The sequence below is a fragment of the Streptomyces sp. SID3343 genome (assembly GCF_009865215.1).
GTDB lineage: Bacteria > Actinomycetota > Actinomycetes > Streptomycetales > Streptomycetaceae > Embleya.
This window is the reverse complement of sequence record NZ_WWJX01000161.1, coordinates 1-57,671: the sequence shown is the minus strand read 5'-3', so window position 1 is coordinate 57,671 and position 57,671 is coordinate 1. Positions and strand designations below refer to the sequence as shown.

44 protein-coding genes and 2 pseudogenes (1 of these 46 running past the window's edge) are annotated in these 57,671 nt (G+C 69.6%); 20 read left to right on the top strand and 26 right to left on the bottom strand.

Going from position 1 to position 57,671, the window contains the following annotated elements:
• From GT354_RS05725 to GT354_RS05700, 6 genes are all read right to left on the bottom strand, one after another.
• On the bottom strand, positions 1-778 hold the 5' portion of the coding sequence (locus GT354_RS05725) for an aldehyde dehydrogenase (protein ID WP_161355074.1). 692 nt of this gene lie to the left of the window's left edge; the window shows 778 of its 1,470 coding nt (coding positions 1-778); its start codon is at positions 776-778; the stop codon falls past the left edge of the window.
• Positions 779-1,031: 253 nt separating this feature from the next.
• On the bottom strand, positions 1,032-2,468 hold the full coding sequence (locus tag GT354_RS05720) for an MmgE/PrpD family protein (protein WP_346011878.1): 1,437 nt from the start codon (positions 2,466-2,468) through the stop codon (positions 1,032-1,034).
• 264 nt (positions 2,469-2,732) lie between these two features.
• A complete protein-coding gene (locus GT354_RS05715) occupies positions 2,733-3,623 on the bottom strand; it encodes a CoA ester lyase (protein ID WP_161355072.1) in 891 nt (296 codons plus the stop codon).
• A gap of 91 nt (positions 3,624-3,714) precedes the next feature.
• Positions 3,715-4,506, bottom strand: a complete 792-nt coding sequence (locus GT354_RS05710) for an enoyl-CoA hydratase/isomerase family protein (protein ID WP_161355071.1) — start codon at positions 4,504-4,506, stop codon at positions 3,715-3,717.
• Positions 4,507-4,557: 51 nt separating this feature from the next.
• Positions 4,558-5,736, bottom strand: a complete 1,179-nt coding sequence (locus tag GT354_RS05705; protein ID WP_161355070.1) for an acyl-CoA dehydrogenase family protein — start codon at positions 5,734-5,736, stop codon at positions 4,558-4,560.
• Positions 5,720-7,480, bottom strand: coding sequence for a CoA-transferase (locus tag GT354_RS05700; protein WP_161355069.1), 1,761 nt, complete (start codon positions 7,478-7,480; stop codon positions 5,720-5,722). Before GT354_RS05700 ends, GT354_RS05705 begins: the two co-directional genes overlap by 17 nt.
• A 178-nt stretch (positions 7,481-7,658) precedes the next feature.
• On the opposite strand from GT354_RS05700, the gene GT354_RS05695 reads away from it, so the two are divergent.
• Positions 7,659-8,834 (top strand): CaiB/BaiF CoA-transferase family protein, encoded by a 1,176-nt coding sequence (locus GT354_RS05695; protein WP_161355068.1) that lies wholly within the window; start codon positions 7,659-7,661, stop codon positions 8,832-8,834.
• A gap of 101 nt (positions 8,835-8,935) precedes the next feature.
• Here GT354_RS05695 and GT354_RS05690 read toward each other — a convergent pair whose 3' ends face one another.
• From GT354_RS05690 to GT354_RS05675, 4 genes are all read right to left on the bottom strand, one after another.
• Positions 8,936-11,182, bottom strand: coding sequence for a (Fe-S)-binding protein (locus GT354_RS05690; RefSeq protein WP_161355067.1), 2,247 nt, complete (start codon positions 11,180-11,182; stop codon positions 8,936-8,938).
• Positions 11,183-11,261: 79 nt separating this feature from the next.
• The gene (locus GT354_RS05685; RefSeq protein ID WP_161355066.1) at positions 11,262-12,224 is read right to left on the bottom strand and encodes an electron transfer flavoprotein subunit alpha/FixB family protein; all 963 of its coding nucleotides are present in this window, start codon (positions 12,222-12,224) and stop codon (positions 11,262-11,264) included.
• Between the two features lie 117 nt (positions 12,225-12,341).
• On the bottom strand, positions 12,342-13,124 hold the full coding sequence (locus tag GT354_RS05680; RefSeq protein WP_161355065.1) for an electron transfer flavoprotein subunit beta/FixA family protein: 783 nt from the start codon (positions 13,122-13,124) through the stop codon (positions 12,342-12,344).
• Positions 13,125-13,223: 99 nt separating this feature from the next.
• On the bottom strand, positions 13,224-14,390 hold the full coding sequence (locus tag GT354_RS05675; RefSeq protein ID WP_161355064.1) for an acyl-CoA dehydrogenase family protein: 1,167 nt from the start codon (positions 14,388-14,390) through the stop codon (positions 13,224-13,226).
• A gap of 470 nt (positions 14,391-14,860) precedes the next feature.
• On the opposite strand from GT354_RS05675, the gene GT354_RS05670 reads away from it, so the two are divergent.
• Positions 14,861-15,730 (top strand): MaoC family dehydratase N-terminal domain-containing protein, encoded by an 870-nt coding sequence (locus tag GT354_RS05670; RefSeq protein ID WP_202511541.1) that lies wholly within the window; start codon positions 14,861-14,863, stop codon positions 15,728-15,730.
• The gene (locus tag GT354_RS05665; RefSeq protein WP_161355063.1) at positions 15,727-16,536 is read left to right on the top strand and encodes a CoA ester lyase; all 810 of its coding nucleotides are present in this window, start codon (positions 15,727-15,729) and stop codon (positions 16,534-16,536) included. The genes GT354_RS05670 and GT354_RS05665 overlap by 4 nt, the downstream gene beginning before the upstream one ends.
• Positions 16,537-16,679: 143 nt before the next feature.
• Here the strand turns inward: GT354_RS05665 and GT354_RS05660 are convergent, their stop codons facing one another.
• From GT354_RS05660 to GT354_RS05640, 5 genes are all read right to left on the bottom strand, one after another.
• On the bottom strand, positions 16,680-17,876 hold the full coding sequence (locus tag GT354_RS05660) for a CoA transferase (RefSeq protein ID WP_161355062.1): 1,197 nt from the start codon (positions 17,874-17,876) through the stop codon (positions 16,680-16,682).
• Positions 17,877-17,947: 71 nt separating this feature from the next.
• The gene (locus GT354_RS05655; protein ID WP_161355061.1) at positions 17,948-19,132 is read right to left on the bottom strand and encodes a CaiB/BaiF CoA-transferase family protein; all 1,185 of its coding nucleotides are present in this window, start codon (positions 19,130-19,132) and stop codon (positions 17,948-17,950) included.
• Positions 19,133-19,363: 231 nt separating this feature from the next.
• On the bottom strand, positions 19,364-20,527 hold the full coding sequence (locus tag GT354_RS05650; protein WP_161355060.1) for an acyl-CoA dehydrogenase family protein: 1,164 nt from the start codon (positions 20,525-20,527) through the stop codon (positions 19,364-19,366).
• Positions 20,527-22,473, bottom strand: coding sequence for an AMP-binding protein (locus GT354_RS05645; protein ID WP_161355059.1), 1,947 nt, complete (start codon positions 22,471-22,473; stop codon positions 20,527-20,529). Before GT354_RS05645 ends, GT354_RS05650 begins: the two co-directional genes overlap by 1 nt.
• A 27-nt stretch (positions 22,474-22,500) precedes the next feature.
• Complete coding sequence (locus GT354_RS05640; RefSeq protein ID WP_161355058.1) at positions 22,501-22,980, bottom strand: MaoC family dehydratase; 480 nt, start codon at positions 22,978-22,980, stop codon at positions 22,501-22,503.
• A gap of 120 nt (positions 22,981-23,100) precedes the next feature.
• Here GT354_RS05640 and GT354_RS05635 point away from each other — a divergent pair, with 120 nt between their 5' ends.
• From GT354_RS05635 to GT354_RS05625, 3 genes are all read left to right on the top strand, one after another.
• Positions 23,101-23,808 (top strand): GntR family transcriptional regulator, encoded by a 708-nt coding sequence (locus GT354_RS05635; RefSeq protein ID WP_161355057.1) that lies wholly within the window; start codon positions 23,101-23,103, stop codon positions 23,806-23,808.
• Between the two features lie 183 nt (positions 23,809-23,991).
• The gene (locus tag GT354_RS05630) at positions 23,992-25,494 is read left to right on the top strand and encodes a helix-turn-helix domain-containing protein (RefSeq protein ID WP_346011877.1); all 1,503 of its coding nucleotides are present in this window, start codon (positions 23,992-23,994) and stop codon (positions 25,492-25,494) included.
• 171 nt (positions 25,495-25,665) lie between these two features.
• Positions 25,666-26,346 (top strand): GntR family transcriptional regulator, encoded by a 681-nt coding sequence (locus GT354_RS05625; protein WP_161355056.1) that lies wholly within the window; start codon positions 25,666-25,668, stop codon positions 26,344-26,346.
• Between the two features lie 21 nt (positions 26,347-26,367).
• On the opposite strand, the gene GT354_RS56370 is transcribed toward GT354_RS05625, so the two are convergent.
• Positions 26,368-27,975, bottom strand: a complete 1,608-nt coding sequence (locus GT354_RS56370; RefSeq protein WP_161355055.1) for a helix-turn-helix domain-containing protein — start codon at positions 27,973-27,975, stop codon at positions 26,368-26,370.
• Between the two features lie 325 nt (positions 27,976-28,300).
• On the opposite strand from GT354_RS56370, the gene GT354_RS05615 reads away from it, so the two are divergent.
• A complete protein-coding gene (locus tag GT354_RS05615) occupies positions 28,301-29,851 on the top strand; it encodes an aldehyde dehydrogenase family protein (RefSeq protein WP_346011876.1) in 1,551 nt (516 codons plus the stop codon).
• 404 nt (positions 29,852-30,255) lie between these two features.
• Here the strand turns inward: GT354_RS05615 and GT354_RS05610 are convergent, their stop codons facing one another.
• Both GT354_RS05610 and GT354_RS05605 read right to left on the bottom strand, forming a co-directional pair.
• A complete protein-coding gene (locus tag GT354_RS05610) occupies positions 30,256-31,977 on the bottom strand; it encodes a beta-propeller fold lactonase family protein (protein ID WP_161355054.1) in 1,722 nt (573 codons plus the stop codon).
• A 112-nt stretch (positions 31,978-32,089) separates the two neighbouring features.
• Positions 32,090-32,443, bottom strand: a complete 354-nt coding sequence (locus GT354_RS05605; RefSeq protein WP_161355053.1) for a helix-turn-helix domain-containing protein — start codon at positions 32,441-32,443, stop codon at positions 32,090-32,092.
• A 139-nt stretch (positions 32,444-32,582) separates the two neighbouring features.
• Here GT354_RS05605 and GT354_RS05600 point away from each other — a divergent pair, with 139 nt between their 5' ends.
• A complete protein-coding gene (locus tag GT354_RS05600) occupies positions 32,583-33,569 on the top strand; it encodes an NADP-dependent oxidoreductase (RefSeq protein ID WP_237534406.1) in 987 nt (328 codons plus the stop codon).
• A 545-nt stretch (positions 33,570-34,114) separates the two neighbouring features.
• On the opposite strand, the gene GT354_RS05595 is transcribed toward GT354_RS05600, so the two are convergent.
• Positions 34,115-34,573 carry a hypothetical protein gene (locus GT354_RS05595; RefSeq protein WP_161355052.1) on the bottom strand — a complete coding sequence of 153 codons (459 nt, stop codon included), beginning with the start codon at positions 34,571-34,573 and terminating at the stop codon, positions 34,115-34,117.
• A gap of 733 nt (positions 34,574-35,306) precedes the next feature.
• Here GT354_RS05595 and GT354_RS05590 point away from each other — a divergent pair.
• Both GT354_RS05590 and GT354_RS53520 read left to right on the top strand, forming a co-directional pair.
• Positions 35,307-36,416: an FAD-dependent monooxygenase gene (locus GT354_RS05590; protein WP_237534405.1), complete on the top strand. Its 1,110-nt coding sequence runs from the start codon at positions 35,307-35,309 to the stop codon at positions 36,414-36,416.
• Complete coding sequence (locus GT354_RS53520; RefSeq protein ID WP_237534404.1) at positions 36,374-36,595, top strand: hypothetical protein; 222 nt, start codon at positions 36,374-36,376, stop codon at positions 36,593-36,595. Before GT354_RS05590 ends, GT354_RS53520 begins: the two co-directional genes overlap by 43 nt.
• 519 nt (positions 36,596-37,114) lie before the next feature.
• Here the strand turns inward: GT354_RS53520 and GT354_RS05585 are convergent.
• A complete protein-coding gene (locus GT354_RS05585) occupies positions 37,115-37,459 on the bottom strand; it encodes a hypothetical protein (RefSeq protein ID WP_161355051.1) in 345 nt (114 codons plus the stop codon).
• A gap of 237 nt (positions 37,460-37,696) precedes the next feature.
• On the opposite strand from GT354_RS05585, the gene GT354_RS05580 reads away from it, so the two are divergent.
• The 5 genes from GT354_RS05580 to GT354_RS05560 all read left to right on the top strand — a co-directional run bounded on the left by GT354_RS05580 (position 37,697) and on the right by GT354_RS05560 (position 46,029).
• Entirely contained in the window at positions 37,697-38,680 is a 984-nt protein-coding gene (locus GT354_RS05580) for a helix-turn-helix domain-containing protein (RefSeq protein ID WP_161355050.1), read from the top strand.
• A 234-nt stretch (positions 38,681-38,914) separates the two neighbouring features.
• A complete protein-coding gene (locus GT354_RS05575; protein ID WP_161355049.1) occupies positions 38,915-39,289 on the top strand; it encodes a CATRA system-associated protein in 375 nt (124 codons plus the stop codon).
• A complete protein-coding gene (locus GT354_RS05570; RefSeq protein ID WP_237534403.1) occupies positions 39,267-40,793 on the top strand; it encodes a CATRA conflict system CASPASE/TPR repeat-associated protein in 1,527 nt (508 codons plus the stop codon). Before GT354_RS05575 ends, GT354_RS05570 begins: the two co-directional genes overlap by 23 nt.
• 364 nt (positions 40,794-41,157) lie before the next feature.
• Positions 41,158-43,368: a CHAT domain-containing protein gene (locus GT354_RS56365; RefSeq protein ID WP_161355047.1), complete on the top strand. Its 2,211-nt coding sequence runs from the start codon at positions 41,158-41,160 to the stop codon at positions 43,366-43,368.
• A 297-nt stretch (positions 43,369-43,665) separates the two neighbouring features.
• Entirely contained in the window at positions 43,666-46,029 is a 2,364-nt protein-coding gene (locus GT354_RS05560) for a phosphoketolase family protein (protein WP_161355046.1), read from the top strand.
• Between the two features lie 112 nt (positions 46,030-46,141).
• Here the strand turns inward: GT354_RS05560 and GT354_RS05555 are convergent, their stop codons facing one another.
• From GT354_RS05555 to GT354_RS05540, 4 genes are all read right to left on the bottom strand, one after another.
• Entirely contained in the window at positions 46,142-47,053 is a 912-nt protein-coding gene (locus tag GT354_RS05555; protein ID WP_272923758.1) for an acetate kinase, read from the bottom strand.
• Positions 47,054-47,262: 209 nt separating this feature from the next.
• Positions 47,263-47,610, bottom strand: a complete 348-nt coding sequence (locus tag GT354_RS05550) for a hypothetical protein (RefSeq protein ID WP_161355045.1) — start codon at positions 47,608-47,610, stop codon at positions 47,263-47,265.
• Positions 47,611-47,870: 260 nt separating this feature from the next.
• The gene (locus GT354_RS05545) at positions 47,871-48,533 is read right to left on the bottom strand and encodes a response regulator transcription factor (protein WP_346011875.1); all 663 of its coding nucleotides are present in this window, start codon (positions 48,531-48,533) and stop codon (positions 47,871-47,873) included.
• Positions 48,534-48,636: 103 nt separating this feature from the next.
• The gene (locus tag GT354_RS05540) at positions 48,637-49,143 is read right to left on the bottom strand and encodes a universal stress protein (RefSeq protein WP_161355044.1); all 507 of its coding nucleotides are present in this window, start codon (positions 49,141-49,143) and stop codon (positions 48,637-48,639) included.
• 218 nt (positions 49,144-49,361) lie between these two features.
• On the opposite strand from GT354_RS05540, the gene GT354_RS05535 reads away from it, so the two are divergent.
• The 3 genes and pseudogenes from GT354_RS05535 to GT354_RS56360 form a co-directional block, all read left to right on the top strand.
• Positions 49,362-51,065: a GAF domain-containing protein gene (locus GT354_RS05535; protein ID WP_346011874.1), complete on the top strand. Its 1,704-nt coding sequence runs from the start codon at positions 49,362-49,364 to the stop codon at positions 51,063-51,065.
• 273 nt (positions 51,066-51,338) lie between these two features.
• Complete coding sequence (locus GT354_RS05530) at positions 51,339-51,983, top strand: DoxX family membrane protein (RefSeq protein ID WP_161355043.1); 645 nt, start codon at positions 51,339-51,341, stop codon at positions 51,981-51,983.
• A gap of 152 nt (positions 51,984-52,135) precedes the next feature.
• Positions 52,136-52,753 (top strand): annotated as a pseudogene (locus GT354_RS56360) (pyridoxamine 5'-phosphate oxidase family protein); the annotation flags it as partial.
• A gap of 104 nt (positions 52,754-52,857) precedes the next feature.
• On the opposite strand, the gene GT354_RS53500 reads toward GT354_RS56360, so the two are convergent.
• Entirely contained in the window at positions 52,858-53,700 is an 843-nt protein-coding gene (locus GT354_RS53500; protein WP_237534421.1) for a hypothetical protein, read from the bottom strand.
• 472 nt (positions 53,701-54,172) lie between these two features.
• On the opposite strand from GT354_RS53500, the gene GT354_RS05515 reads away from it, so the two are divergent.
• Complete coding sequence (locus GT354_RS05515) at positions 54,173-54,682, top strand: universal stress protein (RefSeq protein WP_161355041.1); 510 nt, start codon at positions 54,173-54,175, stop codon at positions 54,680-54,682.
• A 158-nt stretch (positions 54,683-54,840) separates the two neighbouring features.
• Here GT354_RS05515 and GT354_RS05510 read toward each other — a convergent pair whose 3' ends face one another.
• Complete coding sequence (locus GT354_RS05510; protein WP_161355040.1) at positions 54,841-56,235, bottom strand: alpha/beta fold hydrolase; 1,395 nt, start codon at positions 56,233-56,235, stop codon at positions 54,841-54,843.
• 576 nt (positions 56,236-56,811) lie between these two features.
• Between GT354_RS05510 and GT354_RS05505 the strand changes: the two are divergent.
• Positions 56,812-57,671: pseudogene (locus tag GT354_RS05505) on the top strand (hypothetical protein); the annotation flags it as partial.

The window sequence follows — 57,671 nt, the reverse complement described above, 5'->3', positions numbered from 1 at the left end:
CGGACTTGCCACCGAGTTCCAGGGTGACCCGGCGCAGATCCTGTCCACAGCGTGCGGCAATGCGGCGGCCGGCCGCCGTGGAACCCGTGAACGACACCTTGTCGACGCCTTGATGGGACACGAGGTACTCACTCACGTCACGGTGGGCGGGGAGGATGCCGACCACGCCGGCCGGCAGCCCGGTCTCGCCCAGCATGTCGGCGAAGAGGTACGCGTCGAGCGGGGCCTCGGGCGAGGGCTTGAGGACCACGGTGCAGCCGGACAGGAGCGCCGGCACCAGCTTGAGCAGGGTCACCAGGAGCGGCGCGTTCCAGGGCACGACGGCCGCCACCACGCCGACCGGTTCGCGAGTGACGAGCGCGTTTCCGGTGTTCGACCGGCGCAGGGTGCTCCACTCGTACCGGGGTGCGAGGTCGATGAAGCTGTCGAGCAGCAGCCGGCCGCCGGCCGTCTGCATCGTCCGGGAGAGAGCGATCGGGCAGCCCATCTCCTGTGAGATCAGGGTGGCCATCTGCTCGTGCCGGCTTGCGAGTTCCTCGCTGAGGCGGCGCAGGACCGCCAGCCGGTCGGCGAGCGGCATTCTCGGCCAAGGGCCGTTGTCGAACGCGTCCCGCGCCACCGCCACGGCCCGATCGACGTCCGCCCGGGAGGCGGCGGGAACGTGCGCCACGACCTCCTCGGTGAACGGCGACACCACGGCGATCGACTCGTCGCCGGCCGGGGTGACCCACTGGCCACCGATGTAGAGCTTCGAGTAGTTGCCTTGCCAGACGGCCATTGCCGGTACTCCCTTTCGCCAGTCCCTCGCGCGATCTCCCGCGAGGACGCGGCCCGCCGATGCGGGCGGCGCCGATTCCCACTTCTGTCGTTTCGCCGGCCTGCACCGGGAGTTGGTCGGCGTGCTGCTCTCCGGTTGGGCCGGCGGCGGCCGCGGGAGCGAGACACGGCTCGGTTCCCGCCTTCGCGGCGTGGGGGCCGAGCCGTGCGTCACTCCACGAACTGCGGGTGCCTCAAGGGCTCCACGGGCGGGGTCAGCCGTCCGTCCTACCCACCAGGCTCATGACCTCGCCGAAGTCGCCGACCGTTTCGAGGTCGAGGACGGCGTCCACCACCCGGTCGATGTTCGCGTCCGGGAGGACTCCCTCGGCGTGGCCGCGGAACTTGGTGACCAACTCGTCCGTGGTCATGGTCGTCTCTGGCTCCGGCGACTTGCTGCCCTTGGGGTAGCGTCGTTCGCCGACGAACGTGGTACCGCGCGCCGAGACCTCGATTCTGGCGGGGCGGCTCGCCGGGTTTCCGGAGATCAGCTCCACGTAATCGGGGTGGACCTCGTAGGTCACCCGGTCCATCAGGCCCATTACCGAGTCGCCGAAGACCAGCGCCGGGTCGTGCCACGCCTTGGTGGGCGGCAGCCGATGCGCACCGACCGCGAGGCCGTGGGCGATGCTGAACTGGGCGTCGTGGACGTGCTCGATGGTGCGGTTCACCCACAGCGGCTGCTCGACGAAACCCTCGACCCAGGCCTTGATCCCGTCGATCTCCGCCGGTTTGATGTCGTTCTCCGTGACGATCTCGGTCAGGGAGTCGAGCAGGGCGTGGAGAATCCGGCAGTGGGGGTACGGCTTGTACGACTGCTCGGTGGGGAACCGCCAGTCCTCGCCGAGTTCGTCGGTGATGGCCTGCGGCTCCCAGCGGCTGGTGCCGATGAAGCGCGCGAACCCGAACTCCCGGTCGTCGAGGACGCGCAGGTCCCCGCGGTGCCCCAACTCCCCCATGTGCGCCGCCGTCAGCGCCGCCTGGGTCAGCGCGCCGGCCAGCAGGTACTTGATCGTGGAGGTCGGGGCATGCTCGCTCCACGCGCGAAAGGAGTTGACCGGGGCGATGCTTCCCGCGATTCCGAGGCCGTGGGACAGGACGCCCCGGTCGATCCCCTTGAGCTTCATGACGGCGGCGGTGGCGCCGAACACCGTGCTGCTGTAGCCGTATACCGGCGGCGGGGACACCTTGCCGTCCTTGAAGTCCCGCAGGTAATCCATGGCCTTGCCGATGCGGTACGACATCTCGTGCGCCACGGCCACCGCGGCGATGACGTCCTTCCCGGACGCGCGCACGCTCTCGCCGACGGCCATGGCGCCCGGCAGCACGTACGGGGTGACGTGTCCGGGCGGCAGCACGGCGTCGGCGTCGAGGGTGTTGATCAGCTCGCCGTTGGCGAACGCGGCGCCGAAGACCGACACCTTGTCGCCGGTGCCGATGATCGTCGCGTCGCCGCCCGTTCCTCCGGTCATCCGGCCGTACTCGATGCCGATGCGGCCCTTGGGCTCGTCGATCGCGCCCAGGGCGCAGCCGATCGAGTCGAGGAGGATCCGCTTGCTCTCGTCGATCACGTCGGCGGGCAGCCGGTCGAAGTCGCTGTCCGCGGTGAAGGCCGCGAGGCGCTCCACGAGGGTCTCGTTCGATCCGAGCACGTCACAGGGCCTTCCGTTGGCAGAGAGCCCGGGTGGGGACCACATCGGAGCCGGGCCCACTCGGGATATATGACAGATAATATTTCTGTGCTGTTCACATGTCACCCCCTTCCAGGGCAACGATCGGGGCGCCGTCTCCGGCGGGCGCGAGCCGGTGACATCCGAGCCGTCCAGGTCCTTCAGCGGCTGCCGGCTCCTGCGGGCGGCATCCCCGCGTCGCCTCGCCGGGCGGGGATGCCGCCGTCACCCGGGCTCGGCCGCCTGTTACTCCCGGCCGATGGCCGCGGCGAGATCGAGTACGCCCTGCGCCGTCTTGGCGTGCGCGAGGTCGATGTGCTGCCCCTCGAAGTCGACGGCCGCGCTGCCCTGCGCCTCGGCCTCGCGGAAGGCCGCGATCATCCGTCGGTAGTGCTCCACGACCTCCGGAGCGGGCGTGAAGACCTCGTTCGCCAAGGCCACGTGCGACGGGTGGATGAGAACGATGCCGCGGTAGCCGAGTCGGCGATTGTCCTCGGCGAAGCGCCGGAACCCGTCGAGGTCGGCGATGTCCTGCCAGACCCCCGACACCGGGTGGTGCAGACCGGCCGCCCGGGCCGCGAGCACGATCCGGCTGCGCAGGTAGAGCGTCTCCAGGCCCTCGGGGGTGAACTCGAAGCCGAGTTCGCGGCCGACGTCGGCGTTGGGGCCGGTCGCGCCCAGCAGGCTGGAGATCCGGGGGCTCGCTGCCGCGATCTCTTCGCAGTGCGCCATCGAAATCGCGGTCTCGTAGCTGACGATGAGGCCGATCGAGCCCGCCTCGAGGCCTTCCCGGGCCTCGATGTGCGAGACGATCGCGTCGATGCGGACGATCTCCTGAGCGGTGAAGACCTTGGGCAGGAACAGTCCGGCCAGACCTGCGGTCACGACCTCCTCGACGTCGGCACCGAACAGACCGCTGTCGACGCTGTTGGGGCGCACCCAGATGTCGGCGCGCACGCCCTCCGCCCGCAGCCGCTCGATCGTCTCCCGAACGGTCTTGCGCGCGTCGGCCTTGTCCGCGGCCGGCACCGAGTCCTCCAGATCGAGGATGACCGCGTCGGTGCCCGCGGCGATGGCCTTGGCCGCCCACGTGGGCTTGTGGCCGGGGACGAACAGCATGGACCGGTACGGCTTCATCAGAGAACTCCTTGGGGCGGTGGGCACGGGTGAGTGGACACGGGTGAGTGGACACCGGTGAAGGGACACCGGGGAGTGGGCGCAAGCCCGATCAGAACGACGGCTTACGGCGCTCGCGGTGCGAGGCGAGCCCTTCCCGGACCTCGGGGCCGCCGAAGCCGTAGAACTCCAGGGCGAGCGAGGCGTCGAAGATGGATCCGGCGACCTGGCGGTACCAGTTGTTCAGGGACTGCTTGGTCCAGCGGATCGCGGTGGGGGCGCCCTGCGCGAGTTCCAGGGCGATCTCGCGCGCGGTAGGCAGGAGTTCGTCCTCGTCGACGCACAGGGACACCAGCCCGATCCGCTCCGCCTCCTCGCCGGTGAGCGGGCGGCAGGTCATCAGGTAGTACTTGGCCTTCGCCATGCCGCACAGCAGCGGCCAGCACACCGCCGCGTGGTCTCCGGCGGCGACGCCGAGCCTGGTGTGCCCGTCGATGAGCTTCGCCGTCCGGCTGACCACGGACACGTCGGCGAGGACGCCGGCCACCAGGCCCGCGCCGACGGCAGGCCCGTGCATCGCCGAGACGATCGGTTTCGAGCAGTCGATGACGTTGTAGACCAGGTCCCTGGCCTCGCGCATGGTGCGGGTGCGGGTGTCGTAGTCGTTGGTCAGTTTCTCGACCAGGTCGAAGGAGCCACCGGCCGAGAAGCCCTTGCCCTCGCCCCGGAGCAGCACGACCTTCACCCCGGGGTCGGCGTCGAACTCACGCCAGATCTCGGCCAGGTCCGCGTGGGCTTCCTCGCTGACCGCGTTGAGTTTCGGGGCGTCGAGCACGAGCTCGATCACCCCTGCCTGGTCCGGTCCGTCCACCCTCAGGTGGGCGAAGCGTGCGTAGCGACTCATTGCTGTGGTTCCTTTCGGATCTGCGCTCTACGGACGGGGCAAGCCCTGGAATCAGGCGCCGGCGGCGCGTTCCCGGCGCATGAGCTCGCGTCCGATGATCAGCTTCTGGATTTCGCTGGTGCCCTCGTAGAGCCGCAGCAGGCGCGCGTCGCGGTAGACCCGCTCCACTGCCGTCTCGCGCATGTAGCCGCTGCCGCCGTGCACCTGGACGGCGAGGTCGGCGACCCGGCCGGCCGCCTCGGTGCAGAACAGCTTCGCCGCGGACGGTGCGATACGGCGGTCGGTGCCGTCGAGGTAGTGCCGGGCGGCGTCGCGGGCCAGCGCCTTCCCGGCCATCACCAGCGACTGCTGCTCGGCCAACATGGCCTGGACCAGTTGCCGGTCGCCGGTCGGCACGCCGCCCTGCAGGTTGTGCGCGGAGTAGGTGACCGACTCGTCGAGCGCCCGCTCGGCCAGACCGACCGCCAGGGCGGAGATGTGCACCCGGCCCCGGGCCAGGACGGTCATCGCGGCCCGGAAGCCGGTCTCCACCTCGCCGCTGACCAGCGCGTCGGCGCCGACCCGCACGTCGTCGAAGTAGACGTCGGCGGTGCTCGCGCCCTCCTGGCCCATCTTGCGGTCCTTGGGGCCCACGGTCAGGCCCGCGGTGCCCGCCGGCACCAGGAAGACCGCGATCTTGCCCTCGGCCTCGGTGCCCTTGACGCGGGCGAAGGTGACGAAGAGGTTCGCCAGGGGCGCGTTGGTGATGAACCGCTTTCCGCCACTGATCGACCAGCCGTTCCCGGTCCACGTGGCGGTGGTACGCATGCCGGACGGGTCGGACCCGGCCTCGGGCTCGGTCAGCGCGAAGGAGGCGAGGCATTCGCCCTCCGCCATCGGCTCCAGCCACTGCTTCTTCTGCTCGGGCGTGCCGTAGCCGACGAGCACTTGGCCGGCGATGCCGTTGTTGGTGCCGAACAGCGACCGGAAGGCGAGCGCGGTGTAGCCGAACTCGAAGGCCAGATCCACATCCTGCGTAATGACCAGGCCCAGGCCGCCGTACGCCTGCGGCAGGGCGTAGCCGAAGAGCCCCATCGCCGCGGCCTTGCGGCGCAGGTCCTCGGGGATCGCATCGGTGTCGGCGATCTCCCGCTCCCGAGGGACGACCTCCTCGCGGATGAACCGCCTTACCTGCGTGCGGATTTGTGCGAAGTCCTCGGCGCCGACCGTCTCTTCAACGGGTGCGGACATCGGCCTTCCTTTCTGTGCCGGAAGCTGTGGGAGAAACCTGGGTGCGGGCGCGGCCGAGGAAGTACCCCTGGGGGTCGAAGGAGCGGAGTTCCTCGACGTCCGAGGCCGTGACCTCGCGGAGTTCGCGCAGGAGCGGGCTGACGGTCACGTCCCAGCCGCAGTGCTCCCGGACGCGGGCGATGCGGTGGGCCTGCGATCGTGGACCGGGTGCCACGTGGGTGAGGACGAGTTCCCCGTCTTCCTTCGACAGCACTCCGAGGTCGGTGACGACGGTGGTGACGCGTCCGCCGGGGCTGGTCACATAGCCGCACCGCTCGACGAAGCGCCGGCGGTCCATCGTGCCGACGACCAGGACCTCGTCCGCGTTGGTGATCACGTCGTTGCCGCCGCCGGACCCGACGAGGTAGGGGCCGCCGTCGATCCTGGTCGTGTTGATGTTGCCCTGCCGGTCGATCTGGGCCGCGCCGACGCAGGCGATCGAACGGAAGAACCGACCGTTGACCAGGCTTCCGAGGACCTGCTCGGTGTCGAGCAGCATGGTCGAGGACGGGAAGTTGGCGAAGCTGAAGATGAAGGGGTCACCGGGGGTGGGGGTGTAGTCCCACAGTCCCAGTTCCGCGGCGAGGGCGACCCGGTGGCCTTCCTCCTTGGCGCGTGCGACACCGACCCAGGCCGCGAGGTTCGCGAGGCCGGCTCCGGCGAGGACGGTGTCGGCCCCGGTCTCGGCGACGCGTCGGGCGACGAGATCGGCGAGCCAGACCGCCGCGCGTTCGGCGCCGGTCGGCGGCTCGTCCCGCCGTGTGCCGGCGGGCACGCACACCGGGCTCTCGGCCGCCCGGACCAGGTCTTCGAGCCGTTGCGGTCCGAGTTTCGCCAGGTAGGCGTCGTGGTCGACGGGCTCCAGGATCCATTCCTTGATCCAGTTGTCGAAGTCGGGCCGCCTGGTCGCCTCGCGGACGGAGATCCAATAGGGGACGTCCTCGACGTAGCCTTGGACGGGCAGCCTCGCCCCCGAGGGTCCCGGGTACACGCCGCCGGGGTGGGCTCCGAAGGGGGCTTCGACGATGCCCAGGACCCGGTGGGCGGGGATGCGCACCATCGTGGACCACGGGCGCAGGTCGTCGACGATCTTCTCGACGGTGGCGATCACGCCGCGCCGTGAGGCGAGGGCACCGACCACGCCCTCGAACATCGGCGGCGCGATCGCCAGGTTCCCCTGCCGGTCGGCCACTGCGGCGTGCACCAGCGTGACGTCCGGCACCAGGGGGGCGACCAGGCCGACTCGGCCGAAGTCGGTATCCACTTCCCGGTACGCGTCGTTCTCGACCATCGAGGAATCGCGCACCGATCCGGTCACGACCGCCGGAACACCGGTGGCCGCGGCACGGAGCCTTTGGATGTAGGTGAGGAAGGACCAGTTCTCGACCTCCACCGCGCCCGAGGCGTAGGCCTGCTGGAACACGGGGTTGGGGGTGAAGACGGGAAACGAGTCGCCGGAGTAGACGGTGACGACCTTCTTGAGGCTCCCCGATCGAAAGAGGACCGCGCCCAGCGAGGACAGGCTCGCCATGATCAGGGTGAATTCGGAGGGCTTCCCCCAGTGCTGTCGGGCGAGCTCCCGGATCAGGGCGCTCCAGCGGCTGTGCCCCATCATGACGTGTACGGCATCCCCTGGTTGCACATAGCGGGAGATCGCCTCGTCCAGCCGGCAGAAGTCCACAGACCGCCGTGCGGGTTCATCCATGTCGGGGTCTCCCTCTGTACCACTCGCTTGAGTTCACATATAATATATTCCTCATCTGTCGGAGGCAAGAAGAGGCGGGTCGCTGCGGCGACGAAGACCTCCGGACCTTTCGCAGGCAACACTTCGTATTTCTTACCCGTGACATCTGGCGACCGCACGAACGGAACGAGGCCCCCCGATGCAGCACAAGCCGCTCAGCGGTATCCGGATCCTGGAGCTGGGGGGATACATCTCGGCCCCCTACGCCAGCTCACTCCTGTGCGCACTGGGCGCCGAGGTGGTGAAGGTCGAGAAGCCGGGCACCGGAGAGGACTTTCGACGCCTCAAGAACGACCGCAGCCCGTACTTCATCCAGTACAACGCGGGCAAGCACAGCCTCGCGGTCGACCTCAAGACCCCCGAGGGCATCGAGCTGGTGAAGGCGCTCATCCCCCGCTTCGACGTGGTCCTGGAGAACCTGCGCGCCGGAAAACTGTCCGCCCTCGGTCTGGGACCCGAGGAATGCACCGCGCTGCGGCCCGACCTCGTGTACGCGTCCGTCACCGGCTTCGGCAACGGCGGCCCGCTCGCGCAACGACCCGCCTACGACACCATCGGCCAGTCGTCCGCGGGCCTGTACTCCCTGCTCAGCGACGCCGATTCCCCCCAGTTGTCCGGCACCATCCTCGCCGACCTGATCACCGGCGTCTCCACCGCCACCGGAGTCCTGGCCGCCTTGGTGGGCCGCGCCGTCACCGGCGCCGGTCAGCACATGGAGACCTCCGTCATGGAGGCGGTCAGCACCCTCACCGCCGACGCCGTCAGCCAGTACTTCGACGACGGGTACACGGACCCCAGCCGGCAGAGCCGGCACCCCCAGGCGCAGAACTTCTGCCTCAAGACCGCCGTCGGCGAGGACATCGCGATCCACCTGTCCTCCTCGCAGAAGTTCTGGCATTGCCTGCTGGAGGCGATGGGCCGACAGGATCTCGGAGAGGACCCGAGGTTCACCACGTACCCCGAGCGCGAGCGCAACTACTTCGAACTGGTGGAGGTCGTGCAGGCGGAATTCCTCACCCGACCGTCGGTCGAGTGGGAAAGGCGGCTCACCGACGCGGACGTCCCGTTCGCCCTCGTCCTCACCATGTCCGGCGTGATGAACCACCCGCAGACCAAGTGGCTCGAACTCTTCGAGCCGGAGGACAACGGCGTCTCGCTCCTGCGACCGCCGTGGCGATTCGACGGGGCCCGGCCCGATCGCGGCGGGGCCGCCCCGCGCGTCGGCCAGCACACGCGCGAGATCGCCGGCGAGGTGTACGACGCGTCGCGCATCGAGGAGTTGCTCGCTGCGGGGGTCCTCTTCGCGGATTCCTGAGGGAGGTGGCGATCGGGCGCCGCGCCGCCCACGCCGTACCTGTGCCGAATGTCCCCCGCCCACTTCGGGCGGGGGACATTCGGCGTTGGCGCGGGAGTCCGTTACCCGGCCGGGTCGGGAGCGGCCGGCTTCCTCACCGAGTCGAGAAGCAGTTGTGCCACGTCCACGACCTGGACGAACTCCTCGGCCCGGCCCTCGTTCTTCCTGCCGTTGACCGAGTCGGTCAGCATGACGAGGCAGAACGGGCACGCGGTGGAAACGATGTCCGGGTTCAGGGACAGGGCCTCGTCGACGCGCTCGTTGTTGATGCGCTTGCCGATCCGCTCTTCCATCCACATCCGCGCACCGCCGGCGCCACAGCAGAAGCCGCGCTCCTTGTGGCGGTGCATCTCCTGTTGGCGCAGGCCGGGGACGGCGGACATGATCTCGCGCGGAGGCGTGTAGATCTTGTTGTGCCGGCCCAGGTAGCAGGGGTCGTGGTAGGTGATCAGACCGTCGACCGGGGTGACCGGGACCAACGCGCCCTCGTCGATGAGGTTCTGCAGCAGGTGAGTGTGGTGAACGACCTCGAACTCGCCGCCCAGTTGCGGGTATTCGTTCGCGATCGTGTTGTAGCAGTGCGGGCAGGTGGCGACGATCCTCTTGGCCGACTTCGGCTTCCTCGTCGACTCGTCCTCGTCGTCCTCGCCGAACGCCGCGTTCAGCGTGGCGACGTTCTCCTGACCCAACTGTTGGAACAGCGGCTCGTTGCCCAGGCGACGGGCCGAGTCACCGGTGCACTTCTCCTCGCCGCCCATGATCGCGAACCTGACGCCCGCCATGTGCATCAGCTCGGCGAAGGCCTTGGTGGTCTTCTTCGCCCGGTCCTCCAGGGCGCCGGCGCAGCCGACCCAGTACAGGTAGTCGACTTCGGTGAGGTCGTCGACGTTCTTGCCGACGATCGGGACCTCGAAGTCGACCTCCTTGGTCCAGTCGACGCGCTGCTTCTTCGCCAACCCCCAGGGGTTGCCCTTGCGCTCCAGGTTTTTGAGCATCGTGCCCGCCTCGGAGGGGAACGCGGACTCGATCATCACCTGATAGCGGCGCATGTCGACGATGTGATCGATGTGCTCGATGTCGACCGGACACTGCTCGACACAGGCACCGCACGTGGTGCACGACCACAGCACGTCCGGGTCGATGATGCCGCCCAGTCCGTTCGGGCCGGCGTTCGCGGTGCCGATCAGCGGGCGTTCGGCTTCCGCGAGAGCCGCGGCCGGGACCCCGGCGAGCTGTTCCGGCGTCGCCTTCTCGTTGCCCTCCGCGTCCTTGCCACCGCCCGCCAACAGGTACGGGGCCTTGGCGTGCGCGTGGTCGCGCAGCGACATGATCAAGAGCTTGGGAGAGAGCGGCTTGCCCGTGTTCCAGGCGGGACACTGCGACTGGCAGCGCCCGCACTCGGTGCACGTGGAGAAGTCGAGGATGCCCTTCCAGGAGAACTGCTCGACCTGGGAGACACCGAAGACGGCGTCCTCGCCCGGATCTTCGAAGTCGATCTCCTTGCCTGCGGTCGTCATCGGCTGCAGTGCGCCCAGGGCGGTCGCCCCGGTCGCGTTGCGCTTGAACCAGATGTTCGGGAAGGCCAGGAACCGGTGCCACGCCACACCCATGGCGGTGTTCAGCGAGACCACGATCATCCAGATGAAGGACACGCCGATCTTCACCATCGCGACCAGCGGGACAAGGGTCTCCAGGGTGGGGAACGAGAGGCCCTTGAAGGCCGCCACCAGCGGGTACGAGGCGAAGTACCCGGCCTCGTAGTGGTCCACGTGGTGGATCGCGCCCTCCAGGCCGCGCAGCACGTAGATCGCCAGGCCGATGGTGAGGATCACGTACTCGACGAAGTACGCCTGCCATGCCGTCGAACCCGCGAAACGCGACTTGCGCCCGGCCCGGGAGGGGAGGCTCAGCAGGCGAATCACGATCAGCACCGCGATACCCAGGATCGTCATGACGCCGATGAACTCGGTATACATCTCGAACGGCGTGAAGTCGCCGATCACCGGCAGCGTGAACTCGGCGTCGAAGAGTTGTCCGTACGCCTGCGCCAGCGTGGGCGGCAGGGTCAGGAAGCCGATCGCGACGAACCAGTGCGCGAAACCGACGATGCCCCAGCGGTTCATCCGCGTGTGACCGAGGAACTCCCGGACCAACGTCACACTGCGCTGGTACGGATTGTCGGTCCGGCTGCCCCGGGGGACGGACTGGCCGAGCCTGAAGAACCGGACGAACCGGCCGACGGCGCGGGCGAGCAGCAGGACGCCGACCAAGGTCAGCGTCAGCGACACGCCGATCGCGACGAGTTGCATCAGCGGAACACCTTCTCATTCGTCCGCACCGGCCCGCCGGGCGATGAACCCGGCAGGCCGAGCGCGCGGGAGTGCGCGGTCAGCCCTGGTGGGCCTTGACCGCTTCGGTCAACTGCGGGACGACCTCGAAGAGGTCGCCGACCACGCCGTAGTCGACGAGGTCGAAGATCGGGGCGTCGGCGTCCTTGTTGATCGCCACGATGGTCTTCGAGGTCTGCATGCCGGCGCGGTGCTGGATCGCGCCGGAGATACCCGAGGCGATGTACAGCTGCGGCGATACCGACTTGCCGGTCTGACCGACCTGGTTGGTGTGCGGGTACCAGCCGGCGTCGACGGCGGCGCGTGAGGCGCCGACGGCCGCGCCGAGCGCGTCGGCGAGCGTCTCGATGATCGAGAAGTTGTCGGCACCGCCCACGCCGCGGCCGCCGGAGACGACGATCGCGGCTTCGGTCAGCTCCGGGCGGCCGGTCGATTCGCGCGGGGCGCGGGCGGTGACCTTCGTACCGGTGGCCTGCGCGGAGAAGGTGACGGCGAGTGCCTCGACCGTACCGGCGGCCGGGGCGGCTTCCACGGGCGCCGAGTTCGGCTTGACCGTGATGACCGGGGTTCCCTTGGAGACACGGGACTTGGTGGTGTAGGAGGCGGCGAACGCCGACTGCGTCGCGACGGGACCGTCCGCGCCGTTCTCCAGGTCCGAGGCATCGGTGATGATGCCCGAGCCGATCCGGGCTGCGAGCCGGGCCGCGATCTCCTTGCCTTCGGCGGAGGACGGGACGAGCACCGCAGTCGGGCCGACAGCCTCGTACGCGGCCTGCAATGCGTCCACCTTCGGGACGACCAGGTACTCGGCGAACTCCGGCGCGTCGGCGATCAACACCTTCACCGCGCCGTGCTCGGCCAGGACCGCGGCAGTGCCCTCGGCGCCGTTGCCCAACGCGACGGCGACGGGATCGCCGAGGCGGCGGGCCAGCGTCAGCAGCTCCAGGGTGGGCTTGTGAACGGCTCCGGCGACGTGGTCGACGTAAACGAGAATCTCAGCCATGGGAATGCAACTCCTAGCAATGTGAACGGACTTCGGGCTCGCGAGACTGTGTCCTGGACGAACTTTCGCTCCGCGAGACTGTGTCCTGGACGAACTTTCGCTCCGCGAGACTGTGTCCTAGACGAACTTTCGCTGCGCGAGGAAGGCAGCGAGCTGCTTGCCGCCCTCGCCCTCGTCCTTGACGACCGTGCCGACCGTGCGGGCCGGACGCTCCGCCGCCGAGTCGACCGCGGTCCACGCGCCGTTCAGGCCCACTTCCCCGGCCTCGATGTCGAGGTCGGCGAGCTCCCACGTCTGCACCGGCTTCTTCTTGGCGGCCATGATGCCCTTGAAGGACGGGTAACGCGCCTCGCCCGACCGGTCCGTCACCGAGACCAGCGCGGGCAGGGATGCCTCCAGTTGCTCGGTGGCGGAGTCGGTGTCGCGGCGGCCCGTCACGCGTCCGTCGTCCACCGAGACCTCGGAGAGCAGGGTGAGCTGCGGGACTTCCAGGCGCTCGGCGAGGATCGCCGGCAGGACGCCCATGGTGCCGTCGGTGGAGGCCATACCGCACACGACCAGGTCGTATCCCGCCTTCTCGATCGCCTTTGCCAGCACCAACGAGGTACCCATGACGTCGGAACCGTGCAGGTCGTCGTCCAGGACGTGGATCGCCTTGTCGGCCCCCATCGCCAGTGCCTTGCGCAACGCGTCCGTGGCGTCGTCGGGGCCGACCGTGACCACGGTGACCTCGGCGTCGTCCCACTCCTCCGCGATCCGCAGCGCCTGCTCGACCGCGTACTCGTCCAGCTCCGACAACAGGCCGTCGACGTCGTCGCGGTCGACGGTCAGGTCGTCGGCGAAGTGCCGATCGCCGGTGGCGTCGGGCACGTACTTCACACAGACAACGATGTTCGCCATGAGGGCGCTCCTGTTTTTCCTGGCAGCCCTCGTCCGGGCCGCCTGCTTGACTTGCCCGCTCCACCACTGCCGTGGTGGAGCGCCGCTTTCCGCGTACCGTCAGGCGTCGAGTCCGCCACGCTTGACGAGTTGGCTCGCGATCACGTTCTTCTGGATTTCGTTGGTGCCCTCGCCGACTATCATCAGCGGGGCGTCCCGGAAGTAGCGCTCGACGTCGAACTCGGTCGAGTAGCCGTAACCGCCGTGGATCCGAAGCGCGTCGAGTGCGATCTGCATGCCCGTCTCGGAGGCGAACAGCTTGGCCATGCCGGCCTCCATGTCCACCCGACGGCCGGCCTCGGCCTCGCGCGCGGCGTACAGGGTGAGTTGGCGGGCGGCGGTCAGCTGGGTGGCCATGTCGGCGAGGTAGTGGCCGATCGCCTGGTGCTGCCAGATGGGCTTGCCGAAGGACTCGCGCTCCTGGGCGTAGGCGAGGGAGTCCTCCAGGGCGGCCCGGCCGACACCGAGAGCGCGGGCCGCGACCTGGAGACGGCCGGTCTCCAAACCCTTCATCATCTGGGCGAAGCCCTTGCCCTCGACCCCACCGAGGACGGCGTCGGCCGGGGCGCGATAGTCGTCGAAGGCCAACTCGCAGCTCTCCACGCCCTTGTAGCCGAGCTTGGGCAGGTCGCGGGAAACCGTGAGTCCGGGACCGTGCTCGACGAGGAGGATCGAGATGCCCTGATGGGCGGGATTCGCGTCCGGGTCGGTCTTGCACATGAGCGCGATGAGCTGCGCGCGCCGGGAGTTGGTGATCCAGGTCTTCGAGCCGTTGATCAGGTAGCCGTCGGCGTCCTTGCGGGCGACGGTACGCATGGCCTGCAGGTCGGAGCCGCCGCCGGCTTCGGTCAGCGCCATGGTGCCCCGGACCTCGCCGGTGGCCATCCTCGGCAGGTAGCGACGCTTTTGCTCCTCGGTGCCGAAGTGCAGCAGCAGCTTGGCGACCACGGTGTGGCTGCCCATGGCGCCGGCCAGGCTCATCCAGCCCCGGGACAGTTCCTCGGTGACCAGGACGTAACAGGGCATGGAGACGGCGTTGCCGCCGTATTCCTCGGGGATGGCGAGCCCGTAGATCCCGAGCTTCTTCATCTGCTCGATCAGCGCTTCAGGGTAAGTGTTGGAGTGCTCGAGTTCCCGGACGACGGGCTTCACGTCCTTGTTGACGAACTCGTGCACCGTCTTGACGACGAACTGCTCGTCCTCGGAGAGGGCGTCCAGGGTGCTCACATGTGCTCCTCGTGTTTCGGGGTTTTCGGTGCCGCGACAAGCGGTCGGTCGTTCCGGGTCGGACGGCGCCCGCGGCTCGCTGTGCCTCGATTCGGGCCGCGGTGTGGGCGAGTTCGGCGAGACCCCGTTCGGTGTGCTCGCCGAGGGCCGGCACCGAGTTGCCCGACAGCGTCCCGAAGGACGGGTGAGACGGGGCCGATCCGGTCGACGTGCCGATGATCGACGCACGCGACCTGCGGATCGCACTCGGGCATCCGGTCATCCTCCCGACAAGGCTGTCATATTTTTTATATTATACTTGTCAACCAAGGAGTAAGGGCAATCGACCGCACCGTTCGCGCCCGCCGGCGTCGGAGCCGGGCCGGCTGCTGCCCTTGCGCCCCCGGCACGCCCTCATCACGGCTCTCTATCACTCAGGGCCACGCATCATTGCGCATGGTGGAGGCTCTCGAACCCTGTCAAGGAGAGGCATGCAGATCATCCCGAGCGGGCTGAGTCCGTACGTGCAGTCTTGGAGTCCGCAAGCCACCACGGACGACGACGTACTGTCCCCCGGCCCGGTCGCCGCGCTCTCGGCCGTCCTCGACCTGCCGCACCCCGTCTCGGGGGCCGGTGATCCGCTGCCACCACTCTGGCACTGGCTGTACTTCCTGCGGTGGCCCGCGCAGCAGGACCTGGGCTCCGACGGACATCCCCTGAACGGCCACTTCCTGCCGCCCATCCCCGACCGCCAACGGATGTTCGCCGGCGGCCGCTGCCTGTTCACTCGGCCCCTGGTCGTCGGCGAGCCGGTCCGGCGCGTCAGCAGCCTGAACTCGGTGACGACCAAGCAGGGTTCGACCGGGGAAATGCTCTTCGTCACGGTACGCAGCGAGTTCCTCCAACAGGGCCAGACGTGCGTGGTGGAGGACCAGGACATCGTCTACCGGTCGGGACGCAGCGCCGGCGGGCACCCGGCGGAACTCGACACCGCCGCCGCGGCGCGGTCCGGACAGGAGTGGCAGTTCCCGCTGGACGTGGACCCCACCATGCTCTTTCGTTTCAGCGCGCTGACCGCGAACGCACACCGCATCCACTACGACATGCCCTACGTCACCGACCGGGAGGGCTATCCCGGACTCGTCGTCCACGGCCCGCTCTTGGTGCTCGCGATGCTGGAGCTCGTACGTCGCAACTCCCCCACCCGTCCCGTCCGTTCGCTGTCCTACCGACTGCGGCGCCCGGTGTTCGCGGGCGAACGCCTGCTGGCGTCGGGGGCACCGACGGATCAGGGGGCCGCGCTGCGGATCGCGACGCACCGCGAGGAGCGCCACGCGACGGCGGAGGTGACCTTCGTATGAGCCTGTTCGTGAGCCGCGTCGAAGCGGCGCGCAGTCTGCTGTTCGTGCCCGGCGACCGGCCGGACCGGTTCGACAAGGCCGTCGCCACGGGCGCGGACGCGGTCATCGTCGACCTCGAGGACGCCGTAGCGGCACCGGACAAGGATCGCGCGCGCGACCACGTCGCCGCGTGGCTGGGCGCGGGCCACAGCGCCGTGGTCCGGATCAACGCGCCCGGCACGCCGTGGAGCGACGACGATCTGGCGATGGCGATCGGCTTCGGCATGCCCGTGATGGTGCCCAAGTCCGAGGACCCCTCCATCCTCGCGGTCGTCGCCCATCGTGCGGCCGGGAAATCCGCGCTGATCCCCCTGGTGGAGACGGCGGCAGGCATCGAGCGGGCGATGGAGGTGTGCGCCACCGCCGGCGCGGTACGGGTGGCCCTGGGCAATGTCGACCTCGCCGGGCAACTCGGGGTCGCCCACGACGACCACACGGCACTCGCGTATGCCCGTTCCCGGCTGGTCTCGGCGTCGGTGGCCAGGGGTCTGGGCGCCCCGGTGGACGGGGTCACGACCAACGTGCGGGATCTCGACGTCCTCGCCGCGGACATCGACCACGCGCGCCGGCTCGGCTTCACCGGGAAACTGTGCATCCACCCCGCGCAGGTCGCCGTTGTGGCGGAGCGGTTCGCGCCGACCGCGAGCGAGCGGGAGTGGGCGCGGGCCGTGCTCGCCGCGGGCGAATCGGTCACCGTGATCGACGGGCACATGGTCGACAAGCCCGTGCTGGAACGGGCCCGCCGGATCCTCGCCGCCGACGGCTGAGTACGACACTCCGCCGTCCGTCCCACCACTCGACGGACCGCCTGTCGCGCGACTGCGCACCCTCGTGCTGGATTCCTTTGCCCCGCACGCACTGAACGCGTCGTCCCGGCCTCGTGGGGCCGGGCCGACGCGTTGTCGACGGATCAAGCGCCGGTAGAACCCTCGCGGTCCCCCGCCGACGGCGGCAGCTCCGCGTTGTGTTGACCGACCGTCGGGGACGGCAGCGGTGGCAGCCGCACACCGTCCACGACGATCGGGGACTTCGGGGCCAGGTGCGGGCCCACACCGGGCTGGTCGACGACGGCGAACAGGTCACGCTTGCGCAACTCGGCACCGCCGTGGCGTCCGAGTTCCGCGAAGCTCCGGTAGCGCTCCCACAGAATCCGGTGCTCGTCCAGGAGCCGTGCCACCTCGGCGAACGGCGTCGCGGCGAACCAACGCGCCAGCAACGTCGAGATCAGCTCGCGGTGTTCGTAGCGCTGCGACTCACCGGAGAAGTCGATACCCAGGGCGTTCGACAGGCCGTCGAAAGCGGCCGTCAGTCCGGTCGCGGCCAGCAGTTTGGCCCAGTGTCGCTTCGTCAGGACCACTACCATCACCCGCTCCCCGTCCGCCGTCTCGAAGTCGCGGCCGTACGTGCCGAAGACGTCGTTGCCCGACTTCCCGCGGTCGTGGGTGGTGACCTGCGCCTCGGCGAGATATCCGAGGTTCCCCGCGGTGGCGAGCGCGACCTCGTCGAGCGCGACGCGGATCGCCCGGCCCTGTCCGGTCAGCAGCCGGTCGCGCTCGGCGGCGAGCAGTCCGATCGCCAGGTACAGACCGGCGGCGATGTCCCACGCGGGGAGCACGTGGTTGACCGGCTCCGCGCGCTCCGCCGGGCCGGTGACCAGCGGGAATCCGGTTCCGGCCTGGACCGTGTAGTCCACCCCCGCGCCCCCGTCGGCCCGTCCCTGCAGCAGGACGTGGATCACGTCCGGGCGGCGGGCACTGAGCTCCGGGTAACCGAGTTCCGGGTATCGGTCGCTGTTGCTCACCACGACACACGGGCCGCCCCGGACGATCAGGTCCGCCACTCTCGCGCGTTCGCGCGCGGACGCCATGTCGACGGCGACGGCGCGCTTGCCCTTGTTCAGGCCCGCCCAGTAGAGGCTGGTGCCGGAGTCCGCCAGCGGCCATCTGGTGCGGTCGGCCGCGCCGCCGAGGGGCTCGACCCGGAGGACGTCGGCCCCCAGTTGGGCGAGGGTGAGCCCACACAGCGGAGTGGCCACGTAGCTCGACACCTCGACGACCCTGAGGCCGGACAACAGCCCGTTCTGCGGCGGTCGTTCCACGGGGGGCATGGCCGTCCTTTCGGCTTCGACGCAAGCGCCGGCGCACGGTCGCGCGCACACGGAACTCGGAGATTTTCGGTTCAGGAGGAAGAGGCGGTTGCCGGGGCATGGCCGCGGTGGTCACCCGCGGAGTCGGCCACCGGGGCCGCCCGGGAGTTCCAGGACTCGATCAGCCGACGCACGTCCTCGGGCTGCGAGTTCGGCGTCGCGGGCCTACGCCCGGGTGTGCGGCTCAGGCGTGGCGCGGGCGACGGGTGAAGCACACCCTCGACGCGCTGGAAGACCCGACGGTGCGCATTGTGGGGATCCTCGGCCGCTTCGTCGAACGAGAGCACGGGCGTGACACAGGCGTCGGTGCCGGCGTAGACCTCCGCCCACTCCGCGCGCGTCCTGGTCGCGATCGACGCGGCGATCAGTTCGCGCAGCCGCGGCCAGCCGCTGCGGTCGTCCTGATCCGGCCAGTCGCCGACGTCCACGCCCAGGCGCGAGACGAACTCCCGGTAGAAGTCCGGCTCCAGCGCCCCGACCGCTAGGTAGCCACCGTCCTTGCACGAGTACGTGTCGTAGAACGGCGCCCCGGAGTCGAGATAGTTCGTTCCGGGCACGTCGTCGTAGAGCCCGGCGGCCCGAAGCCCCTGGAGCTTGGCGGTCAGCAGCGCCACACCGTCGATCATCGCGGCGTCCAGGACCTGCCCGCGGCCCGACGTCCGCGCCTCCAGTACGGCGCACACGATCCCGAACGCGGCCAGGGTTCCGCCGCCCGCGTAGTCGCCGAGCAGGTTGATCGGCGGGCGGGGGGCTTCGCCGACCCGAGCCATGGCGTGCAGCGCCCCGGATTGCGCGACGTAGTTGATGTCGTGGCCGGCCGTCTTGGACAGCGGTCCGCTCTGCCCGTATCCGGTGAGGCGGGCGTACACCACGGCGGGGTTTCGCCCGAGTACGGTCTCCGGCCCGAGGCCGCATCGTTCGGCCACGCCCGGTCGGTAGCCCTCGACGAGGACGTCGGCCGCCTCGACCAGGCGCAGGACCGACTCCACGCCCTCGGGGGCCTTCAGATCCAGGGTGACGGTGTCCACGCCCCGGTTGGCCAGGTCGTGCTCCTCGCGCAGGCCGTCGGTCTGACTCAGGGCGCGGGAGACCCGGTTGGCCGGCCGGGTCACCCGGACGACGTGGGCACCCATGTCCGCGAGGAGCATGCACGCGAACGGAACCGGGCCCATTCCGGCGAGGGCGACCACGCGAACGCCCGCCAAGGGCCCGCTCATCCGAGATCACCGGCAACCGGCCTGTGCCGCTCGTCCGTGCCCAAACCGCCGGCCGGTAGGCGGACCGCTACCTCACGCATGTCTTCCTCACGTTCTTTCGGATCGCCTGCGCGTCTGGGGAATCCCCTGCGCGTCCGGCGCGGACTGCGGAGTACCTGCTCCGGGTTCCGCGCCGAACGGTCGTTCCTCGCGATCGGGCCGCGGGGGGTCGCTCCCCCCGACGACACTCGGTCAGTAGGACCTGGGGAGGTTGAGCGCCTTGGCGGAGATGTAGTTGAGCACCATCTCCTGGGAGAACGGCGCGATCGGCAGCAGGCGTGCCTCTCGCCACAGCCGCTCGATGTGGTACTCCTTCGCGTACGCGAAGCCCCCGTGGGTCTGCATCGCGCGGTCGCACGCCTGGAAGCCGGCCTCGGCCCCGAGGAACTTCGCGGCGGCGGCCTCCTTGCCGCAGGCCTGCTCGGCGTCGAAGAGCCGGGCGGCGTTCATGCAGACGAGTTCGGCCGCCTCCAGGCGTATCCACGAGTCGGCCAACGGGTGGGCGACGGCCTGGTTCTTGCCGATGGGCCGGTCGAACACGACCCGCTCGTTGGCGTAGGTAGCGGCCAGGTCGAGCGCGGCACGGCCCAGACCGACGCCCTCCATGCCCACCACGATGCGCTCGGGGTTGAGGCCGTCGATGAGGTAGCGGAAGCCTTGGCCGACCTCGCCGACCACCTCGTCGTCGCCGACCTCCAGGTTGTCGATGAACAGCTCGTTGGAGTCGATCGCGGCGCGGCCGAGCTTGTCGATCTCGCGCACGGTGATCCGCGAGCGGTCCAGGTCGGTGAAGAAGAGCGACATGCCGTCGAGCGGCTTGCTGTCGTCGCGCGGCGAGGTGCGGGCGAGGAGCAGGATCTTGTGGGCGTTCTGCGCGTTGGTGATCCAGACCTTCTGGCCGTTGATCACCCAGCCGCCGTCGACCTTGTCGGCCTTCGTCCGGATGCGGGAGGTGTCCACTCCGGCGGTGGGTTCGGTGATGCCGAACGCCATGAGCATTTCGCCGGTGGCCAGCTTGGGCAGGTAGCGGCGCTTCATCTCCTCGGAGCCGTATCGCAGGATCGGGGCCGGCGGGAAGACGTAGAAGTGGATGGCCGAACCACCGCTCATGCCGGCCCCGGACTCGGCGATCTCCGTCATCATCAGCGCCGACTCGGTGAGGCCGAGCCCCAGGCCGCCGTACTCCTCGGGGATCATCGCGCCGAGCCAGCCCCCGTCGGCGAACGCCTTGACGAACTCCCAGGGGTATTCGTGCTTCTTGTCCTTCTCGCGCCAGTACCCCAGGTCGAAGCGGCGGGCCAACTCCCGCACCGACTTTCGGATCAGCTCCAGGTCGCCGGGTTCGGTCACGGCCATCACTTCTCTCCTTCGTGCACAGGGATGTCTTCCAGGGGGGTCGCGGGGTCGAGTGAGGACATGTCGCCCGGCGAGCCCCCCAGATAGCGGGCGCGGATGGCGCGGCGCATGATCTTGCCGTTCTTGGTCTTGGGCAACGTCGCCACGACATGCAGCGTCGGGGCGAAGGAGCGGCCGACGTTGTGGACCGCCGTGGCGGCGAGGGCCACGTGGTCGACGTCGGGGTCGTTCGGCACGACGAAGGCCACCACGCGCTGCCCGCGCTGTGGGTCGGGGATTCCGATGACGGCGGCCTCGGCGATCCTGCGGTCCTTGAGGAGGGACGTTTCGATCTCGGCGGGGCCCACCCGGCGGCCGGATACCTTGATGACGTCGTCGGATCGGCCGTGGATCCGCCAGGTGCCGTCGCTGTCGACGGCGGCGAGGTCGCCGTGGACCCAAACCCCGTCCCAGCGGCTCCAGTAGGTCGCCAGGTAGCGCTCACGGTCCTGCCAGAAGGCGTGGGTCATGCCCGGGAAGGTGTTGAGCACCGCGAGTTCGCCGATCTCGCCCACGACGGGTTTGCCGTCCTGGTCGAGGACGGCGACGTCGATGCCCGGCAGCGGCCCGTTGAACGACGCCGGGTCCATGGGCAGGAACGGGAAGCTGTTGAGCAGTCCGCCGCCGACTTCGGTGCCGCCGCTGTAGTTGACGATCGGGCGCCGGCCCTCGCCGACGGTCTCGAACAGCCAGCGCCAGGTGGGTTCGTCCCAGGCCTCGCCGGTGGAGACGAACGAGCGAAGGCTGTCGAGGTTGCCGAACGTGGTGTCGCCGGCGGCCATGACGGCCCGAATGGCGGTGGGTGCGACACCCTGCACGGTGACGCCGTTGCGCTCGACGATCTCCCAGAACCGCGCGGGGGTGGGGTGGTTGGGCACGCCCTCGGTGAAGACGACGGTGGCGCCCAGTTGCAGGCCGCCCATGATCAGGAGTGGGCCGACCATCCAGCCCATGTCGCTGATCCAGGCGATGACGTCCTCGCTGTGCACGTCGAACCCGTAACCGAAGTCCGAGGCGGCCTTGACGGCCAGGCCCGCGTGGGAGTGGACGATGCCCTTGGGGGCGCCGGTGGTACCGGAGGTGTAGACGATGACCAGCGGGTCGTTGGGGTCGGTGGCGACCGTGTCGACCGGGGCCGGGTTCGGTTCGAGTTCGTCCCAGTAGAGGTCCCGGCCCTCCCGCATGGAGACGCCGTCGGCGAGGTGGCGAACCACCACGGTGTGTCGGACGGAGGGCGCGGACGCCAGTGCCTCGTCGGCGGTCTGCTTCAGCGGCACGCGCTTGCCGCGGCGGGTGGTCCCGTCCGCGGTGACGAGGACGACCGCCTCCGAGCCTCGCAGCCGAGTGGCGAGCGCCTCGGAGCCGAAGCCGGTGAAGGCGGGAACCGAGACGGCTCCGATCATCGCGCAGGCCAGGAAGGCCACCGTGGCCTCGGGGACGACCGGCAGGAAGAGAACGACCCGGTCGCCGCGCGTGACGCCGAGACCGGCGAGGTTGGCCGCGAACCGCCGTACGTCGGCGTCCAGTTGCGCGTAGGTCAGGGTACGCCGCCGGCCGTCGTCGCCCTCGTAGACCACGGCGGTCTTCTCGGCGAGCGCACCGACCGCGTGGCGGTGGGCGCAGACCTGTGCCGCGTTGAGGATTCCTCCGGGGAACCAGCGCGGGAACGGCTTGCCCTCGCGGTCGTCGAGGACGCGCTCGAACGGCTTCGTGAAGGTGATGTCGAGGTCCTCGACGGCGGCCCGCCAAAACCACTCGGGATCGTCGACGGACGCCCGGTGCAGGTCTGCCGGCGTTTCGTAGCCCCAGCGCCGCATGGCCTTCAGCAGGCGACTGCGCTCGCGTTCGGCTTCGCCGGGCACCCACACCGGGGTTCTCGACGAACCGAACAGGCTCGTGTTGCCCATACCGACTCCTCTCGGTGAGTCGCGTCCTCAGGAGGCCGCCGTCGTCGCCTTCTCGGCCGCGGACCGCTTGAGCATCAGACCGACGCGGGTCGCGTCGCAGACGATCTCGTCGCGCTGGTTGATGCCGTAGTGCCGGAAGGTGACGATGCCGGAGTCGGTGCGGCTCTTGGACTCACGCTTGTCGACGATCTCGGTACGCACGTGGATCGTGTCGCCGTGGAAGACGGGCTTGGGGAACTTGATCTCCTGGAAGCCGAGGTTGCCCAATGTGGTGCCCTGGGTGGTCTCCGGGACCGAGATGCCCGAGACGAGCCCCAGGATGAAGAGGCTGTTCACCAGGCGTTGGCCGTGGATGCTGTTCTTGCTGTACTCCGCGTCCAAGTGCAGCGGCGCCAGGTTCAGCGTCAGGGTGCTGAAAAGGACGTTGTCCGTCTCGGTGACCGTTCGGCGGTTGACGTGCTCGATGACGGCACCGGGTTCGAACTCCTCGAAGTAGAGGCCGGCCATGGGAGGTCCTTTCGCTATGCGCTCCTGGTAACGCGAAGATACGGAATATATTATGTATACGCAAGCGCCGTCGCAGCTCACAGGGGTGCTCGGCGATCCGGCGGGAAGGGCGGAAAGCTCATGGCAACCAACGAGGGGGACACCGTGCGGGCTCGACCGCACGGAAGGCGGTCCCTCCCCGCCGAAGTGGCGAGCCACGTACGCGAACTGATCATTTCGGGGCAGGTACGGCCGGGCGAGTTCCTGCGCATCGAGCGCGTCGCCGAGGCCGTCGGCGTCAGCAGCACGCCGGCGCGCGAAGGCCTGCTCATGCTCAAGAGCGAGGGTCTCGTCCGACTGGTCCCCCGCCGCGGCTTTGTGGTCGCGCCGTTCACTCGGCAGGACGTCCGGGACCTGTTCTGGGTCCAGGCGCAGCTCTCCGCGAGGCTGGCCGCTCGCGCGGCGCAGCGCATCTCACCGGCGAGGCTCGCTCGATTGGAGGCCACCCTCGGCGCCTATCAGGAAGCCGTCGACGACGGCGCGACCGACCGCGTCGCCGACCTGGGCCACGCCTTCCACCGCGAGATCAATCTGACGGCGGACTCGCACCGGCTCGCCCTCTTGCTCGGCTCGGTCGTCAAGCACCTGCCCAACCGGTTCTACGCCGCTATCGAGGGCCAGGTCGCCGACACCCGGGTCGAACATCCGCTCCTTCTGGACGCCCTGCGGCGTCGGCAGGCACACCGAGCGAGCGTGCTGATGGAACGTCATATCCTGGCGGGTGCCGATCGGCTCGTCGAGGTGCTCGAGGAGCGGGGGCTCTGGCGCGATCGGGAACGGTCGCCCTGACCGAGTGCCGTGACGTCCTTGTCCGGCGGTCGGTGGACCCCTCGATCCGGGTATATATTTTATTCCAGACTCGTTCATGCGTTCATGTCAACTGACCGGACTGAAACACGGAGCGGTGGTCGGCGGATGCGATCGGAAATCAAGTCGTCAGGAACGCGCTCGCAGCCATGCGGCGAATCCGACGTGGAGCCTCCACGGTCCGCCGGCCTCGACGGCCCGCTCGTTCGTGCCGCGCGTCCGGTCCTCGAACAGGTGGGACGCGAACTCGACGGCGCCCCGGCAATCCTCCTTCTCGGCGACATCTCGGCATCCGTGGTCGACATCCGGTACGTGAACCGGGCCGTTCGCCAAGAGATGACGGACCTGGGAATCGCCGTGGGGATCCGGGCCAGTGAAGAGAACCTGGGGACCAACGCCCTCGGCACTCCCGCCGTGACCGGGCGCGGAGTGCTCGTGCGCGGGCACGAGCATGCCGTGTCCGCGTTCCGGCCGTTCGTCTGCTACGGGCACCCCGTCGTCCACCCGGTGACGCATCGGCTCGAAGGCGTCTTCAGCATCAGTTGCCGTACGAAGGACGAGCACCCCCTGCTGGAACCCCTGGCCCGGCGCGTGGTCCGAGACATCGAGAACCGGCTCCGGCTCGACGCGGACCACGCGCAGCAACGGCTTCTCGCGGACTTCCACAGCGCTGCACGCCGTCGCGGCCACGCGGTCATGGTGATCGGGCAGGGGCTCGTGCTCTCCACTCCCCTTGCCCTGGACCTGCTCCAGCCGGCTGACCAGGCGATCATCCGCACCTGGTCCGAGACGGCGCAATCGGTCGGCGAGGCGACTCGACGGCTCACCCTGGCCTCCGGCCGGAAGGTCCGGCTGGGTTGCACCCGGATCGAAGGAGCCGACGGGGTACGAATCCGCATCGTTCCCGAAGAGGGCGCCCCGCGCGGTCGCGCCGGCCACGCCACCGGGGCGGCCCGACCTCTCCTGATCGTCGGCGAATCCGGCACCGGGCGTACCACGCAGGCCCGCCGGGCGGCAGGCGCCGATGCGTGCGTGCTCGACGCGGCGGACGTGCGCAGACAGGGCGAGCAGGACTGGGTCGCGGTGGTGAAGACGCTGCTGGAGTCGGACGGCCCGGCGGTCGTCGTGGACAATCTCCCGTACCTGTCCGAACATCTGGTGACGCTGCTGGCCCGCTTCCTGCGCGCCACACGGCGCGACGTCGTACTCACCACCTCCCCGGGCAAGCATCTGGAGACCACGCACGCGCCGCTCGTGGGGGTCTACGCGGCGCGGCAGGACCTGACACCCCTTCGGCAGCGCCGGCACGACATCGCCCCGCTCGCGGAGCGGATGCTCGCCGACATCGCCGGGCCCGGCCGGGTCCGGCTCGCCCCCGACGCCGTGCGCATCCTGAGCGAACAGCCCTGGCACGGAAATCTCACGGAACTGCGCGGCGTCGTCCGGATACTCGCCGACATCCGTTCGGCGGGCGACATCATTCCCTCGGACCTGCCGTTCTCGCACCGCCGCACCCCACCGTCGGCCTCCCCGCTTCGTCAGGCGGAGCGCGAGATCATCCTGGCCGCGATCGACGCCGCAGGGGGAAACAAACTCCGGGCGGCGCGTGCCCTCGGAGTCAGCCGTTCCACGCTTTACAACAAGATGCGGTCGCTGCACATCCACTGACCCGGGCCCCGATCCGGGTACGGTCGCCCGCCCGCGCGGCGTACGGGGCGAAGTCGAAGGCCAGGGCAGGACCGTCTTCCGGCCGGAGTGGGCTGCGGAACTTCCTATATGATGTGTCAACAGGATGCGTCGTCGGCGAAGGATCGACAGGCACAGGCGAACGGGGCACTCATGGCGCGCGGCGAATCCAAGCGGCAGCAACTCTCCGAAGAGGTCGCGAGTTACGTCCGTGAGCTGATCATCTCCGGTGAGGTACGGCCCGGCGAGTTCCTGCGCATGGAGCCCATCGCCGAAGCCGTCGGCGTCAGCAACACGCCGGTCCGCGAAGGGCTGGTCGCCCTGAGCAGCGAGGGTTTCATCGAGCTGGTTCCCCGCCGCGGCTTCGTCGTCACCGCGTTCTCCCGGCAGGACGTGCGCGACCTGTTCTGGGTCCAGGCCCAGCTCGGAGGCGAGTTGGCCGCCCGGGCGGCCAAGGACATCACCGCCGAGCAGCTCGACGAGCTCGAGAGCATCGTCAAGATGCAGGAGGCGGCAGCCGAAGCCGGCGACGAGGAAGCCATGGTCGAACACGGCCACGCCTTCCACCGGCAGATCAATCTCGCCGCCGACTCCCACCGCCTCAGCCTGTTGCTCCGCTCCGTCGTCCGGCACCTGCCGAACCGCTTCTACGTCTCCATCGAAGGCCGGGTCGCGGCCACCCGCGAGGAGCACCCGCTCATCCTCGAAGCGCTCCGCCGGCGCAGCGCCCGCATGGCCCGCTCCCTGATGGAACAGCACATCCTGGAGAGCGCCGACCACCTCATCGAGATGCTGGAGGCCCGCGGGCTCTGGAAGGACGAAGCCTCGTCCTGACCGTGCCGGCACGGCGACGGGTCACGTGATGCGCAGCACCCGCATCCGGTTGTAGAGGGTGGACCGGCTCATACTCAGCGCACGGGCCGCCCGGAGCTTGTTCCCCCCGGCGGCCTCGATCGCGGCGACGATGACCTCGCGCTCCGCCTGGCGAAACGGCGAAGCGGGCGCGGGCGCGTCCCGGTGCGAGGCGGGCAGGTCCGAGGGCGCGATGTCGCCCTCCGGACGGGTGCTCGCGACGGTCGCGACCACCCGGCGCAGTTCGGCGAGGTTCCCGGGCCACGGTTGCGTGGCGAGCACCCGCAGGCTGTCGGCGGTGAAGCGGGGACGGCCGGGCACGTCGAGGTCGGCCAGCATGTGCTCCGCGAGGCGGGGCACCTCGTACGGCCTGCGGCGCAGCGGGACGAGGTCACGGCGCGCGTTGCACAACGCCACCAGCGAAGCGTGGGGCCCGTCCAGGTGCTCGCCCGGTGTCGATGTCAGCGTCGTCCTGCGCCGTGCCCGGCGCAGGCGGGAGGCGAGCAGCGCCGTCAGCGGCTCGGACAGCAGTTGGATGTTCTCGATGATCAGCGGCGGCCCTTCGAGCGCCAGCAGTTCGGTCATCCGGGTGATCCAGGCCTGTTCTCCCTGCCGCAGGACGTCCGTCGCGTCGAGGGTGCTCCTGTTTCGCCCGACGGCCCGCTGCGCCTCGGTGGTTCGTCCGCTGCCGGGCTCGCCCACAACGAGCAGCGGCCAGTCGAGCGTCACTTCGCCGACGTCCACGAGCGAGCCTTCGCGCTCGTCCGCGACGATGTCGATCAACACCCCGTCGCTGCCGTCGACCGGCACACACCGCAGCGTGACCGTACGGCCGGAGAGCAGGGGCAGCCGAAGTGTCGCCGCGCCCATCTCCCGCGCCCCGTCCGCACAGGCCCGCACTGCGGCGTGGTCGGCCGGTTGGAGCAGGGCCAGGGCCGGCGGGTCGGCGAGGACCAGGCCCTGCCCGACGACCAGCACCCGGCGCCGGTGATCGCGCGACGCCGCCTGAAACGCCGCGAGCAACCGCTGCTGCCGGCGGGTGGAGTCGAGCAGGAGGCGCTCCTCGATGTCGCGGACCAGTCGCCGTACGAAAGCCGGGACCAACGAGTACTCGTGGTCCCGGATACCGCCGAGGTCGAGGACGCCTTCGAGCCTGCGGGTGATCGGGTGGACGACCGGATGTCCGTGGCAGCCGAACCGACGAAACGCCTCCATGAAGTGGTCGTCCTTGCGGACCGTGAGCGGCTGCCGGATCTCCAGCGGGGTGCCGACCGCGTTGGTGCCCACCTGGTCCTCGCCGAGTTCGACCCCGAGCACGAGGCCGGCACCGTCGAGCGCCCCCCGCATCGACCTGTCCTCGCAGTGGATGGACAACAGACGCGCCTCGCAGTCGGCGAGAACGAGGACCAGCGAGGTGCCGGCCAGTTCCGCCCGCGCCTGTTCGAGAACCGGGGCAGCCGCACGGGCCAGGCTGCCGTCCCTGGCCGGCGTGCCCTGCACGAGCTGCGGTCTGTCGTCCTCGTGCAGACCGTTCAACCGCGACCTCGCCCACGACGACTCGATGTCGGGGCTGATCCGTCGAACGTGAAGCTTCTCGGGGGCGGCGGGCACGCGGGCCTCCTCGGGTTCCCTGTTCCCCGGTTCTCGGGGCGTTCCCCGGTTCTCGGGGCGCGGCGGGCCTGGACGCACCACCCTCCGGTCGGCTCATTGGACCGGGCACGTCCTCCGTTGGGAAGGTCCGGGCCCGGAAGTGTCCAAGAGTCTGTACACATTCGCGCGGGGGCTCCACAAGGGGACTTCCCCGGGGAACCGTGCGGACCTCGGGGCGCGCGGATGTCCAACTACTTGGACACCGAGGCGGCGGGTTCCTTCCTAACGTGAGGGCGAAGCCGCCGGCACAACGCTCGGCGGCAACGGAATCGGACAGGAGCAACTGGTGGCCGCTGTAATGACCGAGGGCCCCGCCGTGGATCGGGATGGCGTCTCGCACTACCGGATGTACATCGGCGGCGAATGGGTGGACACGGACGAGCGATACGAGCTGATCAACCCCGCCACCGAAGAACTGGTGGCCACCGCTGCCAAGGGCGACACGGGCCACGCGGACGCGGCGGTCGCCGCCGCCAAGCAAGCCTTCGAGGAAGGCACCTGGCGCAACACTGCGCCGGCGGCGCGGGCCGCGGTCCTGGATCGCGTGATCGCGGCGTTGGGCGCGCGCGTGGAGGAGTTCACCGAGATCGGCGCCCGCGAGTGCGGCTTCCCGCTGCGTCTGTCGCAGGCCATCTGTGTCGGTTTCCCGCTCGCGCACCTGCGGCACTACGCGGACCTGACCCGCTCGTACGCGTGGGAGCGTCCGGGCCCGGTCACCGGCATGGTGCTGAGCACCCAGCTCGTCCGCCGGGAGCCGATCGGGGTCTGCGTCGGCATCGCGCCGTGGAATTTTCCGCTGGTCATCGCGGTGTGGAAGGCGATACCCGCGCTCGCGGCCGGCAACAGTGTGGTGCTCAAGGTCGACGAGAAAACGCCCATCGCGGCGCTGGAGTTGGCCGCGATCCTGCGCGACGCCGGGCTCCCGGCCGGTGTGTTCAACGTGGTCACCGGTGACGGCGAGACGGTCGGCGCACACCTCGTCCGACACCCCGACGTGCGGAAGGTGTCGTTCACCGGCTCGACCGAGGTCGGCCGCAAGGTGATGCGTGGCGCCGCGGACACGATCAAGCGGGTCACCCTCGAACTCGGCGGCAAGGGACCGAACATCGTCCTCGACGATGCCGACCTCGAGGCGGCGGTCGACGGCTCGATCTACGCCTTCCTGCTCCACGCCGGCCAGGCGTGCGAGTCCGGCACGCGGCTGCTGCTGCCCTCTTCCCTGCACGACGAGTTCGTGGAGCGGCTGACGGCCCGTCTCAAGTCGCTGAAGGTGGGAGACCCCTTCGATCCGACGACCGACATCGGCCCCGTGATGTCGGCCGTCCAGCGCGATCGGATCCTCGGCTACATCGAGAGCGGAAAAAGGGAGGGAGCCACCGTGGTCCACGGCGGCGGAACTCCGCAGGGGCCGGGCTACGAGAAGGGTTTCTGGATCGAGCCGACCGTTTTCACCGGTGTCCGTAACGACATGTGCATCGCTCGCGAGGAGATCTTCGGCCCGGTGCTGTCGGTGCTCTCGTACGACTCCGTCGACGAGGCCGTCGACATCGCCAACGACACGGAGTACGGCCTGTCGGCCGGTGTGTGGAGCCGGGACGTGCCGCGCGCCTTGGAGGTGGCCGGTCGGCTCCAGGCGGGTTCGGTCTGGATCAACGACTGGCACAACATCTCTCAGCACATGCCGTTCGGCGGCTTCAAGCAGAGCGGTGTGGGTCGCGAGCTCGGCGAGGACGCCTTCGACGAGTTCACCGAGCAGAAGGCGATCACCATCGACCTGACCGGCCGTGTCGACCGCCGCGCCTACGGATTGGTGCTCGGCACCCCGCCGGCCGCCTGAGAGCACTCGTCGCGCCGGTCGCTTTCGACCGAAGTCCGGTGAGCCGACCCGTTGTCCCGCAGGGGGCACCGGGGTCGGCTCACCGGTATGCCGTACACCGGTGGAGCGGTCCTCTGCTCCACGCCACGCTCGACCGGGCAGTTGTGCTGCGCGCGCCGCCCACATCGAGGGCGAGACCCCGGTCACACCGTCGCCGAGTCACCGACTTCGACACCGCCCACCTCTTTCCAACTGATACATATTGTGGAGGGGCGGCAATGAACGCTCCTGAAATGGCTCTGTTCCCCCGTCGTTGCATGACGGGGGAACAAAGTCATTCAGGAAAACGGTCGAATATCGCGGGCACCGATCGGGGCCGCGGAATTCAGTGTGCGGCGATCATCGGCGGACGGTGGTAACCGTCGTCAGCCGAGGTTGAGAACCGTCGAAGCGCTTCCCTTCGCACCACCGTTACAGGTCACGACCTGGCCGTTGAAGACACGGTTGGCCGAGCAGCCCTCGTCGTCGACCGCGGTGACGGTGACGGTCCGAGAGCCGGACTGGGCGTACGTGTGGGTGATTTCGGGCGTCGTCGTGGTCGCGGTCGTGCCGTCGCCGAACGACCACTCGTAGCGCACGACCGAGCCGTCGGAGTCGGTCGAGCCCGTGGCGGAGAAGACTCCCGTCCGGTCGTGGCTGTAGAGGGTGCTGATCTTCGCCGCCGGCCCCTGGTTGGGAGTCATCACGCTGGACGGGCCGTCGGCGAAGAACACGCCGGTGTCCGCCGCCGGGTACGAGGTTCGGGCCAGGCTGCCGTCCACCCCGTCGACCGCGTAGCTGTGCACCTTCGTGGTCAGGCTCAGCGTCAGGACATCGACGAGGAACATGCGCCTCGCGTCCGGGCTGAGCACGATCCGCCCGGGCATGCTGTTTGCCGGCCCGGCATAGGGCGAACCGGCCAGCGGGACGAGTGCGCCGTCGTCGGCGATCGAGAAGCCGGAGACCGCGTTGCTGCCGGCCTCGGGGAGATACAGGCGCTTCGAGTCCGGGGTCACGGCCGCACCGTGCGGCAAGTTGCCGGTCGCGTACGGGGATCCGGGCGTCGGCGTCAGCGAACCGTCGGCTGCGATCGCGTAGCCGGAGATGCCGGCGCTCTGCTCGTTGGTCACGTACAGAAAACGGCCGTCGGGGGTGATGTTCGGCAGGGCGGGGCCGGTGCCCGCGGCGAGCGGCTCACCGTTCTGGATGAGGCTGCCGTCGGCTCCGATCCGAAAGCCGGTCACCGTGTTCGAGGAGAAGCTGGTCGCGAACACGAAGCGACCGTCCGGGGAGACGGTCGGCTGGCTGAGGTAGCTCGTCCCGGGTATCGTGCCCGGCCGGCCGACCTGGGTCAGTGCGCCGTTCTGGGCGACTGCGATGGTGCGCACGGTGCCGCTGGTCTGGCCCCCGACCGTAGCGAACAGCCGCGAACCATCAGGGGAGAACGCCAGTCCCACGACGGCCGCGTCGTACTGGGCGACGGCGCCGGGGATGGCGCTCAACGCTCCGTTCGCACCGATCGAGTAACCCTTGACTGTCTTCTTCGACAGGCTGGCGACGTACGCCTTCTTGCCGTCGGGCGATACCACGACCGCGAAACCCGCGTCCGCGGCGAACGGGGCGCCCGCCTTGGACAGCGCACCGTCACGGGCGACCCCGAACGCGGCGACGTGGCCGGTGCCGGTACCGCCGACGAGGAGGAACCGGCCCGGCGCGCCGGAGACCGACGAGGTCGTCGTACCGGACGCGGCCGTTCCTGCGGCCGGCGCGCCTACCGCGGTGGCCGGAACCAGCATGCTCGTGGCCGCCAGTGTGGCCACCGCCGATGCGGCGATCCCGGCCCGGGACCAGCGACGGGACCCCTTCCCGCGCCCCGGGCTTCCGGTGACAGCATTCTTGAAAGGACTCACAGCTATTTCCACCTCAGGTGAGTTGTGTCGCCGAGTCATTTCGGCGGCTGCACACATTAAGAAAGGTTCACGAACGCTGCGGAAGACACCACGACGAATCTGTGCAAAAGGTTGGACACCAAAAGCGCACGAACCACCTGTCCCCGACAATGAGGCAGAGAAGGGTCGGCCGATAAGCAGGGTGCGTGCGGCGAACACGGCCCGGACCGTGGGGATCGAAACTCTGCCCGGCTGTACCGGGGGGAAGACACTGCCGGCGTAGCAAGCCGTGCGAACGCCGGTCCGTCAAGGCCGATGGTCGAAGCCGGGACTACCCGATCCGGGTGTTCGTCTCGACCCAGTGGCGCAGATGGGCCAGCGGGGCTGCGGCGCCGCGCCCGAGGTCCGTGAGGGCGTAGTCGACGCGGACCGGGACTTGCGCGATCACGGTGCGGGTGATGAAGCCATAGTCCTCCAGTCGGCGCAGGGTTCGGGTCAGGACCTTCGGGCTGACGCCTTGGAGGCGGTGCTGGAGGCTGGTGAATCGGCGCGGGCCTTCTTCGAGGGCTCCGATGACCAGGGCCGACCACTTGCCGGACAGGACGTCCAAGACGTCGCGGGCCGGGCACAGGGTGGCGTAGACGTCTGCGGTGCGGCGGGGGGAATCGGCAGGTGTCGTTGTCATGAAAATGCCTCCTGCCTGCGACCCTACCCAAAGGGAAGCAACGGTGCTTGCGGGTCACAGAGGGTGCCGTCCTACGGTGGCGCGCATTGCCGCTGCGGTCGCCCGAGGAGCGTGGCCGCTCCTACTGGAAGAGGTCTGCATGGCTGAGCAGGACGCCGGTTCCGCGATGCGGGCCGTGGTTTTCACCGACTTCGGCGGCCCGGAGGTTCTGGTGCCGATGATGGTGCCGCGCCCGGCTCCCCTGCCCACGGAGATTCTGGTGCGGGTGCATGCTGCCGGGATCAACCCGCTGGACCTGCGAACCCGGTCCGGACTTCCCACCCCCGCCAGGGCAGCCCTCGGAGCGGGGCCGCACATCTTGGGTTGGGACGTTTCGGGCACGGTGGTGGCGACCGGGCCAGGTGAGTTCCTCTACGCGCCCGGCGACGAGGTCTTTGGTCTGCTCTGGCTGCCCCGCCCCGCCGGCGCATACGCGCAGTACGTCACCGCGCCCTCCCGGCAGTTCGCCCTCAAGCCCGCGAACATCGACCACGAACACGCCGCAGCGCTACCCCTGGCCGGGCTGACGGCCTGGCAGGGCCTGACCGACATCGCCCGGCTCGACGGCGGCGAGCGCGTGCTGATCCACGCTGCGGGCGGAGGCGTCGGCCACCTCGCCGTCCAGATCGCCAAGCATCTGGGAGCGCACGTCATTGCCACCGCCTCCGCCGACAAGCACGACTGGCTGCGCGCCTTGGGGGCCGACGAGGTCATCGACTACCGGGCCACGCCCTTCGAGGAGGCCACCGGGAACATCGACGTCGTGCTCGACCTCGTCGGTATCGCCCAGCCGGACACCGCCACCCGCTCCCTCACCGTCCTGAGGCCCGGCGGCCTCTTCCTGGGCGTAGCTCCCGGCCGGCCGGCAAATTTCACCGAAGCAGCCGCAGCGGCCGGCGTCCACGTCGCGCCCGAACCCCTGGTCGAACCCGACGGACACGGCCTCGGTGAGCTCGCTCGGCTGGTGGGGACCGGCGCACTGGCCGTTCACCTCGACAAGGTCTTCCCTCTTGATGCCGCCGCCGAAGCCCACATCCATGCGGAGACCGGGGCTCGCGGGAAGACAGTCCTGCAGGTGTTCCGATGACGCGTGTCGGCGATCCGGACATCGAAGATCGCCACGAAGACCTGCTGACACAGTTCCTCTTCGAGACGTCCACCATCACTCGCCACAGCGCCGGCAGCCGACCCTACGACGGGCAGGTGATCCGCGGGGGTGGAACTGTTGTGATGCGTCCCGTGAGTTCCCCTGAGCCCTGCTGAAGACCAGGCACCGTCCAGATGCACGTCCGCCGAAATGCAGACCCACACCTCACCCTTGCGCATCCCCGTCCCGATCAGCATCTCGAACTGGGGCGGCTGCAAGGGAACTTGTCGACTGCCTGACCTACCTCATCGCGAGAACACACATGCGGCAGGCCACAGTTCGCTGTTCAGGCATCGGTTGTCGGTGATGTAGGCGAAGGTGGTTGCCGGTGGACTTGCATAGGCTGATATGCCGAGACCCATCGGGGTGGCGTGTTCGAAACTTCGTTGTTCGCCAGGAGTTACCCCGAAGGGCGCGAAATCGCCGATGGATAGCGAATCGTCTCTGAGGTACGGCGGCCCTGCGGTGGCGATGGGGGAGGTTCCTCAGCTGATCGGTTCGGTGGCAGGCCGACTCGTCCTGATCTCGAAGCCGTACTCGAACGCCCCGTGCGTCACACCGCCGTCGTCCGTCAAGGTCACCTTGGCGGTGTAGGGACCACGGTTCAAGGTCCCGCCGGGGGTCTCCTCCCAGCCACGCTGAGGAATGGTCACTTCGTGTGTCTCCTTCGTCGGACCGAAGGAACCCAGCATCCGATCGTCCTTGGCGACCCTGACCCCCTTGCGGTAGACGTGCTTCACGTATCTGAGGCCGAACACGTTCTCGTGGTCGACCACGAAGCCGATCACGAGCTTGTAGTGCGAGCCCTCGGCGAGCACGAACGGCTTCGCCTTCAAGTCGGTAAGCACCCCTTCGTCGTCGAGGCACCACGTGGTGGAGGGCATGCCCTCGACGATCAGGGTCAGCGTGCGCAGGCTCAAGGGCTGCGGGTCGGTCTCCGGCATGACGTGTCCTTCGTGTGTCGGGGGGGCACCCGGGCCGCCGAGTCGGGCCTCCCGGCACAGGGGAGAGCAGGCCCGGCGGTGGTCCGTGATCAACGACCACAGCCTGGCGCCGCCAAGCAGCCCCATCGCCCATTACTCCATCTACGGCATGCCTCACACCATCACACCGGGCGGTTCCCGCTCTCTTCGCCCAGGCAGTGACTCTCGTCGAACCACCCACGGCTTCCGCGGAACCCGCCGACCCACCCCGGGACGATTCATGACGTCGACGAGGCACCGACACCGGCACCAAGACCGACTTTGCGGTTCTTCACGAGTGCGCGCATGCGTCGCGGCCACCCACGACATCGGGCCGTGTACCAGCCGCCCGTGCCGTCCGTACGGTGGGACGGCGGTGGTTCGTATTCATCTGTTGCACACTCGGCGTCGGTGACAACCACTCTGCTTCGTGCCGCGTTCAGCCCAGCCCCAGGTCGGCGGCGCTCGACGGGGCCACCTGTGTTGCGCGCAGATTCGGCGAAGTCTCAGGCGGCGGCCTGGCCGGCAGGCTGGTTCGCCTGGTTTTCACCAGTCTGGGTTCATACGAGGCTGGTCGGAGTCGGCATTCCTCGTCGATGTCTGCCGCGACCGATGAGTTTTGTGCGGATCGGTGGTCGATACGGCTGGACACACCGACAGCGATGGGCCTGTGCCGGGAACGTTCCAGCGCGGGAGGAAGCACATGGAGGCAGTGATGAGTGTCGACGACTCCGGCCAGGGGCACGCGATCCGGACGGGCGGGCAGGGGACGCGGGTGAGCGGTCCCAGGGTGTTGGTGGCGGGGGCGAGCATCGCGGGACCCGCGCTGGCCCACTGGCTGCGCAGGCGGGGGGCTGAGGTGACCGTGGTGGAGCGGGCTCCCGAGCTGCGTCCCGGCGGGCAGGCGGTGGACGCGCGCGGGGTCGCCAGGGAGGCCATCGAGCGCATGGGGTTGGCCGCGGCGGTGCGCGCGGCGTGTACCGACACCGCGGGTGCGCACACCGTGGACGCGGACGGGCAGGTGCTGGAGACCTTCCGTGCCGACGACGACGGGGGCGACGGGTTCATCGCGGACATCGAGATCCTGCGCGGGGACCTGTCCCGGGTGCTCTACGAGGACACCCGCGACGGCGTCGAGTACGTCTTCGACGACCGAATCGCCGACCTCGTCCAGGACGCGGACGGAGTCGACGTGGTCTTCGCGGGCGGCGACCGGCGGCGCTTCGACTTGGTGGTCGGGGCAGACGGGCCGCACTCGGAGCTGCGAGCGATGGTCTTCGGGCCGCATGAGCGGTTTCTCCGCCACCTCGGGCACGTGTTGGCCTTCTACAGTGTGCCCAACGAGTTCGGGTTGGACCGTTGGCTGCTCGAGTACCAGGATCGGGAGTCCGGGCGCTCCGCCCTCCTGCGGCCCATCCGGGACGCCACCCGGGCGATGGCCATGTTCTACTTCGCCTCGGCCGACTTCGACGTCGACCACCGTGACGTCGCGGCCCAGAAGGTCCTGCTGCGGGAGCGGATGGCGGGCCTGGGCTGGTTGACCCCGGACATCCTCGCGCACCTGGACGACACCCCGGACTTCTACCTCGACCAGGTCGCCCAGGTGGTGATGGACCGCTGGTCGAGTGGGCGGTGGGTTTGCTCGGGGACGCGGCGTTCAGCTCGTCGCCGATGTCCGGACAGGGCACCGGGCTGGCCCTGGTCGGTGCCTACCTGCTGGCCGGGGAGCTGGCCGCTGCCGGGTGGGACCCCGACGCGGGGTTCGCCCGCTACGAGGCGCGGATGCGCTCGTTCGTCGAGGCCAACCAGGAGATCGGCCGATTGAACGCCCGCAGCCGCGACGTTCCCGGCCCGGACGCCGAGCCGAGCCCCAATTTCGCCGGTGAATGGTTCACCGAGCTGGTCGGACGCGCGATCAACGGCGTCGAGCTGCCCGACTACGCGGGGGTTCCGGACTCTGCGGCCCCGGCCGGATCGGCGATAACCTCGTCGGCCAAGCCGTAGAGGTCACATCATGAGAACCCGCCTCGCAGGGTCTTTGCGGTTCTGTTCGCTTGTCTGGTCGGCGCTTGCCGGAGCCGACTAGACCATTGAGACGTCGACCCCGTGACGTCCAAGCCCCGTGATCCCGGCCGGATCGCTCGCCCGTCTCGTCTCAAGCCCGTCTCGTCTCAAGGCAATTGCCGGTGCGCAGCTCGCCGACGTGTGCTCCCTGACACGATGGACGACAGCGGACACACGAGGCCGTTGACCGGCAGGAACCGTTCGGGGCCGGGGTCAGGTCGGTCGACCGACTCGACTACGTGCCGACAACGACGACCAAACGGTGTCGACCATCGCGATCGATGCGGAGTATCGGGCCTGTTCGGCCCCTACCGAGCGGCGCTCAAGGACTGACGAAGCGCCGGCGTACAAGCGCCGCACGCAGGCCGGGAAATGCCCGTGCCGTGATGCCGGCGGTCCGCCCATTACGTCAGTCGACCTGCCCGGCCCGGTATGTGCCGGGTCGGGCAGGTCTGCCGGTCAGGGAGCCCACTTCCCCTTGCCGTAGTCGAGGGACGAGCCGCGGGACGTGCAGTAGGCGTAGGACCAGCGGTTGCTGTTGGTCACGACGCCGGTGGCCGTTTGCCCGTTCTTGCACTTGGCCCACGCGTAGTAGGCCCGGTTGGTGTTGCACCGCACGCCGAAGGTGTTCTTGTCGTGCCACGGCTGACACAGCTTGGCGGCGACCAATTGTCCGTCCGCGGTATGTACGGTCATACCCGCGACGGAGGGAGACGTCCGAGCCTGAGCCGTCCCGGCGGTGACCACCATGCCGCCGGTGGCGACCGTGACGGCGACGAAGGCGCCGAAGAGTGCACGTTTCATGGGGTGTTGCCTCTTCTCGTGGTCGATCGGCCATGGCCCGCGCACACCGGTTCCCGGGAGATCCCGCGGACACCGGGGGCGCACCGGAGTCTTCCGGGGGCCAGGACTCCCATGCTGGCGCCGGAGCCACGACGAGTCGTTGTCACCGAGCGCACATTGCTTGGCACTCGGCGCACTGGTGAGGCCGAACACGGGGAACAATTTTTCCGTCGCGCCTTACGGTGAACGGGGATTCCCATGGAAACGGTCTTCGACAGCGCCGACTTGCCCGTCGACGACCGCGTCGGGGCGTGGGTGGAGACGACGGCTTTGGCGCTGGTGACCACGAAGTTCAAGTCATTGGACCCGACCACGTTCGGGGCACGCCTTCAGGCCATGCAGTTGGGACCCACACAGGTCACCTCGATGGCTTACGGGCCCCTGGTGTCCCAACGGACGCCCGCTCTGATCCGGCAGTCGGACCCCGAGCAGTACCAACTCGCGCTGATCCGCACCGGGTGTCAGGGCATCGAGCAAGCCAGGTCGAGTGCTCTCCTGGAGCCAGGGGACCTGGTCTTCTACGACAGCTCCCGTCCATTCGTCGCTGCCGTCGAGTCCGGTCCCGCCGGCCGGTCCGAGTCGGTTCTCGTACAGTTCCCGAAGCGACTACTGCCGCTGCCACACGCCGACCGGCTGTTGGCGACACCGCTGTCGGGCACGCACGGCGTAGGTCACCTCCTGGCTCGGTTCATGACCACCTTGGCCGACGAACCCGAGCGGTTCACCCCGCAAGACGCGACAAGGCTGGGCGGCATCGCCCTCGACCTGGCCACAGCCACGCTGGCCCACCATCTCGACGGCGAGACGATCGCCCCCTCGCGGTCGCCGGGAGACGTCCTGTTCCTGCGCATCACGAGTTTCATCGACCAACACCTTCACCTCCGCGAGTTGGGTCCCAGCACGGTCGCGGCGGCGCATCAGATCTCGCTGCGATACCTGCATCGGATCTTCCAGCAGCACGGCGCGTCCGTCGGCGCGTACATCAGACACCGGCGCCTGGACCGCTGCCGGCACGACCTGGCGGAACCCTCCCTGCGTCACCTCACCATCCACGCCATCGCCAACCGGTGGGGCTTCGCCCAGCCCTCCGATTTCACCCGCGCCTTCCGGAGCGCGACGGGGATGACTCCCAGCCAATACCGGGCCGCGACCCGGGCGGCCGGCACTCCCGTTGTTCGCTGAACGCGTCGCCGCCGCGGTCGTCGACGTGTTCGGCGAACCACCAACCCCACACCCGGGCCCTCGTGTCGATGTCGCGGGCCCGCACGCCGGAGACCTCGCCGATCCGGGCGGTGGTGCAACCGACGAACTGCACGTGCTCACCCCGTACGGGGGAACGTTGGCGCTTCGTCGGACACGGGAGCCCGGGTATCGGTAGGTTGCCGCCGCGAGAGGAATCCGACCGGGGGAGAAACGGTGAACGGGTACTGCGAGGAGAGTGTCGAAGTACTACGGGAAGCACTGATCTGGCGACTCGATACCGATCGTTGGACACGTGTCGAGCAACTGTTGCAGTCGGTGGACGCGGCGCTGAAGGCCGGGGATGCCTGCGGCTTTCGGCACGCGGTTCATTCGCTGGAGGCCGCAGGGCCCGAGAGGGTCGCCGGCCTCGAGGCCGCGAACGCCGCGATGCCGGCCCCCGCGCCGGCGGCGGTACGGGTGCGCATCGATCGGCTCGTGCACACCCTGGAAAGCGCCGGCCTACCGGGGACGTCGAACCGGGCGGGGGCCGAACAGGACGACGGACGGCACGGCGAGGGCCGCGACGATGTCGGCACGACTCGGCGCTAGAGCTCTGGTCGTTCACGTGTTTGTCGCCGCCGACGGCGAGGATTCGGTCGCCGACCTGGCCTACCTGCACCGCATGTGGCGCGCGTGCGGCGACGTACTCGGGATGACCGAGCCCGTACCCGGCATGAACGCCGACCTCGGTCCGGCTTGGGCGCAGGCGCCACCGGGCCTGTCGGCCGCCCGGTCCCGGCCGGGAGGAATGCACCAGGTCGTCCTGCGCCGCGAGTACGACACGTTCTGCCTGTCGGCGGTGTTGGAACCGGACACCGTCGAGGGCGTGACCTGGTCGGAATTGGACGCCCGGTGGTCACGGGTCGAAAGGGCGGCCGGCGCCGCTCCGTCGGGCGTACTCGGTTCGGCGCGTTTGTTCCTGGCCCGCCTGACCGATCCCGCCACGCCCGTCCGGGCGTGCCCCGAGTCGGTGCAGGACTCCGTTCCCACGGACGGCTCGGGGACGGGCGTGCGCTCGGGGCCGGGGGCGTTGCTGGGCGGCCGCGTCGCGGTGTGGGAGAGCTGCGGGCCGGGCGACGACCGCACCGTCCGCCGTCTCGCGGTGATCGCAGGCCCGGACGGCGACGCCGAACTGAGCGCGCTGGCCTGGGTCGTCGCGGGATCGGTACGGGAACTTCCGCCCCTGGCGCACTACTTGCTCCATGCTGGGCGTCTGCGCCACCAACTGCGAGTGTGGCGCGCCGCCCATCCGGGCCTGTGGCGGCTGCGGCAGGAGACCGACGCGTGCCTGCGAGAGCTCCTGAGGGTGGTGCCACCGGCCCGGCACCAGCCCTCCGAACGCATCCCGGGGACATCGGCGGCGCGACTCTTGGACGACCTCCAGGCGCGGGTCCTGGCCCTGATCGACCGGTCGACGCGCCTGCGGGAGATGCGTCGCACCGTGGAGATCGTCGCGGACAACCTCCGGGTCCTGGATCCGTCGGAGGAGGGGTCGTCGGCGCCGCCTCCGGCTTCCGGTGTCGCCCGCCCCGTCGGACCCTTCGCCGATGATCGCGCGTTGGCCGAGTGGTTCGGTCGGCAACTCGACGATGACGCGATCTACCTCGAACACACGCTCCAACGGTGTGAGCGGATCGGGACCGTGCTGGACCAACTGTCGCAACGCGGTCGGCAACGCCGTCAGGAGAGCCTCAACGCGGGGCTGGCCGGCGTGGTGGGGGCGGTGTTGATGTGTCTGGCGGCTGTGCAGTCCCTCGAATACACCGTTCCGGTCCCGGCAGCCGTCAAACCCGCCGTCGTCACGGCCCTCGGTGCCTTCGCGCTGTCGGCCTCACTCGCCGTCGTGCGCGTCCTGCTGCCGGACCGCCGATGGTCACTGTTCGTGTTGCAGGCCTCGATCGGGATGGTCACGGCCTCGCTCGGCTGGGTGACGATCGCCGCGGTACAGGGCTCGACTCCCCCGCCGAGTACGACGCTCTCCTGCGCGGGGTTCGGCTTCCTCGTCGGCACGGCCGTGGCTGCGGCACTCGCTCGCGCACGGCACCGCCGATGAAGCTCGGAAGGAGAAGTTGATGTCGTTCGTTCAATACCGGGGACCCGACGGCGGCGATCCGGAACGAGGTCGTCGGGCGGTCCGCCCGCACGTCCGGTACGACCACGTCGCGAATATGGGTCCCGAACAACGCGCCGAGTTGGCGAAGCAGCGCGCCGCGAACCGACGTGGGGTAGGTCGCGGGTGGCGGGTCCGTCGTCGATCCGCCGGGATTGCCCGGCTCATGGGGGCGCTCCGGGTTCTGATCGGTCTGCCGGCCCATTTCCTCCGGCTGCGATATCGGCGTCGCTCTCCCTGTCCCCAATACGAAAAGCGCACGTCGTTGGGGTTCGTTCCGCCGTTGCCGGGGCCCTATCCCCGATTCGTGATCGCGTACTTCCTCGACAGTTGGCGGGGGCGACACGAGCCGGGTTTCGTCGTCCGTACCCGCCGTGGTCTTCGCCATTACACCCGCTACCTGGCCACCGGCGACCGGGGCGAACTGGACGCGTCGGTACGCGAACTCTCCCAGGCACGGCGGCGGGTGACCGTGCCCCAACGGCGGCGACGGGTAATCGGTGCCAACAATCTCGCCGTCGCCCTGCTGAGCCGCTTCGATCGCGACGGCAATCCGGACGACCTGAACCGGGCCATCCGTACGCTGAGCCACGAGGCGTCGCAGCGCCTCGGCGACCGTTCCGCCGAGGCCGCCCGACTGGTCGCCCTCCTCGACGCCCTGAAGAAGAAAGACGACGTTGCGAAAACCCGGTCGCGCCCCCGGGCACCACGCCGCCCTCCGCCGGGGCCGTTACGGCAACTGCTGGAGGGCCGAGGCCCGGAGCCGGATGTCGACTCCGTGGGAACGTCCGTCGAGCCGTCACCACCGGCGGCCGGTATCGCCGCGGTCCAAGGCCAACTGGGCGCCATGACCTCGCTGCCCGTCCCGGCGCGTGTCCAGGCCCTGCGCTCGTCCGGGTACGCGATGGCGAGCGCCGCGGGGCCCGCCGCCGGATACCGCGACCTCGCGGCAGCCGTGAGGCTCCTGCCCCGCGCCGTCGCGGGACATCACTTTGCCGTCGATCCCGCAGACATCACCGACGCGGCCACCCACGCAAAGCTGTTGACCGAGGGCACCGGGCTCGCCGCCGACGCGGCCGCCTGCGCCATCGCGGCCGGCCACTCCGTGCGAGCCTTGGAACTCTTCGAGGCCGGACGCGCGCTCCAGTGGGACGCGCTGCTGCATCGCTCCATCAGGGCGGAGACGTACGTGGTGCAGCCCCGCCTCGCCAGGCGCATCGAACGCGTGGTCGCGAGCGAACACAGACACGCTCGAACACCCACGAATCCGGATATGATCCAGGCCCGTCGATGGTCTTTCCTCGATGCGGGAGCCGACGCATGGGAAATCGCCGGTCGTACCTGGCAACGACTGCGCTGGCACATCGCTGCCCGTACGGCGAAGACGCAACTCCCTGCGACCCTGCGCGTGCCGATCTACAAGCACGACCTCCGGCCCGCCGCGAGCGAGGGCCCGGTCGTCGTGGTCGTCGTCAGTCGCTTCGGCTGCTACGCGCTGATCGTACGGAGCGATCGCGACGTACCGGACGTGGTCGAACTTCCCGACCTCGATGCCGAATCGGCCGGGAAGCGGGCCGATCGCTACCTACGGGCCCTCAACGGTGGCCCGGGGCCCACCCGTGAACGCGCCGTCGACGACACCATCCTCTGGCTCTGGCGCACCCTCGCCTCTCCCGTGCTTCGGGTACTCGCGCCCTCGGAAGAAGAGGGTCGACTACCACGGGTGTGGTGGTGCCCTTCGGGAGTTCTGGGCGCGCTGCCACTGCACGCGGCCACCGCTCCGTGGTTCGGGCCGGGCAACCCCACTGCCTCGCTGCCCGCGCGCGTCGTCTCCTCGTATACACCCACACTCCGTGTCCTCGTCTGGGCCCGGGCGGCCCGAGATCTGCGGGGTGCCAATCGACGTACCGGTGCGCAGGACGTCCGTCGGTTCCTGCTCGTGTCGGTCTCCGACCGGCCTGGAGACGTGGCCATCCCGGCGGCGGCCAGGACCCGCGACCAGCTCAGGTATCTGATTCCGCCCCACCGCCTGTCGCTGCTCGAAGGCCCGGACGCCACCTGGCAATCGGTCACCGGGAGCCTGGGAACGCACCCCTGGGTCCACTTCGACTGCCACGGAGTCCAGGACCTCGATCACCCGTCGCGAACGGGGCTGGTCCTCCAGGACCGCACGCTGACCGTGGCCGACCTCGTCGGGATCCGCACCGGCCGACCGGAGTTCGCCTTCCTCGCGGCCTGTACGACGGCCCGGCCGCACGCCCTGATGCCCGACGAAGTGGTCTCGCTGACCTCGGCTCTGCAATATGGGGGATACCAGCACGTGATCGGCACGCAGACGACGATCTCCGATCGCGCCTCCGCCCGCGTGGCCGAGACCCTTTACCGCTCCCTCGCCCGCGACGGACGAATCAGACCCGACAACAGCGCGCGCCTGCTACACGAGGCCACCCTGAAGGAACGCGCGGCACGCCCACACCACCCGAGCGGCTGGGTGCCGTTCGTACACATCGGGGTGTAGCCTCCCGACGGACCTGGGCCGTGGCCCATCGAGGCCGACACCCCCCACGACACCTTTCGCCCCAGGCGCCACACGAGCGTTCCCGGAACGCCCCCGAAAGGGCGTACAAATACGGCCGCTTCGTGAAATACCGCCGTTCGGGGCCGCCGTCGACAGACCACCTCCGGGCACGGCCCGCCGTCTCGGCCGGTCGGGCCTGGACGGCCCCCTCTCGTAGGGCCGTTCGGCCCTTCACCCTCTCCGCTTCAAGCACCAGCGTGGAGTCGAGCGAGACCCGGGCGCACGAGAGGAAGACCGATGACGATGGCGATTCCCGCAGGACCCGATCTGACGATGGTCGACGCTTGGTGGCGGGCCGCGAATTATCTCGCGGTGGGCCAGATCTATCTGAAAGGCAACCCACTTCTGGTCGAACCGCTGCGGCCCGACCACATCAAGCCGCGCCTGCTTGGGCACTGGGGTACCTCCCCCGGCCTGAACCTGATCTACGCGCACCTGAACCGGGTGATCCGCGAACGCGGCACGCACGCGATGCACGTCACGGGCCCCGGGCACGGTGGCCCCGCCGCCCTTGCCGGTTCCTGGCTGGACGGCACCTACAGCGAGCGCTACCCGAACGTCTCGCGGGACGAGGCCGGCATGGCCGCGCTGTTCCGCCAGTTCTCCTACCCGGGTGGTGTGCCCAGCCATATCGCACCAGGCGTGCCCGGCTCCATCCACGAGGGGGGCGAGCTCGGGTACAGCCTCTCGCACGCGTTCGGGGCGGCCTTCGACAATCCCGACCTGGTCGTGGCCTGCGTGATCGGTGACGGCGAAGCCGAGACCGGCCCGCTGGCCGCGTCCTGGCACGGCACCAAGTTCCTCAGCCCGCGAACCGACGGCACGGTGTTGCCGATCCTGCACCTGAACGGCTGGAAGATCGCCAACCCGACACTGCTCGCCCGGATGCCACGCGAGGAACTGGACGCGCTGCTGACCGGCTACGGCTGGCGCCCCATCCATGTCGAGGGCGACGAACCCACGTGCGTGCACGCCGCGTTCGCCGCCGCGTTGGACGAGGCACTGGACGAGATCACCGACCTCAAGGCCACCTCTGGGGGACGCCCGCGGTGGCCGATGATCGTGCTGCGCACCCCGAAGGGCTGGACCGGCCCGCGCACGGTGGACGCCCTCCCGGTCGAGGGTACGTGGCGCGCGCACCAGGTCCCGCTGGCCGGCGTGCGCGAGAACCCGGAGCACTTGGCAGCCCTCGAGACGTGGATGCGTTCCTACCGCCCGGACGAGCTCTTCGACCGGGACGGCCGGCCGACCGCGGCCGTGCTTGCCAACGTGCCCACCGGCCGCGCCCGCCTGGGCGCGGTCCCCGAGGCCAACGGCGGTACCGTGCTGCGGGATCTACCGCTGCCGGACCCGCACGTCTTCGCGGTCAAGGTGACCGAGCCCGGCGTGTCCTCGTCGGAGCCCACCCGGGCGCTCGGCGAGTATCTGTGCGAGGTGTTCGCCCGGACCGCGGCTCGACGCGATTTTCGTTTGTTCGGGCCGGACGAGACCGAGTCGAATCGGCTCGGCGCGGTCTACGGCGCGACGGCCAAGGCCTGGCAGGAGCCGATCACCGACCTCGACGCGCATCTGGCTCCGGACGGGCGGGTCGTGGAGATCCTGTCCGAGCACACCTGCCAGGGGATGCTGGAGGGCTACCTCCTGACGGGACGTCACGGCGTGTTCTCGTGCTACGAGGCGTTCACGCACATCGTGTCGTCGATGTTCAACCAGCATGCCAAGTGGCTGCACGCCTCCCGGGAGATCGGCTGGCGTCCGCCGATCGCGTCGCTCAACTACCTGCTCACCTCTCACGTGTGGCGCCAGGACCAGAACGGCTTCTCACACCAGGATCCCGGGTTCGTCGACCATGTGATCAACAAACGCCCGGAAGTCGTCCGGGTGTACCTGCCACCGGACACCAACACCCTGCTGTCGGTGGGCGACCATGTACTGCGCAGCCGCGGCCTGGTCAACGTGATCGTCGCCGGCAAGACCCCCGGCCCGAACTGGCTGACGATGGACGAGGCGATGTTGCACTGCGCGCGCGGCGCCGGTATCTGGGAGTGGGCCTCCAACGACGACGGCGACCCCGACGTGGTTTTGGCCTGCGCCGGTGACGTGCCGACCCTGGAGACGCTCGCCGCCGTCGACCTGATCCGTCGGCACCTGCCGGATCTGCGAGTACGCGTGGTCAACGTGGTCGACCTGATGCGCCTGCTGCCCGAGAGCGAGCACCCGCACGGCATGCCCGACGCGGATTACGACGCGCTGTTCGGCACCGACGTGCCGGTGATCTTCGCGTACCACGGCTATCCGTGGCTGATCCACCGGCTCGCCTATCGTCGCCACAACCACGACGAGTTGCACGTACGCGGGTACAAGGAGAACGGCACCACCACCACGCCGTTCGACATGGTCGTGCTCAACGACATGGACCGCTACCAGCGCGTGATCGACGTCATCGACCGCGTCCCCGGTCTGAGGGCACGCGCCGCCACCGTGCGTCAGACCATGCTCGACGCACGGGCCAGGCATCGCGGATGGATCCTTGAACACGGTGAGGACGTGCCCGAGGTTCGGGACTGGACCTGGTCGTCGGACTCCCCGAGTACGCACTGAGCGCCCAGGGACCGTGAAGACGGCCGCCGGTATCCGCGGGCTCGCATGCCGAGCCGCCGACGAAGCGTCGCGCCGGACACGTCCGGGGCGCATCCCGGTGGCGGGCGGACGATCAGCCCGACACCCCGCGGGTCTCGCGCGCGATCCACACGTCCTCGCGGGCGGTGACCACGACGGTTCGCACCGGTGCGTCCGACGCTCCGATCTCGGCGTCGCCCACCGCTCGCGCGTTGGCGCCCGGGTCCAAGCCCACGCCCAAGAACCCCAGTTCGGCAACCGCCTGGGCCCGTACGCCGTCGTCGTGTTCGCCCACGCCGCCGGTGAACACCAGGATGTCCATGCCGCCCATCGCGGCGGCCATGGCCGCGATCCCGGTACGCACCCGGTAGGCATAGATGGCGCGGGCCAGTCGGGCGCGGAGGTCGCCCGCGTCGGCGTCGACCCGGATCGCGCGCATGTCACCGCCGTGTCCGGCCAGCGCGCTCAGTCCGGCCTCGTGTTCCAACACGTTCTCGAGTCGGTCGAGTTCGACGCCGTTTCGTTGCAGCCATACGAGCATTCCCGGGTCCAGGTCGCCCGCGCGGGTGGCCATCACCAGACCCTCGGTAGGGGTGAAGCCCATGGTGGTGTCGACGGATACGCCGCCTCGGACCGCGGCCAGCGACGCTCCGGCGCCGAGGTGGCAACTGACCACGCGCGCCGATGTCGCATCGAGGTCGGTGAGTTCGCTCGCCCGCGCCGAGGCGTAGGCGTGCGACAGGCCATGGAAGCCGTAGCGACGCAGACCCCACCTGGCGCGCCACTCCTGGGGGAGCGCATACGTGCTCGCCTCGGCCGAAAAGCGTGTGGTGGAAGGCGGTGTCGAAGCAGGCGACGGAAGGAAGTTCAGGGCACAACTCGCGGACCGCGTCGATGCCGGCGATCGCGCGGTCCTGGTGCAGGGGCGCCAACGAGCGTAGGGCGACGATCCGCGCGTACACCCTGGGATCAAGCCGGACCGGGCCGGTGAAGTCGGGGCCACCATGCACGATCCGATGCCCGACGGCACGAATGGAATCCGCCGAGCGTACGAAGTCGGCGATCGCCTCGGAGGGCATCGTTTCGACGCAGCGCAAGTCCGTCGTGCGGGCGATCGAGTCGTCCGGCTCGACCACCGACAGTTTCAGGCTCGACGAGCCCGCGTTGACCACCAGGACCCGTCCGGGGTTGGCCGGGTTCGGACCGTACTCCGGTTCAGCACGCATCGCGGACCACCATGTCGGCCGGAGTCCGCAGCCGCTCGCGGTCGGCGGCGAGTTCGGCGTCACTCACCTGTTCCCACCGGCGGCCGATCGGCTGCCACCACGGCGGTCGTCCGGCGCGCAAGTGGGTTTCGCGCTTACCCCATTCGAGGTCTGCCAGGACGAGAGACATCGGCGCCGGCGACGAGGTTACCGTGCCCGGTGCCGGTCCGATGTTCATCGAGCGCAGGTACAGCGTGCACGACTTCGCGCGGCGGCCTGCGAACCGGCCGCGCGGAGACGCGAGATCCGTGCGATGGTGAGCGAACGAGAACACGGCGGCCGCCTCCTGGTGGTTCATGCGTCGATCCGGTTCCCAGCACACCGCATCCCGGGCTCGCGCGCCCGGGCCGAACGGCCCTGTGCTCGGGGTAGTGCGGCCCTGACTCGCGTGCGACATCGGCGACACACCGAGAACGTCGTCACTGCCGAATCCGACCTCGATTACCGGGACATCGCAGGCCTGCCAAAGACGTGGCGGGTCAGTGCGCTACCGGTGGTGGCCTACGAGTCGCGTGCTCGGCATCGTGTCCGAGGGCGGCCTCCGGCATACCCGGGTGGTCAGCTCCGGTGTCGCTCGTTGCCTTGGTGTAGTTGGGTCACGTACACGGCTGCCTGGACCCGGCGTTCGAGACCGAGCTTGTTCAGCACCGCCGAGACGTAGTTCTTGACGGTCTTCTCCGCCAGACCCAGGCTCTCGGCGATCTCCCGGTTCGTCTGGCCCTGGGCGATGTGCCCCAGGACCTGCTTCTCGCGCTCGCTGAGCCCGGCCGGGCCCGGCTCGGCCGCAGGGCCGTTGCGGACTCGGTCCAGGACGCGTGTGGTCACCGCCGGGTCCAGCAGCGACTGCCCGGCGGCCACCGCGCGCACGGCCGCGATCAGGTCCTGCCCGCGGATCTGCTTGAGCACGTAGCCGGCGGCACCCGCCATGATCGCCGCGAACAACGCGTCCTCGTCGTCGTACGACGTCAGGATCAGCGCGTTGATCTCCGGGAACCGAGAGCGGACCTCACGGCACACGTCGATGCCGGTGCCGTCCGGCAGTCGGCCGTCCAGTATGGCAACGTCCGGTCGCAGCGCCGGAATGCGTCGCGCGGCCTCGACGGCGGAGCCCGATTCGCCCACGATCTCGATGTCGGGTTCGCCGCCGAGCAGATCCGCCAGGCCCCTGCGGACCACCTCGTGATCGTCCAACAGGAACACGCGAATGGGTGATGTGGACACGGCCCTCCTCGGGAGGTCGGTCGGACTCCGTTGTCGGGCACCGAAAAACGCGTCCTCACCTCTCACCGTAGTGGGCGGTACCGCCCCACCGGAACCGCAACTGTCACCGATCAGCGGATACCACGACGGGCGCGGCGCCGACGGTGACGACGGGACACCGTGCGCAACGCAGGCAGTCGCGGGTGACGGGTCCGAGCGGGCGCCGGTCCGCATGGCGCGAGCGACTGCCCAGGACGAGCAGCGATGCCTCGTTCGCGGCGTCGAGCAGGACCGCGACGGCGGGCCCCTCGCTCGGCTGCCGAATCACCGTCGGTCCGAAACGCGCGTGGTGCGCGGCCTGTTCGGCCGTGTCCATCGGTTCGCGGACCCGCCCGCGCCGCGCGATCGGGTCGACGAGGTCGCGCATCGGCGCGTCGTGCGCGCGGTGGGCGGGGGCCGGTTCCCAGGCGTGCACCAGGCGCACTGCCGCTCCCCGCAGAGCCGCCTCGTGTGCGGCCCACAGAACGGGTCCGTGGTTGAGCAAGGGGTCGGCGTCGATCCCGACCACGACGCACGGCGGGACGCAGTGCTGCGGGCGCGGGTCCGTCGTTTCCTCCGCTGGGACGTGCACCTCGGCCTGCTCTGCCTCGGTGGCGCCGCACAGGGCCTTCCGGCCCCGCTCTCGGCCCTCTCCCCAGGGCCGTTCGGCTCCTCGATCGGATCCGCAGCCGGCACCGGTCGAACCGAACCGCGAGGTGCGCCCGAGGCCGAGTGCAGACGCGGGCGACCGGGTTTGACACGATGGCACTCGGGACCGTCCCGACGCGTCACCGAACCGTTGGAGGGGCTGTGACGTCGGACCAGCAACCCGCGCTGCCACGTATGCGCCTGGACGAGTTGCTGGACGAGCTCCAGGCCCATGTCGAGGTGGTCCGCGCGACCCGGGATCGAGTGAGCGGGTTACTGGAGGCCGTACTGTCGGTGGGCAGCGACCTGGACTTGGAGACCGTGCTCCGCCGGATCGTCGAGTCGGCGGCGACGCTCGTCGACGCCGAGTACGGCGCCCTCGGCGTGATCGGCGACGAGGAACAACTCGCGCGGTTCCTGACGGTGGGCTTGGACCCCGAGACGAGCCGGCGGATCGGACCGTACCCCACCGGACGCGGCATCCTGGGGCTGATCATCCGCGACCCCCACCCGCTGCGCCTGCACGACCTCTCGCAACACGAGGATTCGTTCGGCTTTCCGGACGGCCACCCGCCGATGAACACCTTCATGGGTGTCCCGATCCGCATCCGTAACACGGTGTTCGGCAACCTCTACCTCACCGAGAAACGCGGCGGTGTGGACTTCGACGAGGACGACGAGGCGGTGTTGCGCACACTCGCGGCCGCGGCCGGCGTCGCCATCGACAACGCGCGCCTGTTCGACGACGTGCGCCGACGCGAGCGCTGGTTGGCCGCCAGTTCGGAACTGACCCGCAGTCTGCTCTCCGGCGACGCCCCCACGGACGTCCTGCAATCCTTCACCGCGACCATCCGCGACATGGCCGATGCCGACCTGGTCACTCTGGCGGTCCCGGTCCCCGGGACCGGGGACCTGGTTGTCGAAGCCGCCGAGGGCCCGTTCGCGGAGCGGATCCGAGGGTTGGTCCTGACGGGCGAAAGCACGTTGATGGGCAAGGTGTTCAGCTCGGGCGAGACGATCACCAGCACGGAACTCAGCCATGACCCGGGCGCAGTGGTCGCCCATGCGGTGGGGCTCGATCTCGGATCGGCGTTCCTGGTGCCGTTGGGCACGCCCGAGCGGGTCCGAGGTGTGCTCCAGATCGCCAACCGAGTGGATCGTCCACAACTGGCGGAGGCCGTGGTGCGCATGATCACCGGCTTCGCCGACCATGCGGCGCTGGCACTGGAGATCGCCGAACGGCGTCGCGACGCGGAGTTGCTGACCGTCTTCCAGGACCGCGACCGGATCGCGCGTGACTTGCACGACCTGGCCATCCAGCGCCTGTTCGCCACCGGCATGACCCTGCAGAGCGCGACCCGCTTCATCGACCACCCGGAGGCGCTGGAGCGTGTCGAGTCCGCGGTCGACGCGTTGGATGACACGATCAAGGTCATCCGCTCGACGATCTTTTCGCTCAAGGCCCAGGGCCGTGACACCGGCACCGGGCTGCGTGCACGCTGCCTGCGCGAAATGGACGCGGCCACCGAGATGCTCGGCTTCGCCCCGATGCTGCGTGTGGACGGTCTGGTGGACACTCTGGTTCCGGACCCGATTGCCGTACACGTCATCGCGGTCCTGCGCGAAGCGCTGGCGAACGCGGCTCGGCACGCACACGCGAGTCGCGTCGAGACGCACGTGGAAACGAACGACGAGCGACTGCGGGTGCGAATACTCGACGACGGTGTGGGACCACCCGCCACCACGACCCGCGAGAGCGGCTTGGGCAATCTGCGCGAACGGGCCGAAAGTCTGGGCGGCTCCTGCTCCTTCGGCCCCGGATCGAACGGCGGCGCGATCCTGGAATGGTGTGTCCCGCTGGCCTGACGACACGCTCTCTACGACACGCTCCCTACAGCTTCGCACCGCACCCGTCCGGTCGGGCCGGGCCGGGCCGGGCACACCGGGTTCCACCACGGGTGCCTCCGCCTGGTCGCGCCTTTCGGCTGACGGCAACCGGCTGTTGGACCCGGCGGGTCGGGCCGGTCGGCCCTGTGGCCGGGACCCCGCCCCGCTGGAGGCTGATGTCACGACCGCAGGAATCACGTCGGCGGTCGAGCGCCGGGCGATGCGCCCGGCGTCCATCGGGAGGGAACCGACATGGCGACGTCGCACGGCCACCGTTTGACTCCGCGCTTCCATCTGCAGAACCGCTCGACCCCCGCAAGCCGGCCTGCGGCCGACAACACCGCGCGCGACGTGACGACGGCGTCCTCGGCGATCGCGTCGGTTCGCGCCGATGTCGCCATTGCGGGACTTCGGATCGTGCTGGGTTTCGTGTTCTTGTGGGCATTCCTCGACAAGGCCTTCGGGTTCGGCTACGCCACTGCGGGTGGCAAGGGTTGGGTCGACGGCGGCTCCCCCACCCAGGGCTTCCTGTCGCACGTGCACGTCGGACCGATGGCGGGGTGGCTGCGCGGCTGGGCCGGCGAGCCATGGGCGGACTGGCTGTTCATGCTCGGCCTGCTCAGCGTCGGCGTCGCCTTGATCCTGGGCGTCGGCATTCGCTTGGCGGCCCTGGCCGGCACCGCCATGATGGCGCTGATGTGGATCGCCGAATGGCCGCCCGCCAAACACTTGGACACCGGCAGGGCCACCTCCTCCACCAACCCGTTCACCGACTACCACGTCGTCTACGCGACATCCCTGATCGCCTTGGCCGCGATCGCCGTAGGCAGCCGACTGGGCCTGGGCGCCGTGTGGGCCCGTCTGCCGATCGTCCGACGCAACCGCTGGCTGCTCTGACCCATCTGCGGCTCGGCCGGGAGCCCATGCGACGGTTGCCGGCCGAACCTGTTTAGTCATCCCACACGTCAGCCGCCCCAGGGGGCCCGGCATCACGCGAGGACCCGTCCGCACATCCGGAGGAACCCGCCCCCACGCCGACCCCCGATCCCATGCGCCGCGATCCCGAAGACGAACTTCCCGAGCTGCTATGGCGGTGGCTCGCGCATGCGGCGCCGCCGGGCACGCCGGTTCCGAGCCCGCCGGCGGTGCACTCGCACGGCGACATCCGGGTCCGGCGACGGTTGTGCCGCTTCGAGGACCGACGAGTCCTGATCCGCCCCACCGGTTTCCGCCGAGGCTTTCCACCCGAGGATTTGTTCTGGAGAGTTGGGTCCGTCCCGCGACCACAGGGCCCTTCGGCCCTTCCCTGGATCGGGTCGGGATTCGAGGGTGGGGAAATGAGCGAACACGCCCCGACGAAACGCCCTCTGGGTCGCCACGAGACCCTGGAGCTGATGGCGAGCGCATCGCTGGGACGCGTCATCGTGAGCGAGAGCGCTCTTCCCGCCGTCCACCTGGTGGCCTTCGCGCTCGACCGGGAGTGTGTGGTGTTTCGCACCCCGATCGGCTCGTCACTGGTCAAGGCGGCCCGTGACACGGTGGTCGCGTTCCAGGCGGACCACATCGACCAGGCTGCGGATACCGGCTGGACGGGCACCATCACCGGCCACGCGTCCCTCGTCCAGGACCCCGCGATCGTCGCTCGTCTGGACCGCCTGCTGCCCCAAGTCGAGGGCGGTGACGAACAACAGGCGTGGTTTCGCGTCACCTCGGAGCTCGTCACCGGTCACCTCATACACGGGATCGCCGCCCCGAGGCCGCCGATGGCGTCTCAGCAGGGAAGAGTGGAGCGGCCGGCTGCGCCGGTCGCCCCGGTCGTACCGTCCGCGCCGAAAGTGGCGGCGGTGCCGTTGCCACCGGGCTTGCCGGGGCACACCGGGCTGGCCGCGCCCCCGGCGCCTCCAAGGCCGCCCTGGTGACCGCCGCCCGCCGTGGAGGCGCCGCCGTTGCCGCCCTTGCCGCCGGCGATCCCGGTGCCGGCGTTGCCGACGCCACCTACGCCGCCCTTGCCACCGGTCCCGCCGAGTGTGGCACCACCGCCGAGGCCGCCGTTGCCGCCGTTTCCGTTCGCTCCGCCCGCGCCACCGGTGCCACCGGCACCACCGATGCTTCCGTTGCCGTCGGCGTTGCCACCGGCACCACCGAGGCCGCCGTTGCCGTTCGCTCCGGCAGCGCCACCGGTGCCACCCAGGCCGCCGAGACCGCCGTTGGAGCCCACGCCGTTGGCACCGTTGGCACCGGGCAGGCCGAGAATGCCAAGGCTGATGCGGGTCCCGGCGCCACCGGCGTCGGCCCGCGCCGACGCGGAGGCAAGGGTTGGGGTCGCGAGGCCGGCCACGGCGATCGCGGCGACCACAAGGGTCCGGGAAATGGCGGGAGTGCGCATGAAGCGCATGGGAATGCCTTCCGATTGCGCGGTCGGAGAAATTCTCCGGCCGACAAAAGAACAGCCTACGCCGAAATATCCTATTCCCCCGTTTGCACTTGTTTTATTTCTCGAAATGGCTCTATTGATAGAATTTTCTCTGTATAAGACATAAAAGAGTCTGATCACGAGCTCCGAAGTCGCACGAATCCACGTGTCATCGGCTTCGTCGGCCGGCTTCGTCGGCAAGAGTTCACCCGATGGCTGAATGTCCGCTCGGTCGTCGATCCGGCGGGACGCACGATCACAGTGGCCGTCGAGCCGGTCCTCTCGGGGCGCGTACCGTCGTCGCCCGGTCCGGGTCGGCCGGTCGACGGACGGTGCCGCGGGGGCGGGTGAACCACATCGTGCGGTCCACGGCGTGCGCGTGCGGCGCCGGTCCGCGGCCCTACCGAGGCGGCGCGGTCGGGCGCAACGACTACGACGAGGTGCCGGCGCACGCCAGGGCCGCGCAGGATGTCGGCCTGCGGGTCGCCGGAACCATCCGGATGTGCCCCGTACGCCTCGTACGCGCGACCTGGTGTCCTCCGTTCAAACGGGCCACCCGGCCCTGGCGACGATCCCGCCGCCGACGCAGGCTGGTGAGGTGAGCCATGGCGCCCGCAGCCGCCCGCCGCGAGGGGCGCCGGCCGCCCCGACCACACACGACAGGGAGACCGATATGCACACGAACAACAAGCACCAGGCACCGGGCGCCGCAGCCGTGACGGCGCGGGTACATGAGGTGTACGAGGCCGCCATGGAGCCGCACGATCGCCGGCGGCGGGTCGTGGTGGGCCTGGATGGTTCCTACGGGTGCGTTGTCGCCCTGCGCTGGGCGGCAAAGCAGGCGCGCGAGCGGGGGTCGGTGCTGGATGTGGTGGCGGTATGGCAGCAACCCGATGACGCGAAGCCGGACTTCCCGGGAAGTGATGCCCCGGTGGAGGTGGCTCGCGAGCGCCTGCGGCACGCATTGGCCGAGTTGTTCCGCGACCCGGAGGCGCCGACCCGGGTCTTGGCGGCCCCGATCGAGGGGCCGCCCGGAAGCGTGCTGGTGAACCGGGCGAAGGAAGCGGAGCTGCTGGTCCTGGGCACGACGAGTATCCACTCGCCGGAGAACCCGGGCGGAGTCGGCCTGTACTGCCTGCGCCACAGCCGCACGCCGGTGGTGTTCGTACCGGCCCCGGAGTAAGGACGAGACCGTTGCCCGGTTCGCGAAAGGGGGCAGCCCCAGCCACCGCGGCCCGTGGTGGATCGGGAACACCAGGTGCCGGGCCGAGCGGATTCCGGTTGTCGGCGAGGCGCCGGGCGGCTTCGTCCGCCTGTGGGACCGCTCGGCGACGGCGTGCGCTACTTCAGTAGGAAGTCGTACACCGCCTGCCGTCCGGCCGGGTTCGTCGCCCGGTTCTGCACCGAGTGCGCCGCCCCGGGCACGATCACGATCCGCGGATCGTGCACCGAGCGGGCCTGCTGGTGGAGCAGTTCGTACGGCGTGGAAAGGTCCCGGTCGCCGCCGAGCAGCAGGACCGGAACGTTCGGCAGCATGCGGTGGCCCGGGGGCGTGGGAGGCACCTGTTCGCGCGGCCAGGCGAGGCAGACCAGGAGGCTGCCGAGCCCGGTGGCGGTCGCCGGGTCGTAGGGCCAGGTCTGCTCGGCCGTCAGCCGCCGCCCGGTGTGCTCGAGCGCCGCCGCGCGGCCCGCGATGGGGGTGTCGGTGGTGCCCCACGGGAAGTGCGAGTCGGCGCACAGGGCGGCGGAGTGCAGCCCCTGGCTGAGCTCTTCGGCCGACGCGGTGTCGACCTGCCGGCGGACGAGCTCGAAGAGGTCACGGAGCTTCGCGGGCTGCCCGGCGGCGGCCTCGTGCAGGGTTTCCGGGACCCCTGCGTAGTCCGGGTCGACGAACCCGTAGCCGGTGAGCGTGCTCAGGATCTGCGCCCCGTTGCCGTAGCGCCGAACGGTGGCGGCGAGGTCGGCGGCCGGGTCGGTCGTGCAGTCGGTGGCCAGGCACGCGGCCCGCAGAACCCGGGCACTCGCGGGCAGCGCGGCCAGGTCCAGCGGGTCGTAACCCTGTTGCGGCACCACCGAGTCGAGCACCAGCCGGGTCACGTGCGCCGGGTGGGCGAGCGCGTACCGTTCGGCGACGAAGCTGCCGTACGAGACCCCGTCCAGGGTCAGGCGCCGGTCGCCGAGGGCGCGGCGCAGCAGGTCGATGTCGGCGACGGTGTCCGCCGTGCTGTAGTGACGGGCGTTGGGGCCGAGAGCGGCGGCGCACTCGGCGATCGACTGCCTGCGTGGTACGGCGAGGTCGGAGGAGCCCATGTCCGCCTGGAGGCCCGGGCAGCGGAGCGCGCCCCGGCCGGTGCCGCGCTGGTCGTACATCACCAGCCGGTAGGCCTTCAGGACGGGCGCCAGCCGGCTCGCCATCCGCCTCATCGCCGAGACTCCGGGCTGGCCGGGGCCACCGGTGAGGAACAGCAGGTCGCCTTTGGGCGCCGTGGTGTTGCCGGTGACGGCCACATCGAGGCCGAGGGTGCCGGGAGTGGCACCGCTGTGGTCGAACGGGACGGTCAGGGTTGCGCAGGTGAACTCGGGGGCGTCCGGGCACGGTGCCCGACCGGTGATCTCGCCGACGCGGGCGGATTCGACCGGGCCGGCGACACCGGCCGAAGGGGTGACGGGGGTGGCGCCGGCGATCATTGCGAGGGCGCCCAGCAGGGCGGCGATGCGGCCGCGCGTGCTCGTCATGTTCGTCCTTTCGCTCGCGCCGCGTCCGCGCTGACACGGTCACGGAAACAGCCTGGGCCGCGACGGCACCCGCGCCGGTCGGACTCGCCGAGAAGTGAACCGTCAAGACCCGGACGGCCTCGCGACGCGGATGCCGTGCCGGGCCGGTCACGATTTTCGCGCCGACGCGTGAATCCGCGGTTGGAGAGTCACCCGTGCCGATCCGATCGAGCGCGATGACGCAGAAGGGGCGACCGGCGCCGTCGGGGTGGATCCGTCGACGGCGCCACCGGACTCGGGCGGGTCGAGGCCAACAGCCCGGGTGTATCGATTTTTGTCGGGCGGCCTGTCATACGAGAAGGCCACCCGCAGCGTTCTCCCCACAGAGGGAGTCGACCGGATTCCCCGGCGAGGAGAAGGAACGAGCCGGCGATGGAATCGATGTCGACCACCACCGGCTCGCTCGTCACTCCGGGGACATCGACTCGTTTTGGTGAGTGTCGCGTGGTCGCCGACCTCACGGATGGGTCACACCCGCACCGCGACGGAAGAAGCGGTTCGCGCCGAGCACCACACGTACGAGGATCGGAGCAGTCCATGTCAACTGAAACCCAAGGTCGGTCGGCGGTGGCCGCCCTGCACCCCTCGGCTCCGGATTTCGGTCCCCGCATCGACGGATACCAGCCCTACCAGGGCCAGACCGGATGCGATCCGACACCCAAGCCGGGCGTCCTGAGCATCCGCGACCTGCTGAAGGCCACGTACGGTCGCGGCGACCTCGGAATCGGCCGGTCGTGCGGTGCGGAAGGGCGCAGCGAACACAAGGAGGGTCGAGCGCTCGACTATCCCTTCAACGCAAACGACGGAAATCAACGAGCGCAGGGGGACGCTCTGGTCGCCTGGTTGTTGGCGACCGACCGATGGAACAACCAGCATGCCCTCGCCCGGCGCATGGGCGTCATGTACCTCATCTGGAACCGCCGCATCTGGGCGGCGAACACGAAATCGTGGTCCGCGTACAGCGGAAGCAGCCCGCATACCGATCACGTGCACATCAGTTTCGGCTGGCCGGGTGCGCGCAAGCAGACGACATGGTGGACCGAATCCGTTCTGGGTGGTCCGGAGATGGTGCTGTGGGGAAACGGCACGATCGGGACGTACGCGGTACAGGCGGACGGAAACGTGTACGGGCGGGGGCAGTCCGCGCCCGGGGCGGGCTTCGGTCCGTGGCAACAGTTGAGCTCGCAGGGCGGGTTCGCGGGTCGGCCCTCGGTCGTGCGATACGCCGACGGCACGATCAGCGTGTACGTGCGGACCACGGGCGGGGTGGTGATGGGGACGGGCAACAAGGCGGGCCCGGGAAGCGACTTCAAGCCGTGGCAACAGACCACACCCGGCGGAGCGATGGCCGTCACGGGCGATCCCGAGGTCGTCCTGCGGCCCGACGGAACCCTGGG

What these genes read in the sequence shown, in the direction of transcription:
- GT354_RS05715 (WP_161355072.1), bottom strand. Translation starts at nt 3,623, where the DNA reads ATGAAGCCGTACCGGTCCATGCTGTTCGTCCCCGGCCACAAGCCCACG.
- GT354_RS05710 (WP_161355071.1), bottom strand. Translation starts at nt 4,506, where the DNA reads ATGAGTCGCTACGCACGCTTCGCCCACCTGAGGGTGGACGGACCGGAC.
- GT354_RS05670 (WP_202511541.1), top strand. Translation starts at nt 14,861, where the DNA reads ATGCAGATCATCCCGAGCGGGCTGAGTCCGTACGTGCAGTCTTGGAGT.
- GT354_RS05605 (WP_161355053.1), bottom strand. Translation starts at nt 32,443, where the DNA reads ATGACAACGACACCTGCCGATTCCCCCCGCCGCACCGCAGACGTCTAC.
- GT354_RS05550 (WP_161355045.1), bottom strand. Translation starts at nt 47,610, where the DNA reads ATGAACCACCAGGAGGCGGCCGCCGTGTTCTCGTTCGCTCACCATCGC.
- GT354_RS05690 (WP_161355067.1), bottom strand. Translation starts at nt 11,182, where the DNA reads ATGCAACTCGTCGCGATCGGCGTGTCGCTGACGCTGACCTTGGTCGGC.
- GT354_RS05560 (WP_161355046.1), top strand. Translation starts at nt 43,666, where the DNA reads ATGACGATGGCGATTCCCGCAGGACCCGATCTGACGATGGTCGACGCT.
- GT354_RS05650 (WP_161355060.1), bottom strand. Translation starts at nt 20,527, where the DNA reads ATGGCCGTGACCGAACCCGGCGACCTGGAGCTGATCCGAAAGTCGGTG.
- GT354_RS05555 (WP_272923758.1), bottom strand. Translation starts at nt 47,053, where the DNA reads ATGGTGGCCCCGACTTCACCGGCCCGGTCCGGCTTGATCCCAGGGTGT.
- GT354_RS05680 (WP_161355065.1), bottom strand. Translation starts at nt 13,124, where the DNA reads ATGGCGAACATCGTTGTCTGTGTGAAGTACGTGCCCGACGCCACCGGC.
- GT354_RS05665 (WP_161355063.1), top strand. Translation starts at nt 15,727, where the DNA reads ATGAGCCTGTTCGTGAGCCGCGTCGAAGCGGCGCGCAGTCTGCTGTTC.
- GT354_RS05700 (WP_161355069.1), bottom strand. Translation starts at nt 7,480, where the DNA reads ATGGATGAACCCGCACGGCGGTCTGTGGACTTCTGCCGGCTGGACGAG.
- GT354_RS05635 (WP_161355057.1), top strand. Translation starts at nt 23,101, where the DNA reads ATGGCAACCAACGAGGGGGACACCGTGCGGGCTCGACCGCACGGAAGG.
- GT354_RS05640 (WP_161355058.1), bottom strand. Translation starts at nt 22,980, where the DNA reads ATGGCCGGCCTCTACTTCGAGGAGTTCGAACCCGGTGCCGTCATCGAG.
- GT354_RS05655 (WP_161355061.1), bottom strand. Translation starts at nt 19,132, where the DNA reads ATGAGCGGGCCCTTGGCGGGCGTTCGCGTGGTCGCCCTCGCCGGAATG.
- GT354_RS05705 (WP_161355070.1), bottom strand. Translation starts at nt 5,736, where the DNA reads ATGTCCGCACCCGTTGAAGAGACGGTCGGCGCCGAGGACTTCGCACAA.
- GT354_RS05595 (WP_161355052.1), bottom strand. Translation starts at nt 34,573, where the DNA reads ATGCCGGAGACCGACCCGCAGCCCTTGAGCCTGCGCACGCTGACCCTG.
- GT354_RS05570 (WP_237534403.1), top strand. Translation starts at nt 39,267, where the DNA reads ATGTCGGCACGACTCGGCGCTAGAGCTCTGGTCGTTCACGTGTTTGTC.
- GT354_RS53520 (WP_237534404.1), top strand. Translation starts at nt 36,374, where the DNA reads ATGCGCTCGTTCGTCGAGGCCAACCAGGAGATCGGCCGATTGAACGCC.
- GT354_RS05660 (WP_161355062.1), bottom strand. Translation starts at nt 17,876, where the DNA reads ATGCCCCCCGTGGAACGACCGCCGCAGAACGGGCTGTTGTCCGGCCTC.
- GT354_RS05695 (WP_161355068.1), top strand. Translation starts at nt 7,659, where the DNA reads ATGCAGCACAAGCCGCTCAGCGGTATCCGGATCCTGGAGCTGGGGGGA.
- GT354_RS05580 (WP_161355050.1), top strand. Translation starts at nt 37,697, where the DNA reads ATGGAAACGGTCTTCGACAGCGCCGACTTGCCCGTCGACGACCGCGTC.
- GT354_RS05510 (WP_161355040.1), bottom strand. Translation starts at nt 56,235, where the DNA reads ATGACGAGCACGCGCGGCCGCATCGCCGCCCTGCTGGGCGCCCTCGCA.
- GT354_RS05590 (WP_237534405.1), top strand. Translation starts at nt 35,307, where the DNA reads ATGAGTGTCGACGACTCCGGCCAGGGGCACGCGATCCGGACGGGCGGG.
- GT354_RS05600 (WP_237534406.1), top strand. Translation starts at nt 32,583, where the DNA reads ATGGCTGAGCAGGACGCCGGTTCCGCGATGCGGGCCGTGGTTTTCACC.
- GT354_RS05685 (WP_161355066.1), bottom strand. Translation starts at nt 12,224, where the DNA reads ATGGCTGAGATTCTCGTTTACGTCGACCACGTCGCCGGAGCCGTTCAC.
- GT354_RS05625 (WP_161355056.1), top strand. Translation starts at nt 25,666, where the DNA reads ATGGCGCGCGGCGAATCCAAGCGGCAGCAACTCTCCGAAGAGGTCGCG.
- GT354_RS05585 (WP_161355051.1), bottom strand. Translation starts at nt 37,459, where the DNA reads ATGAAACGTGCACTCTTCGGCGCCTTCGTCGCCGTCACGGTCGCCACC.
- GT354_RS05645 (WP_161355059.1), bottom strand. Translation starts at nt 22,473, where the DNA reads ATGGGCAACACGAGCCTGTTCGGTTCGTCGAGAACCCCGGTGTGGGTG.
- GT354_RS05530 (WP_161355043.1), top strand. Translation starts at nt 51,339, where the DNA reads ATGGCGACGTCGCACGGCCACCGTTTGACTCCGCGCTTCCATCTGCAG.
- GT354_RS05515 (WP_161355041.1), top strand. Translation starts at nt 54,173, where the DNA reads ATGCACACGAACAACAAGCACCAGGCACCGGGCGCCGCAGCCGTGACG.